Source organism: Desulfobacter sp. (assembly GCA_028768525.1).
In the GTDB taxonomy this organism is placed as follows: Bacteria; Desulfobacterota; Desulfobacteria; order Desulfobacterales; family Desulfobacteraceae; genus Desulfobacter.
In genome coordinates this window covers 3,854,386-3,912,056 of the sequence record CP054837.1, presented here as the reverse complement: position 1 = coordinate 3,912,056, position 57,671 = coordinate 3,854,386, and the positions used below count along the sequence as shown (strand labels likewise).

Here is a 57,671-nt window from a genome sequence, read left to right as displayed (position 1 = left end):
CAAAAAGGTGGGGGAGGAAGACCTGAAATCCGAAATCGAAAACTGGTTCCGACTGGCCCGGGAAACCAGCCAGGGCTTGAAAATCACCCTGGGCGAACTCAACGTAAACCGGCTCTCCATGTTCAGGCCCGGGAGGATCGACGGGCGGGTATAAGAACCAAACCGGCCTTTTCCGTCCTCTCCCCCGGTGTACATGAAAAATTCTACCTATCTCATTCCCAGTGTCTCAGCCGGCCTTTTCACCTGCTGCCAGGGCCGTCAAGCCGATGCGCAAACAGACAGAAGCCTAAAATCCTGAACAATTAAAAAATGACCGGGGATATTAAGCCTTCCGGCGGGGAGGGATTCCCGCTTGCCCGACAGTGGGTTGCGACAGGGGAGGCATTGCCCCCCATCGGTATCCGGAAGAAGAAACAAAAATATCCCGACACCTTATTGTGAAGCGGTATTATTTTACCTCTTTTTTTTGTCTCCCCAACCTGTTAGTGTTGGGCCAGGTTGCAGAAAAGACACCATTTTCACCTTAATTTAGGGAGGCTGCCATGGCATACGAAACCGTTGTTTTGGAAAAAACCGAAGACTATGTGGGTATTGTGACCTTAAACCGTCCGGAGCAGATGAACACCTTCTCCAGCCGGATGGCTGCGGAATTGAAACGGGCCCTTGAAGAATTGGACCATGACCCCGGTGTCCGGGTGATCCTTTTGAAAGGGACGGGCCGAGCCTTCTGCGCCGGCATTGATGTCAACGAACTGGAAGGAAAAACCGCCAACGAATACAGGGAATGGATCGAAAAGATGGAGGCCCCCCTGGTGGGCATCTCCCGGCTGCGCACCCCGGTGATTGCCCAGGTCCATGGCGCGGCCGCAGCCAACGGCATGGGCCTGGCCGCTGCATCGGACCTGGTCATTGCCGCGGATAATGTCAAAATGGGACTCACTGCCATCAATGTGGGGCTGAACTGCGTGGGGCCGGTGATTCCCGTGGCCCGGTGTGTGGGACGGAAAAAAGCCCTGGAACTGCTGCTTTACGGCAACCTCATTAACGCCCAGGAGGCCCTGGACCTGGGCCTGGCAAACCGCGTTGTCCCAATGGAAGAGCTTGAGGCCGCCGCCTATGAGTGGGCCAAGGAACTGGCCATGAAAAGCCCCATTGCCGTACGCATTGCCAAAACCGCCTTTTACGGCTCCGAAGACATGGCCTACGATAAGCAGTTCGCCTATATGAACGAAGCCTTTGCAAGGCTGTGCACCACCGAGGATGCCAAGGAGGGGGTTACCGCATTCTTCGAAAAGCGGACACCCCAGTGGAAGGAGAAATAAGTCCCAGGGATATGCTCGTGTTTCATATGATTAAAACCCTGCTGCGTGCCGGGTTCAAATACCGGGGCATGGTGCTGGTCAGTGCCTATATGGCCCTGCTCTTATTGTCCAGTGTCCTTATCGCCCTGGTGGAACCCGAAGGCACCGCTTTGACCCACCTGGACCAGGCCCTGTGGTGGAGTATCGTCACCTCCACCACCGTGGGCTATGGCGACATTTATCCGGCCACCCAGGCCGGCAAACTCATTGCCGTCATCCTTCCCATGTTCATGGGCATCGGACTGGGGGCGGCATTCATCACCCATGTGGCATCCTGCCTGATTGAAAGGAGAGACAGAAAAATGCACGGGGAAAAACCCTATACCGGCTCCGGCCACCTCCTTCTGGTCGGCCACACCGAAGAAACCGAATACCTGGCCCAGCAGATCCGGGAGGATGAAAGCTATTCCAGCCAGGACATTGTCCTGCTGGCGGATCTGCCCCGCCACCCCATGTCCGAAGAACCCAACTTCTTTTTCGTCAAGGGCCGGCCAGATACCATTGCCGCCCTGAACCGGGCCAATGTCTCCCAGGCGGACCAGATCGTTATCCACACCGGCAACGACGAATCCAGCCTTTTCGCCTTGATCAACGCCCTGAAACTCAAATCCGACGCCTGCGGAATTACGGTGCGCTGTCTCTCCAGCCAGAGCCTGGAAACCTTTTCATCTGTGCCGGGCAAATTCGAGGTCATCATGCAGATGACCGCTGAAATGATGGTCCAGGCCATGCAGGACAAGGTTCACCTTCCCCTGCAGATTCTGCTGAAAAACGATGAGGGCGAGGAAATCTACTATGTAAGCGTTTCCGGTATCGGGCCCGGCCAGACCTGGTGGGGCCTGCATAATTATCTCAAAGAAAGATACGGCTACCTGAGCTTTGCCCTCTGCCTTGGCGACGGCAGCATCATGGTCAATCCGCCGGCGGCTGAACCGGTGGAAGCCGGGTGCGGTATCTGGCTCATGGCTGAAAAACGGCCTGTCAACCTGGAATGGCCCGGTTAGTTCAGGGCCGCCTTCCCACATCCCCGCTCATTGTAAATTTCTTAATTTTAAGTAAATTTATTCTAGAACTTTACTTTTAGATCAATTCTGTTTAATACATAGTTTACGAGGGAATAGACACCTGCTGGCTGAAACGGAATTTGCTGACCAGATCTTTCTATGGAGTGCGGTGCGAAAATGACGAAGTCACAAAAGGACAGGGCCCCCCGGGTAGAAAAAAACATCAATGCCATGCCGGATTCCTGTACCGGCATCATCAAAAAGATATCCACCACCGGCGGGTTTCCAAGGTTTGGCCACACCATCCCCGCTGCCCCCTTCCCGCCTGACCCCACGCCTTCCGGATTCAACTCCGTAAAAACGGTTTGTGCCCCCCGGCGGCAAAACCAGGCAGAGGCGGGATTCAGTGGGGTCCGCAGCCGGGGGGAGTCGGTTCGGATACCGGAGTCCTTTCCGGTTCCTCTGAATTTTCACCAGGAACTCAAGGTCTAACCCATGCCCTATCTCAGTGCACTTCTGCCGCTTTTTGCAGCGGCGCTTTCCATGGGCCTGGCCCTGACCGCCTATTACTTATCCCGGGATAAGCTACGGAACAGTATTTTCAAACTCTGCGCCCTCACCGTCTACTGGCAGATTTCCTGGGCATTTCTCTTTTTATGCTCGGATATTGAACAGGCCGACCTGGTCTGCAGAATAGGTTATTCGGGCATCATCTTCCTCCCCCTTATCTGCTATGAAGCCCTGAACCGGTACCTCCACGAATCCCCCTGGGACAAACCGGTCCTCTACATTATCAACACCGGATTTCTGGCGGCCCTCTGGACCACGGACCTCTTTATCCGGGGCCCCTATATTTACTGGTTCGGATTTTATCCCGAGGCCGGCATCCTTCATCCGGTCTATCTCGTCACTGCGGTCTGGCTGCTGGTCCGGGTCTCCCTGTCCCTGGCCCGGGTATATAAACGGGAAATAGAACCCATAAACCGGATACGGGTGAAATACTTTTTAATGGCCACCCTGGTCTTTTCCCTCTCCGGTACCGATTACCTGCTGAATTACCCGGCCCTTGTGGAATGGATGGGGGTGGACCTTTATCCCATCGGGGTCTTTTTCATCTCTTTTTCCATTTTTATCTTTATCTTCTGCCATTTCATCATCCTCAATCTAACCCTGGAAAAACGGGTTGCCCGCCAAACCCGGCAGCTCAGGCAGTCGGTGCAGGACCTGGAACAGGCCGCCAGCGTCAAAAAGAATTTCATTGCCAATATCACCCATGAGCTGCGCACCCCCCTGACCCTGATCCGCGGATGGACCGACTATATGAAGGGGGGCCAGGCCGGCCCTGTCCCTGAGAACCAGAAAGAAATCATCGGCAAGATTAAGGTACAGACCCTTTCGCTGACCCAGAAAATCAACGCCCTTTTGAAAATATCGAAATTCGATGCCGGCAAGGAGCCCCTTTACCTGACCCCGGTCAACGTGGACAAATGCATATTCAACATCGTATCCAGCTTCAGGGGGCTGATTGAGGCCAAAAACCTTGAGCTAAACTACTATCCCCCGGCAGAAGAGATGGGAAAGGTATTTCTGGACAGGGAAAAGCTCAAGGATATTCTGAACAATCTCATCCGAAATGCATATAAATTCACGGAACACGGAGAGATTTCCGTGACCCTCTCCCATACAAAAAAACATATTACCATCAGCGTAAAAGATACGGGAGCGGGCATCTCACCGGAGGTCATGGCAACCATCTTCAACCGTTTCCAGCAGGGGGATTCCTCCATCACACGGACGTACGAGGGTACCGGACTTGGCTTGGCCATTGTCAAAGAATCCGTTGAACGGATGTACGGCACCATTGAGGTGGATTCCCTGGAAAATCAATGGACCTGTTTCAGCCTGTCCCTGCCCCGGGACCTGGAGAAAAAAGAACCCGAGGCCGTGACGGAACGGCGCCGGAAAGACCGCCGGGTAAAGGATGTTCCCATTGACCATCCCGACCGGCGCAAGCGGCGGCGGCGGGCGGCGGACCTGGTCCGGGTGGATGCCGGGGACCTGGTCCAGATCAGCCTCATAGAGGCCGGCAAAAACATCAAGGACCGGATCACCAAGATTGAGGTCCAGGACCCCGCCGGCACCATTGTGATTGCTGAGGACAACCCCGGCATTCTTGAATTTCTGGCCGGTGCCCTCAAGGGCTACACCCTTTATCTGGCCGGGGACGGAGAACTGGCCTGGCGCACCATCAACCAAGTCCTGCCGGACCTGGTCATATCCGACGTGATGATGCCCAAAATGGACGGACTCACCCTTCTTAAAAATATCCGGTCCAGGAAACGGACCACGTCCACCCCGGTCATCATCATCACGGCCCTGTCCGAACCCGAAGACCGGATTAAAAGCCTCCAGTTGGGGGCGGACGATTTTCTGACCAAACCCTTTCACCACCTGGAGCTGCAGGCCCGGGTAAAGAATGTGATTTCCCTCCATTCACTGGAGCGGGAAAAAACCAAACGGGAACAATTGGAGGTATTTCTCATGGTATTGGCATCCACCATAGAATCAAAGGACACCTATACCGGCGGCCATGTGGAGCGGGTAGCCAACTATGCCAGGGATCTGGCCCTGCGGCTGGGCCTGTCCAGGGCCAGGGTCCACGATATATATATGGGCGCCATTGTCCACGACGTGGGGAAAATCGGCATCCGGGACGAGGTCCTGAACAAACCCGGGCGGCTCACGGAAAAGGAATTGGACCATATCAAAACCCATCCTGTCATCGGGAAAAATATTCTGTCCCGGCTGCAGATCGCCCCGGTTGCCGTGAACATCGCCTATTGCCACCACGAACGCTGGGACGGCAGAGGGTACCCCAACGGCACCAGGGGAAAAACAATTCCCCTGGAAGCCAGGATCGCCGCCATTGCCGACTGCTGGGACGCCATCACCTCCCACCGCCCCTACCGCCGGGCCATGCCCCTGGAAAAGGCCGTGGCCATCATGGCGGAAGAACGGGGAAAATCCCTGGATCCCGATCTTCTGGACCTGTTCATGGATGCCGATGACCCCATTTATCTCAATTACATCCCCGATGAAATCAAAAAAGGCGCCTAACCCCCATATCCCCACCAACGGCCCGCAGCACCCTGCATCAGTGTGAGCAAAACGCAAGAAACAACATTTGATTTGACACGGCTCAGCGCTTAATCTTAAAATGCGCTAATTAAAAAGAAGCATATCATGTTTATAATCACCAAAGATGATTTTGGGCGGCAGCGCATTGAAATTGACAAATACAAAAAATTCATAGGATAAAATTTTTATTATGGCCAATATTTTCAAAGCATATGATGTTCGGGGAATTTATCCTGAGGACCTGAATGAAGACCTGATTTATAAAATCGGCAAGGCATTCTCAGATATGCTGATTGAGGAAACCGGGAAAGAGGAAGTGACCATCGTTGTCGGACAGGACATGAGGATATCCTCCCCCTCACTGGCACAGCACCTGATCAAGGGGGTGACCGAACAGGGGGTGAACGTCATTGATATCGGTTTGGCCAGTTCCCCCACCTTTTTTTACGGGGTTTCCATTTTAAATGTCGACGGCGGCCTTCAGGTGTCTGCATCCCATAATCCAAAGGAATACAACGGGGTTAAATTCGTCAGGCATAAAGCCCGGCCGGTGGGATTCGACAATGGGATAGGCCTTGTTAAGGAAAAAATTGATACCAACACCTTCCGTAAGGCCCAAACGACCGGACGGGTTCTCAGTGAAAACACTGTGCTGGGAAAAGAGGTGGATTTCGCCTTGGAAAAGTGTAACCCCAAGGCCATCAGGCCAATGAAAGTGGTTGCGGATGCGGCAAACGCCATGGGCGCCCCTTACCTTTCCGAACTCTTCAAGCAGCTGCCCTGCGAACTGATCCCAATGAATTTTGACCTGGACGGAACCTTTCCCGCCCATGAGGCAGATCCCTTTAAGGAAGAAAATTTAAAAGACCTGAAATCAAAAGTCGTCCAGGAAAAGGCGGATCTGGGGATTGCCACCGATGGCGACGGGGACAGGATTTTCTTTATTGATGATAAGGGGGACTTGGTTGAGCCGGCCATTTTAAGGGGGATCATGTCAAAAATAATGCTCCGGGAGCATCCCGGCGCAACCATCTGCTATGACATCAGGCCGGGACGGATCACAAGGGACATGATCGAAGAAGCCGGCGGGGTGCCCTCCGTGACAAGGGTGGGACACACATTGATCAAAAAAAGGGCCATTGAGGAAAATGCCGTCTTTGCCGGGGAATCTTCCGGGCATTTCTTTTTCAGCAATGAAGCCGGTGTCTTTGAGATGCCCATGATCGTGGTGTTGAAACTTCTGGAATTTATTTCTGCTTCCAACACGACGCTTTCCGAAATTGTCCGGCCCCTGAGGAAATACCACCATTCAGGAGAAATAAACTCCATCGTAGAAGACAAAGCGGCTAAAATCAAACAGATCTCCGAGTTATACAAAGAGGGGGACATATTCTGGCTGGACGGTATTACCGTGGAATTCAAAGACTTCTGGTTCAATGTCAGGGCGTCCAATACCGAACCCCTGTTGCGGCTGAACCTGGAGGCCTCAACCAAGGATCTTATGTTGGAAAAAACCGATGAAATTCTAAACATCATAAGAGCCTAGTTTTTCCATGGATATCCAGAAAGGCCTTGTATGAATAAAAAAGGAGCGGCCCCTGCCATATTGGTCGTGGGAAGCGGCAACGGGGAATTTGTCATCAACCTGGATTGTGAATTTGAATCCAACAAAAAATATTTGGCAAAATACCATAACCTTATCGGCGGCAGCGGGGTGAACTACTCTTTGAGGCTGGCGGCCGCCGGGTTTGAAGTGCTGCCTGTGCTGCCCGTTGGAAAAGACCTGCTTGGGGAAAGGATAAAGGAAGGGATTTTAAGTCAGCTGGAAAAGCATGACTGCAGACTCGCCCCCTCCCTGGTCAACTCCGATTCATTTTTCATGAAAAATGTCAAAACAAAGATATCTACCATTGTCATAGATAAAAACAAAACCCGTACGGTTTTTTCGGAAAAAAACGAAACCGAAACCGGCTTCCAGGACCACCTGCTTAAAAATCTATCCCTGATAAACAAGGCACGCTGTCCGGTGGGGGCTGTGCTCATAGGGCATATCCATTCAGACGATCCGGACAGGACGCCCTCGGACCCGGGAAAAACCACCAGATATCTGATTGAAAAATTTGCCGGTAAAAGCCTGATCTTCGCCAACCTCGGCCACAGCCAGCTCAGCCTGGGTGTTTCATACTGGGAACCCTTTTTACGTAAAACCGATATTTTTCAGCTGAACCTGTCCGAACTCACCTATTTTTTCTCCGCCGGCGGCCTGGAGTTATCATTGTCCGGAATGGTGGAATGGCTGATGGACAACAATATAGATACGATCATCACCATGGAGGAGATGGGGGCGCTGGGTATTTTCAGCAGGGAAAAGAAAATTATCCGGGCAAAGGGCCATCCGGTGGACGGACTTGTGGACTCCACCGGGGCCGGGGATGCATTTTTGTCGGGGGTGGCTTCACGGCTCTGCAGGCATACCGGTTTTCAGCTTGAGGATTTTGCCCAGGCTATTCTGGAGGGGCAGGCCTGGGCAAACTATGCCTGCTCGGATTTTGGGGCGGCATCAAACTGCCCCACCCCGGCCCGGCTAAACGCCTTTAAAAAAGAGCTCTCTTTTGCAGATAAAAAGGGGGTGGACATCTTTACGCTCCAGGATGCCAAGGCCGGTTTTCTGGACAGCCTCTAGCGAACGTCCCGTCAGTCAGCCAATTCTCCCGGACGGGGAACGGTACAATACCGGAAACACAAGGGTTCCCAGGATCATAATGGCAGACCCGCAGGGGAAGGCATAGGCAAGGCTGAAAAAATCCATGGACAGACCGGCCAGGATGGAGCCGGTGAACATGCCCAGGGAATGGGCTACGGTCATCACGGACATCACCGATCCCATGGCCTTTTTTTCATCCCCCTTGACCACGGCCATGGCCGAAATCGCCGGCATGGCGATGCCGCCCCCCAGGCCGAAGACAAACACAGAGGCCAGCAGATGGTTGAATGAGGCGGCCCAGAAGGGACAGAGTATCCCAACGGCGGAAAGCCCCCCGCCCAAAACCACCATGCTCTTTTTATCAAACCGGTCTGCCACATATCCCATGGGCAGCTGCAGCACCCCGGAAACAAAGACCCCCACCATGACCAGCAGGCCGATCCGGGATCCTGAAAATCCAAATGCCGTGCCCGCATACAGGGGCATAAAACACCAGATTATACCGATACATGCCGTGTAGGCATACCTGAACGCCACCAGCCCGCCCAGTTCCCGGTCCCGGACCAGCATGGCAAAGGGGACCGGTTCCCGGTGGCGGCCCATGCGGATCTTTTCCTGGGATAGGGGGGGCAGGAACACCAGGCAGAGCACCAGCCCGGCAAGGGAAAGCCCTGTCATGCAGTAAAAGGCCCCGTCCATGGACCAGAGGTCCAGGACCGTCCCGCCGATAAAGGGCCCCAGGGAGAGGCTCAAAAACATGGAAAGGTTGAACAGCCCCATGGACCACCCCTCGGTGCCTTCCGGGGTGATCTCCCCCACATAGGCCTGGACCACGGGCATGATCATGGCGGAGCCGGCCCCCTGGATGAACCGGATGAAAATCAGCCCCTCCACGGTGGTCGACCTGACAAAGGCCAGGGAGACCAGGGCATAGGTCACCAGCCCGGCCATGATAAAGGGCTTGCGCCCCTTCCGGTCGGATATCCTGCCGAACACCGGCAGCAGAAAGGTTCTGGAAATGGAAAAGGCGCCGAAAATCATGGCCACATAGATGCCGGCTGCCCCCAGGTCGTGGGCGTAGAGGGGCAGCAGGGGCACCACGATGCCCACCCCGGTGACCGTGGCAAATATGATAAAGAACAGGGTGACGAATATGCCCTTATGGGCAGAAGGGATAATTCTGTGGCCCCGGCCCAGGATTTTGGCTGCCGCCTGGGAAATGGGTTCTTTTATGGCATAAAAAAGATCCATGTCACCCTTGGCCCGGTCAGGCCAGGCATTCCCTGATCTGGTCGATGAACCGGCTCCGGGTGGCAAACTCCCCCTTCCGGTAGTTGGCGTGGGTGAGGTAAAGAAACCGCTCGGCCCTTGTCATGGCCACGTACATCAGCCGCCGCTCCTCGAACAGGGCCTTGTCCCCCTCGTCAATGGACCGCCAGTGGGGAAAGAGCCGTTCCTCACACCCCACGATGAATACGGTGTCGAACTCCAGCCCCTTGGCCGAATGGATGGTCAGCAGGGCGACTTTGCTTTCATCGGTGTCATCCTCCTCCTTGTCCTCCCGGATCAGGGCGGCCTCCTCCAGGTATTCCAGCATGGTATCCTTGGACCTGGCCGTATAGACGAGCTGTTCGATATTCTCCTTTTTGGAAATGAACTCCTCGTAGGTTTTAGTTTTCTTTTCCAGATAATCGTAATACCCGGTCCGGTCCAGGACCGTCTCCATGGCCATGGCCGGGGCCATATCATGGATGGTGTCCAGAAGATCCAGCACCCCGGATAGGTTTTCATGGACCTTTTTGGTGAGCACCCGCTCTTTCACCATGGTGCGGGCCGCGTCCTGGAGACTCTGACCGTTGGTGCGCATGGCCGCGATTTTCTTTATCATGGTGGGGCCGATGCCCCGCTTGGGGGTGTTGACGATGCGTTCAAAGGAGAGATCGTCCCCCGGGAAATAGGCGGCGGAGAGATAGGAGTTGATATCCAGAATCTCCATGCGCTCGAAAAAGCCCTGGGAGCCCATGAGCCGGTAGGGCACCCTGAAGGCCCGGAATATCTTTTCAAAGGGCAGGGAGCAGAATTTGGTCCGGTAGACCACGGCCATCTTGTCATAGGGGATACCCTGGCCGTTTTTGTGCAGGGCACGTATCCGCTTGGCCGCCCATTCCGCCTCGTGGGCATCGGACATGAAATCATAGATCTCCACCACCCCGCCCTTTTTCTTTGAAAAGCACCGTTTGTCCATCTTGTCGGGGTTGTAGTCGATCATATCGTTGGCCGCCTGGACAATTTCATCGGCGGAACGGTAATTCTCCTCCAGCCTGAAAATCTGGGCATCCTTGTACTTGTCCGGAAATCCCAGAAAATGGTTGACGTTGGAGCCGCGGAACCCGTAGACGGCCTGCCAGTCGTCCCCCACGCAGAAGAGGTTGCGGTGGCCACCCAGCAGCAGCCCGGTGAGATCCTCCTGGAGGTTATTGGTATCCTGGTATTCATCCACCAGGATATAGGAGAAATAATTTCGGTACCAATTGCGCACCGCCTCATTGTCCCGGAGCAGGTCCCGGGTCTTAAGCAGGATATTGTCAAAATCCACGCAGTTCATCTCAGCCAGCCGGGCTTCGTACTGGCTGTATATATCCCCCAGTTTGATATTGTAAAAGCCGGGGTGGCGGTCAAAATACCGGGCCGGGTCCCCGAAGTTCTTGGCCCGGGAAATGGTGGACAGGATGCGGTTGGCAAATTTCTTTTCAATATTATTCTGGACGCAGAGTTCCTTGACCAGTTTATCCTGCTGGTAGACGGAAAAGACCTGGAGGGGGGCGGTATAGCCCATGGTTTCGCAATGCTTTTTCAAAATCATCAGACAGGCGGAATGGTAGGTTCTCACCCACTCGAACCGCATGGCCGGCATGCCGGTCATCTCCATGAGCCGGGACTTCATCTCCTGGGCGGCCTTGTTGGTAAAGGTGATGGCCAGGATCCGTTCGGGAAGGTGGCCCGTGGCCGTGAGGTGGGAAAACTTGGCGGTGAGGGTTCTGGTCTTACCGGAACCGGCTCCCGCAACCACAAGGGCCGGGGAGCCGGTATGATTAACGGCATCCTGTTGGGGTTTGGATAACTGCATAAATAAGTATCGTACTCTTTCTTGGATCTATATGTTAAAAACTCGATATCAATGCCAAAATGCCCGCCAGCCAGCAATAGGGTGCAAAGAGATGAAATTTACCGGTGTGAACCAGCTTCAGCAGCAGTTTCAATGCAGCAAGGCCGACAATAAACGAAACGATTGTACCACAAATGACGGCCGGGTCAATGAGCCCCCCGGTTTCTAGGGCATCCTTGATACTGATGATCTGTGCCCCGCAGATGGCCGGCACAGACAGGAGAAAGGAAAACCGGGCCGCCGTTGTCCGGTCAAGCCCTGCGAACATGCCTGCGGCAATGGTGGAGCCGGAACGGGAGATACCCGGGACCACCGCCATCCCCTGGACCACCCCGATGAACAGGGCCCGTTTCAGGGTCAGGGGTGCACCGCCGGAGTCGGATTCACGGTAATACTTTTTTGATCCCCAAAGCACGCCTCCCGTCACCAGCAGCATCAGCCCCACAAGCAGTGAGGAGGTGAACAGAATATGCTCAAGGGTTTTTAAACCGAATCCGATCAGGGCCGTGGGCACGGACCCGGCCAGGATGCACCAGACAAAATTCAGGTTTTTGTCCTGGGCGTTCAGCTCTTTTTTATTGGGGGCCGTTATAAACCGGAGCAGGGAAGCCGTCATTTCCCGGATATCGGAAAAATAAACCACCACCACCGCAGCCACGGTGCCCATGTGCACGGCCACATCAAAGGCCAGGCCCCCTTCAGTAATATTAAAATAAATCTGCCCCAGCACCAGATGGCCGGAGCTGCTCACCGGCAAAAATTCCGTCAGCCCCTGGAGGATGCCGAGTATGATTCCCTGGTAAATTTCCATATATTGCCTATTATTCAGCGTTGAATGAATTATAAATCCGGCCGGTCCCCCGGCCTCGCAACCGTATATAATTGTTGGCCTTAAATTGCAAGATTTTAAAAAAAGACTTGAATTTATGGGGGGTTCACAATAAAAATTTCCTATGTCATTTACCGATGTTATGAAACATAGGGACATCCCCCCTGCGACCGGCAGGGATAAAGGGGAGACCCTGCTGGCCCGGACCGCCGACCTCCTCGGCCGGCTGGGCCCTGATACGGTAAAAAACACAGATATCATTCTGAACGGCGCCTGCGCCCTCACCCAGGGACATTTTTCCCTGTATGTGGAAACCTGCCCCCCTGTGCCCCTTGTGCGGGCAGGATCGAATCTTCCCCAGGGTCTGGCCCGGGACATTGAACATACGCCCACCCTGCTCTGCCGCCCCCCGGAAACCGGAACGGTGGTTGCCATGGATGATGGCCCGGCCCCGCCGGATCCCCTGATTGAAAAATACGGAATCTCAGCCCTTCTGGGAGCAGCCGTAACCACGGAGATGAGGGCTTCGGGCATTTTATGGGTCGGGGCCGCCGCCCCCCTTGAATTTAACACGGACCATCACCACGCCCTCAGATGCCTGGCAGGCGCACTGGGGCATCAGCTTCAACTGGCCCGGGCAGACACCCACCGCCGTGTGGCCCAAATGGCCGCCCAGACCGCCCATGACCTGAACAATATTCTTTCAGGCCTGGTCTCTTACCCCGAACTGATGCTCATGCAACTTGAAAAGAACAGCCCCTTGAAAGAACCGGTCTCCTTTATCCACGAGTCCGGAGTGCTGGCATCGGATCTGGTCCAGAATTTTCTTTTCCTGGCCCGCCCCCAGTCCTACACCCCCTCTCCCATTGATCCGGTGCCCGTGGCCGAGGCCTATTTTTCAGGCAGTGCCCATGCCGCCCTGAAGGCCAAGCACCCCCATGTCCGGTTTTCTTTCAGGGCCCAGGAATGCCCGGGCGTTATCACGATCAGCGAACTCCTCCTTACCCGGCTCATCGCAATCCTTGTCACCCATGCCGCGTACGGCGCACGGCCGGGCAGCCGGGTGGAACTGGGGCTGGACCGCCGGGATGCCGATACGGTACGGCTGAGCATAAAAGACGACGGCCCTCCCTTGTCAGAAAAAAATATCGCCCATATTTTCGACCCCTTTTATACCCGGAAAAAAATGGGCCGTCCCGGATCCGGGCTGGGCCTTGCCGTGGTCCGAAAAATAGTAAAAGATCACGGCGGAAAAATAACAATTGAAAGCTGCGCCGAAAAAGGAAATCTCACTGAGATACATTTCCCTGTTCCCAGCACGCCGGCGGGCCAGGGCGCCCCTTGACACCCAACGCAGCCACCGGTCCTCCAGACGAAAACCATCGGAAAAAGAAGGCAAAGAACGGTTGATTTCATTTCCTTTCTCCTGTACTATGTCGGGTAATTACCTGAAGTCAAACAAAGCAGTCTAAACCTAAATCGAATCAATGAACTAATTAATTACACCTACAAAAGGAGAAAAAATGAACAAGAAATTTTTCACCAGAAGTTTGTTGTCCATGATCGCCTTCCTTTTCCTGTTCGGATGCGCGACCAAGACCCCGGTGGATCTGCCGGCCTTTTCTGCCAAGCAGTTTGACACCGCCATGTACAAATCCAAGGTCGATAACTTTATTATCGTCCTGGATGCCTCAAGCTCCATGCGCCATAAATACATGGGGATTCCCAAAGTCACAACGGCCAAGGCCATTGCTGAACGGATGAATCTGACCATCCCTGAACTGGGACAGACCGCGGGCCTGAGATCATTCGGCCATGCCGATGCCGTATCCAAAAACAAAACCGACCTGCTTTACGGGATGGAAACATACAATACCGCAGCTCTGGGCAGCAAAATCGGCGTTATCACCGAAGCCGGCGGCTACAGCCCCCTGGGCACCGCCCTGGACGCCGTGCAGACCGATCTTGAAGGCCTCAGCGGTATCCATAACGCCGTGATCATCATCTCCGACGGCCTGGATATGGAACCAAAAATCGAACAGGTTCAGGCGCTGAAAGACCTTTACGGCTCTTCCATATGCTTCTATCCCATTCAGGTGGGCAATGCACCTGAAGGTACCGCCTTCCTCAAAGAAGTCGCCCGCATCGGCGACTGCGGTTTCCTCTCCAACGCCGACGACCTCATGGACGGCGATGCCATGGCAGCATTTGTTGAAAAAGTATTTCTGAAAAAAGCAGGTGCCCCCACCGCCGTCATTACCCCCAATGACAGCGACGGCGACGGCGTATTCGACGACCAGGATAAATGCCCGGGCACTCCGGTTGGCGCCAGAGTCAATGCAGTGGGCTGCTGGACCCTGAATCACGTGCTCTTTGATTATGACAAATCCGTGATCAAACCCGTTGCCTATCCCCTGCTGGACGAAGTGGCTGGCATCCTGAAAAAGAATCCTGCCATGAGCATTGAGCTTCAGGGCCACACCGATAATATCGGCAGCGAAGAATACAATATGGGGCTGTCCATGAGACGCGCCAACGCCGTTGCCAAATATCTGGTGGACAAAGGCATACTGCGCAACCGGATGGCCACCACCGGCTTCGGTTTTACCAAACCCGTTGCCCTGAACGGCACTGACTTCGGCCGTTCCCTGAACCGCCGGGTTGAGATTCATCCCTATTAAGACGAATCCTTAAGAATTCCTGAAACAACCATCGGGCAGTGCATTGGATAATGCACTGCCCGATGGCATTTTTACCGTCCGGAATTCGCCCCGGACTGAAGACCGGGTAAAGACCGTTTAGGAAAAAATAGGCCGGGTTCCATATGGATGGTTCCGGCTTGCCTCAAATTCCTCCAGGGCCTGGATGGACATGGTCGCAAAGGGAATGGCCTCCAGGCGTTTCAGTCCGATTTCGTCACCCGTGAGTTCGCAATACCCGAAATTGCCTTTATCCATCCGTTCAAGGGCGTTGTTCACCTGGATCATCATATTGGAATACCGTTCAAAATTCTTCACTTCCCGCTCCAGATCAATATAGGTATTGCTCCGGTCCAAAATATCGGCCTGTAAAGATTCAAGGCTTTTGACCTTTTGGATGGACGTTGAGAGCTTCTGGCCCAGTTCCTCTTTACGACGGATCAGTTTTTCTCTGAAATAAGCCAGCTGTGCGTCACTCATATAGGGTTCGCCTGCTGCGGGAATATACCTCTGTGATGATGCCTGCGCATATACCTGTGTCATTCCTTGGCCTCCATAAATGATGTTTTGGAATTTACGGCAAGGATTTACAGGAGCGAAATTAAGCCAGAATTAAACAGGGATTAGAAGGCGATTAGAGATGATCCGCCGGCCGGCGGAGGGCCGGCGGAAAAAATAACAAAAGACCAAAGATCAGGCGGACCGGTACCTCAATTCGCCGGTGGTCTCCACCCCGTATCCTCCCAGCGCCATCACCCGCTGCTTGAATTCGGTGCTGCGGATGGTGGAAAGAAGGGTCTGGATCTTCCGGGTATTGTAATACACCTCCGGAATGACCAGGTCGTAGGATTCCGTGACCACGGGCAGGAAATCCAGGCCCAGGGCAATGGCGGCGGCCTTGATGCCCAGGCCCGCTCTGGCCCGGCCGGAGAGCACAGCCACAGCCACCGACATATGGGTGTATTCGTCATTCTCATATCCCGGGATATCCCCCGGGGAAATCCCACTTTTCTTCAGGCTGTAATCCAGAAGAATCCGAGTGCCGGACCCGGGCTGACGGTTGATGAAATCCAGCTTTCTGTCTGCGATATCTTCCAGCCCTGAAATCTTGTCTGGATTCCCCCTGGGCAGGATCAGCCCCTGCTCCCGCATGACCAGATTGACCAGGCGGACCGGGATGCCGGAAAGATATTTTTCAATATAGAAAATATTATAGCTGCCGTCCTCCGGATCAAGGAGATGGGCACCGGCCATGTGGCAGGCCCCCTTTTTAATGGCCATCAGCCCCCCCATGGACCCCACATGGCTGGAAGAAATTCCGGTACCCGGATGGGTCTTCCGAATCTGGTCCGCCAGCAGGTCCAGGGTGTTGTCATGGGAACCGGTGATAACCACGGTGTCCTCAATGGCGGACAGGGGCCTCAACAGCTGGGCCGTAACCGTTTCATCGTCGGTAATTCCCTCCACGTGGCGGGGGATGCGGATAATGCCGTCGGCCTCGGTAAGGGTGGTGATGCTGCCCGAGCCCCGGGGCAGCTGGGAGGACATGAGCTTGCCGTCCACGGACCCGATCTTCACCCGTAAAAACTCCTCCTGGCCCAGCTTGGAGGCCACCTTCCGGGCCGGGGTCACCGGGACGGTCTGCCGTTTTATTTCGGGCAGGTGCTGCATGTTCAACAGCAGGGGGCCGGCAAACTCCTCAAAGGCAACAATGGCGGATACCGGATAGCCGGGAATCCCGAAAACCGGTGTCCCTGCCACCTGCCCGAACATCACGGGTTTGCCCGGCATCATGGTGACCCCGTGGACAAAGACCTCACCCAGACTGGAAATCACGGGTTTGGCAAAATCCATGGATCCGGCCGAAGAGCCCCCGATAATCATGACCATGTCGTATTCCCCTGCAGCGGCATCGGCCACGGCACGCTGAATGGTCTCAAGGTCGTCTCTGAGCATGGAATGGATCTCGAATTCTGCCCCGTAATCCTGGCACAGGGCCCCCAGCACCGTGGCGTTGGATTCCACCACATCCCCGGGTTTCATGGTGTCGGCGCTCACATCCTGCCACTGCTTCAATTCGTTGCCCGTTGGAATAATCATCACCCTGGGTTTCTTCCTCACTTCCACATCAAACACCCCGCCGGAGAGCAGGGCGCCCATGGCATAGGCATTGATCTGATGGTCCCTGGGGAAGAGCAGCTGGGTGGCCACGATATCCTCCCCCATTTTCCTGACGTACTGCCAGGGAAAGGCAGGGGCCTCAATTTCAACGGTTTCCTCGTCCAGGGTGTTGAGGTTTTCAATCATGATGACGGCATTGGTATTTTCAGGCAGGGCATGGCCGGTATTGATCCAAAACGCAGTATCGCCGATTTTCAGGATCCTGGGTGCATCCTCACTGGCCCCGAAGGTGGTCTGGGCATCAACGGCGATGCCGTCCATGGCCGCGGCATGGAAATTAGGGGAAGAGATGGCGGCCACGGCCTGGGCCGCCAGGACCCGGTCCTTGGCATCCACCACCCTCAAAGTTTCGGTATTGGAGGCCAGATCGCCGAATTTGTCCAGGAGGCAGGCTTTGGCCTCCTGGATGCTGACCATACTCAGATAGATATTTCGCTTGGTATTCATGTATACATTCCGTTGATTGAGTGCCTGACGATTTAAAAAAGAAGTATCTCTTGGATGCTGCCCTTTTCCAGCCCTTCCACATGCTCACCGATTTCAAGGAGCCCGTCGGCGTGGACCATGGTCCGGATCAGCCCGGATTTCCCCAGCACCGGCCGGGCTTCCAGCCCGGCGTCTCCCCGGTGGAGCGCCACCCGGACAAAATCCCGGCGGCCCTGGGCCGAGGCCAGGTTACGGGTAAGCCGTGCCGGCAGCCTCACCGGTTCCCCTGGGGCAGAAAGGCCCTGTATTTTATTCAGGAAAGGAATCACCACGATTTTCAGTACCACCATGGCCGAGGTCACCTGGCCGGGCAGCCCCCAAACCGGGGTCTTTCCGGAACGGGCCAGGATGGTGGGCTTTCCCGGACTCACGGACATGCCGTGGACCAGGATCTGGGTATCTGCCAAACCCGCGAGCACCTCAACGGTATAGTCCCGGGCACCCACTGAGGATCCCCCGGAAATCAATACCATGTCCGTCTGGGCCAGGGCGTTTTCGCAGATGGTTTTCAAGGCCCCGGGATCATCCTTGACAATGCCGTATCGGATGGCCTCCCCCCCGGCCTCCCGGATCAGGGCGGCCAGGGAGTAGGAATTGATGTCCCGGATCTTACCCGGCCCCGGCATTCCTTCAATGGGAATGATCTCATCCCCGGTGGAGATAATCCCCACCTTAGGGGTCTTGAACACCCGGCACCGGGAATGGCCCAATCCCGCCAGCAGTCCCTGTTCCTGGGGCCGGACAAGACTGCCCTTTTCCAATACCACATTACCTCCGGCAAAATCCTCTGAACTGTCAATGACATGCTGGAGGGGGGCCACACTCTTGTATATCTCCACGGACTGCTCGTCCACGGCTTCGCTGTGCTCCACCATGACCACGGCATCGGCCCCAGCCGGCAGCATGCCGCCTGTGGAGATGCGGGCGGCACTGCCCCGGGGCAGTTCAAACTCCGGGGTTTCCCCCATGGCAATGGTCCCGGCAATTTCCAGCCAGGCCGGTGTGGATTCCGAGGCCCCGAAGGTGTCAGAAGCCCGGACCGCATAACCGTCCATGCAGGCCCGCCTGAACCCGGGCATATCTTCTTTGGCCGTGATATCTTCAGCCAGGACCCTGGACCAGGCGTCTCCCGTTTCAACGGTTTCCTCGCCCACCGGCCCAAAGGTCTCTGCCAGGGCCAATACCTCTTCCAGGGTCTTTACATTGAAAAAATGGTTCATTTTAAGGCGTCTTTCACCCGTTCCATGGCCTTGGTCACATTTTCAAGGCTGTTAAATGCTGAAATACGGATGTATTGGCTGCCGCACCGGCCGAATCCCCCGCCCGGGGTGCAGACCACGGCGGCCTTATTCAACAGCAGGTCGAAAAAATCCCAGGAATCCCGGCCCTGGCCGTCGATCCATATATAGGGTGAATTTTCGCCGCCCACATAGTCAAAGCCCAGTTCGGTCATTGTCTGGCGGACCACCTTGGCATTGGCCAGGTAGTAATCGATATACTCCTTGACCTGGGCCTTGCCGGCTTCCGAGTAAACGGCCTCGGCCGCTTTCTGCACCGGGTAGGAAACCCCGTTGAACTTGGTGGTGTGCCGGCGGTTCCACATGGCGTGGAGGGAAATTTCAGTCCCGTCCGCCCCGTATACCTTGCAGGCCTTAGGCACCACGGTGAATCCGCATCGGGTGCCGGTGAATCCGGCGGTCTTGGAAAAGCTCCTGAATTCCACGGCCACCTCTTTGGCCCCCTCGATTTCATAGATGCTTCTGGGCAGGCTCTCATCCCGGATAAAGGATTCATAGGCCGCATCAAAGAGAATCAGTGCCTTGTTCTCCTTTGCATAGTCCACCCAGGTTTTCAGTTCGTCCCTGGTGGCGGTGGCGCCGGTGGGGTTGTTGGGGAAGCAAAGGTAAATCAGGTCCACCGGTTCCTCGGGCAGTTCAGGCATGAACCCGTTTTCCTTGAGGCAGTCCATGTAGACGATGCCCTGGTACCGTCCATCCACGTAAGCACCGGTTCGGCCGGCCATGACATTGGTATCCAGGTAAACCGGGTAGACCGGATCGGGAATGGCGATTTTAATGTCCTCGGCAAAGAGTTCCTGGAAATTGCCGGTATCGCATTTGGCACCGTCGCTGACAAAAATTTCATCGGGCTCAATATCCGCGCCCCGGGCCTGGAAATCGTTGGCCGCAATGGCCTCCCTTAAAAATGCATACCCCTGTTCCGGGCCGTATCCCCTGAAAGTGGCATCCTGGGCCATTTCTTCAACCCCTTTGCGGAATCCATCCACAACGGCAGGGGCCAGGGCCCGGGTTACATCCCCGATCCCGAGGCGGATGACATCTGCATCGGGGTTGTCCGTCTGGAATTTTTCCACCCGTTTGGCAATATCCGAAAACAGATAGGACGCCTGGAGTTTACCATAATTTTCGTTGGCTCTGATCATGTCGCTTTCCTTAAAATTTCATATATTAGTGGTTTCAGCCTGGCAGAAAAAGGTCTCCGCCGGGTTGAATAAAATCCATCTTCCATCCCCAATAGGTTTTAGACAAAACCCGGGGCGTTGTCAAACGAATATTATTCGCCACATTTTAATAAACACCTTAAAAGAAACATAAAAAATAATCATACATAGAATATTTTATACTTATTAACAGAGAATCCCGTCCATATGACTTTGAATAATAAAGTCATGTCGTACCGCTGCAATGGATAAGATTCAGAACCGGCAACCGGCGCTTCCAGACCGTCTCTTCCGGCGGACCGGTATATCCTCAACGCCCTCATCATCGGGGCTGAACCACTTGCTTAACCGACTTGGCAAGTTCAACAAATTCATCAATGGTAAGCGTTTCCGCCCTGCGGGCCGGATCAATGCCTGCCCCTTCAAGGGCCTCTCCGGCCTGGGGTTTCTTAAGTCCCAGTTCCCCGCCGCTCATGGAATTTCTCAATGTCTTCCGGCGTTTGGAAAAGGCCGCCTTGATGACCTCAAAAAGCAGGTCCTCATCTGATTCACTCATCTCCCCCGGTTCGAAGAAGTCAAACCTCAGCACCGTGGAATCAACCTCGGGCCTGGGGAAAAAACTGTTGGGACGGATATCTGCCACATGGGAAATCTTTGCGGCATACTGAACCACGGCGGTGAGCCTGGAGTAATCCCGCCCCCCGGGAGAGGCCAGCAGTCGTACGGCCAGCTCCTTCTGGAACATGAGGAAAGCGCGGTCTATCACTCTCCTTGTTTTTACCAGTTTAAACAGAATCTGGGAGGAAATATTATAGGGCAGGTTTCCCATGACCACCAGCTTATCCTCTCCTGCGATCCCACGGATATCTGTTTTCAAAATATCCTTATTAATAATGGTGACATTATCAATCCCGTCCGCCTCAAGCTCCCCTTGGAGCAGGGGAATCATCCGCCGGTCCTTTTCCACCGCCGTCACATGTTTTGCCGCCCGGGCCAGGGGCCGGGTAATTGCCCCCAGGCCCGGCCCGACTTCCAAAACGCGGGTCTCCCCGGAGACACCGGTATGATCGACGATCATCTGGGCCGTGGCCGGGTTGGACAAAAAGTTCTGGCCCAGTTCCTTTCCGGCGTATAAATTGTTTCTCTTAAGTAATTCTCCGGGATGTGTCATGCGTTAGGGTTTCCTTCGTATATATTCAGTCATTTCCACGGGTTATTCTCCGGGCGTCGGCGCCATCATACCACATGGCGCCCTAAAGGTACAAATCATAAGCATGGAAACATTTTTTACAAGCACTGCAATCGGCGCCAACCCGGCTATTTTACTATTTTTTTACAAGTTTACTACTTGACTTTCTCCCTTGCAGGAAGTAATTTTTTAGATACTTTCGTATGCGATGCGATCCATTACCTGCAACCGGGCCGAATTGGCCTGCCGGACCCCTTTAGATCACTATTCCTACCCAGGGGCATACCGGCCAAATCAAATAAAGGAGAAATAATCATATGGAACCCAATGATCTTGGCGCAAACTGGGAAAGCTTCATTCGACTACTGCTCCACCGCCTGGACATTCCCAGTAAGGAAGACATCGCCCATCTCCATGCCAGGCTTGACAAACTGGAGCAATTAATTTATCAGAAGCAGCCTTCGGGAAGGGGCGCAGGCAGGCCCCGGACGCCAAAGAAAAAAAGTGCCTCGGCCATTGTGCTGGAAATCATAGGCAACCATCCTGAGGGCACCAATTTTAAAACCATCAAGGCGGCCACGGGATTTGATGACAAAAAACTAAGAAACATCATCTTCAGGCTGGACAAAATTAAGAAAATCGAGCGGGTGACCCGGGGCATATACAAAGCCATCTAGTGCCAGCGCGCAAACCAGGCGCTGTAATTGAGCAATAGCCCGCAGGATAGGTTGACGCCCATAACATTAGGAAGGACTATGGAAAAGATCGCATTCACGCCAGGAGAAACCATCAACGGGTATCAGATCAAACAGGTGTCCCATCTGCCCAGTATTGACGCCCATCTCATTGAACTGATCCATACGGCCACAAAGGCCGTTCACATCCACATCGCCAACAAGGATAAGGAAAACACCTTTGGCGTTTTTTTCAGAACCGTCCCCACGGATTCCACGGGGGTGGCCCATATTCTTGAGCACACCGTGCTCTGCGGCTCGGAAAAATACGGGGTCAGGGACCCGTTTTTCTCCATGATCAAAAGGAGCCTGTCCACCTTCATGAATGCATTTACGGCGTCGGACTGGACCATGTACCCCTTTTCCTCCCAGAACAAAAAAGACTACTACAACCTCATGGATGTCTACCTGGATGCGGCCTTCTTCCCCAACATAGACGAACTGAGCTTCAAGCAGGAAGGCCACCGCCTGGAATTGGAACCCAAAGAAGAGGGAGAAGCCGAACTGGTATACAAAGGGGTGGTTTACAACGAGATGAAAGGGGCCATGTCCTCGCCCAACCAGGTGCTGTCCAGAGCCCTGCTCAAAGGGCTGTACCCGGACACCACCTACTGCAATAATTCAGGAGGAGAGCCGGCGGATATCCCCGGACTCACCCACCAGGGGCTCAAAGACTTCCACGCCAAATACTACCACCCCTCCAATTCCTTTTTCTACACATACGGCGACCTTCCCCTGGAGGAAACCCTAGGGTTTATCCAGGACAAGGTGCTGTCACGGTTTGAATTTCTGGAAATGGACACCCGGGTGCCCTCCCAGCCCAGATGGGAGGCCCCCAGAACCCAGACCCAGCCCTATGCCTATGCGGACACCGGCGACCTGTCCAAGAAATTCCAGGCCTGCGTGGCCTGGCTCACGGCGGATATCTGTTCGGGATTTGATGTGCTGGTATTGACCATACTGGAGCAGATCCTTCTGGGTAATTCCGCCTCTCCCCTGCGCAAGGCCCTCATTGATGCGGAACTGGGCTCGGCCCTTTCCGACGGGACCGGATTCGACGGGGACAACCGGGACACCATGTTCGTCTGCGGCCTCAAGGATATTGAAGAAGCGGCCGTGCCCCAGGTGGAAAAAATCATCTTCGAAACCCTGGCCCGCCTGGCGGACAAGGGCATTGAAAGGCGCCTGGTGGATTCGGCCATCCACCAGATCGAATTCTACCGCAAGGAGATCACCAACACCCCCTACCCCTTCGGCATCAAGATGCTGCTCTCCTTTGCCGGCACGGTGATCCACGGCGGCGACCCCGTGTCCTGCATCAACATCGACAGGGACCTGAACCGGCTCAAGGAAGAACTGGCCAAGGGCCCCTTCCTGGAGAATAAAATCCGGGAATATTTTCTGGACAATCCCCACCGGCTCCTGTTCACCCTCAAGCCCGACAACGGCCTGGAAGACCGGCAGGTGGAAGAGACCCGGGCGGAACTCAAATCCATCCTCTCCACCCTGACCCCGGCGGATATCGAACAAATCAAGGCCGATGCCAAAGCCCTGGAGGAGCTCCAGGAAACCGAGGAGGACCTCTCCGTCCTTCCCACCCTGGAACTTGAGGACGTGCCCCCGGAGATTGAGATTATCCACCCGGATCAGATTGAGGGTGCTGCCATTTCCACCTGTTATGACAAGGCCACCTCGGGCATCCTCTATTTTACCTGCCCGGTGGGAGCCGGCAATATCCCGCCGGAACACTTTGAGATGGTGCCTTTTTTCTGCCGGGCCTTTACCAATGCGGGTACGGCCAAAAGCTCCTACGTGGACATGGCCGAACGCATGGATCTCTATACCGGCGGCATCTCCGTATCCCCCTTTTCCGGCACCTATTTCAGCGGCGAAGGGGGGGCCCACTCGTTTCTGGCCTTCCAGGGCAAGGCACTGGACCGGAACATCGACAATCTATTCGACCTCATGGACGAATTTATCACCCATTACGGCTTCACCGACCATGAACGGCTCAAAAGCCTGCTCCTCCAATACCAGGCCGGCCTGGAGTCCTCCATTGTCGCCACCGGCCACAGATACGCCATATCCCTCTCCGCCGGCCACCTGTCCAGGGCCGCCCACATCAGCGAACTCTGGCACGGCATTGCCCAGTACCAGGCAATCAAAGCCCTCACCGCCGGGATCACCCATGGAGATACGGGCAGGGACGCCCTGGAAGAGCTTTCCCTGAAACTGGCAGCCATTGCCGGTTCCCTCCTGAAGCAGGACAATTTCAAGCCGGCGGTGATCGGCGCAGAACCCTCTTTACTCCGGGCGGACCGGCGGATCAGCCAGATCCACGACAATCTCCCCAAGGGCAACCACCAGGCATTTTCAACCCCGGACATTGCCTGGGACGCCAGCCGCCCCTACCAGGGATGGTACACCAATACGGCGGTCTCCTTTGTGGGGCAGTCCTTTAAAACCGTGCGCATCACCCACCCGGACTCACCGGGGCTTGCCGTGATTTCCAAACTGCTGCGGGCCCTGTACCTGCACAAGGAAATCCGTGAAAAGGGCGGGGCCTACGGCGGGTTTGCCATGTATAATACCGAAGAGGGGATTTTCTCCTTCGGCTCCTACCGGGATCCCCACATCAAGCGGACCCTGGATGTATACGCCGATGCCTGCGATTTCATTACCCAAGGGAAATTCACACAAACCGATGTTAAAGAGGCCATCCTCCAGGTCTGCTCGGATATCGACAAACCCGACACCCCGGGGCCGGCAGCCATGAAGGCCTTTTACCGGCAGATCACCAAATTGTCAGACGAAATTCGAAAAGGATTCAAGGACGCCCTGCTGGGGCTGGATAAACAGCGGATCCAGGAAATCGCCCGGACCTATTTCACCCGGGACGAATCAGGCAAGGGCATTGCCGTCATCTCCTCGAAACCCATGCTGGAGCAGGCCAACCAGGCCCTTGAGGCGGAAGGACGGCCGCCCCTTGAGTTAAAGAAAATCTAAGCGTAATCATCAAAGAGGCGGGAGAGTTTTTCTTCCGCCTCTTTACTTATTCCGCCCCCCTGCCGGGTGATCTCAAGGGTATGGCTGCCCAGGATCCGGTAGAGGGAAGAAAACTGCGGCATTTGGGCGTCAATGTCCCTAAGGTGGCGGGAGACAATTCCGTCGTCCCCCCGGGCCACCGGACCGGTGAGGGCCGCAGCGCATCCCCTGGCCTTGATATTGGCCAGGGTCCCCTGGATCAGGGGTTCCAGAATCCCGTAGGCATCGGCCTGGTTCAGCCCTGTCTCCATGAGCAGTTTCAGGGCAAAGTCCTCCAGGGTCACCAGGTAGTTGGAGGCCACCACGGCCGAAGCATGGTAAAGGGTCTTGGCGGCCGTCGGGATGGCAAAGGCCCGGGCTCCCAGGGCTCCGACAATATCCTCCCCCAGGGCAACGGCCCCCTCCCCGCCTTCCACGGACATGTTGATGCCCGCAAAGGGATTGGCCTGCCCCCGCTCATAGGGGGTAAAGGCCTGGAGGGGATGGATGGATCCGGTTTCGGCCCCGGCATCCCGGGCCGTCCCCAGAATATCCGAGGACAGGGCCCCTGAAAGGTGGTAGACCGTGGGACATTTATCAAAGCCCCCCTCCCGGGCCAGTTCCCCGCATACCGGTTCAATCAGGGTATCCGGGGTGGTGATAAAGACAATATCTCCTGCGGCTGCGCAGTCCCCGGCATTGCTGAACACTTTTCCACGGCCCGTCATCTCACTGGCAAACCGGGCCGAGGCCTCGCTTTTACTGAAAAAACCTGCCGGTTCAAAACCGTTTTCAGCCAGAAAAACAGCCAGGGAGACCCCCACCCGGCCGCAGCCGATTACGGAGAACCGTTTCTTATTTGTACTCATAATCTTCCGATGGGAAACTGCCTTCCCTGACCTCTTTAATGTACCCGGCCAGTCCACGGTTGGTCTCGGCCGCAATGTCTGCATATTTTTTAACGAATTTGGGCAGGTAGCGGTCGGTGATGCCCAGCATATCATGGATGACCAGGATCTGCCCGTCGCAGTGGGGGCCCGCCCCGATGCCGATGGTGGGGATATCCAGTGCCTGGGTGATTTTAGCGGCAATGGGGGAGGGAATCCCTTCCAGGACCACGGAAAATGCGCCGGCGGCCTGGACATCCTTTGCATCCTGGAGCAGCCGGTCCTCATCCCGCTGGACCTTGAACCCGCCCATCTGGTGGACGGACTGGGGGGTCAGGCCGATATGGGCCTGGACCGGGATACCGGCCCTGGCAATGGCGGATATCACGGGGCAGACATCGGCCCCGCCCTCCAGCTTCACTGCAGCGGCATTGGCCTCTTTTAAAAACCGGCCGGCATTTTCCACGGCCGTATTCACATCGCCCTGGTAGGACATGAAAGGCATGTCCCCCACCACCATGGAATAGCTGCAGGCCCGGGCCACCATGGCGGTGTGGTAGAGCATCTCATCCATGGTCACCGGCAGGGTGGTCTCCTTTCCCTGGACCACCATGCCCAGGGAATCCCCCACCAGGATAACATCGACCCCGGCCCTGTCCACCAGGCCGGCAAAAGGGTAGTCATAGGCGGTGAGGGCCGTGATTTTCTTTCCCTCCCGCTTCATTTTCATTAATGTGGTTGTGGTTACCTTTGCACCCATATCGCTACCTCCTGATGGTTTTCAGTTACACGCGCTTCCCGAGCCAGTCCTGATACCGGACCATACCGGCCAGTGCCTTCACCGCCCGTTCCGGGGACGGAAAAAATACCCCCTTATAATCCGTATTATCATACCTGTAAAGTGTGCGGCTCTCCTCGTCGGTGAGCAGGCTGACGCCCAGCACGGGCTTTTCGTATTTCTGGGTCAGGCCCACCACGTATTCGGTATATTCCTCTTCCGCCTGGATCAGTGACTCCTTGAACGGGGCGGCCGCGGCGTCATCAATGTCCGGATCGGTTTTAACGATGGAATTGATCATGGCATCGGCCAAAATCCGTTTGCCGTGGATGCCCAGGTGGATCACGGCGTCGCACCCCTCCCATTTAAGCAGCTCTTCCATACAGGTTTTGGGGATATTCATATCCCCCTCGCCCACAATATCCACGGGATTGCCGTGGCTCCAGTAATCGGGCAGAATCTTGTTCAAACGGTCGATGATCCCCGGAGAAAGCTGGGGCACCTCAAGGCCGTATTCGGCACAGAGGTCGGTGGTTACCACCCCCCACCCCCCGCCCAGGGTCATGATGGCCACCCGGTTGCCTTTGGGCATGGGCAGGGAGGAGAAAACCGCCGAAAGATCCAGAAGCTCCATGGGCTGCTCCACCTGGATGATGCCGGCCTGGGCGCAGGCCGCATTGAAAACCTTGGCATCGGAAGCCATGGCACCGGTATGGGAGGAAGCGGCCTGTTCCCCCATGGATGTCCTTCCGCCCTTGAGCACCACCACCGGCTTTTTCCGGGAAACCCGGGAAGCGGATTCGAAAAACCGCCGGCCGTCCTTGACGCTTTCAAGGTAGAGGACCACTGTCCGGGTCAGCTCATCACGCTCAAAGGCTTCCATATAATCCTCAATGGTGACCATGGCTTCATTGCCCGACCCTGAAAAAGCCCTTATGCCGATATCCTGCTGCTCGGCAAAGGCCAGCAGCTGGGTGCCCATGTTGCCGGACTGGCAGACCAGGGCGGTGGAGCCGGGAAGGGGGTAGGCATTGGCGGCCGTGGTATAAAACTGGGCATGGGGATTACAAACCCCCATGGTGTTGGGCCCCAGGACCAGGATACCGGCGGCGGCCGCCTTTTCCATGATTTCGTCTTCCAGCCGTCGCCCCTCTGCCCCGACTTCCCTGAATCCCGAGGTGATGAGCAGCATCCCCTTTACTTTTTTGGCTTCCATTTCCGGAATCAGGTCCATGACCCGGTGGGCCGGCACCGTCACTACCGCCAGGTCCACATCGCAGGGGATATCGGCCAGGCTTTTGTAAACCTTGCGCCCCATGATGGTCCCCCCCTTGGGGTTGACCAGGAAGACCCGCCCCTTGAAATCCCGGGCAAAGGTATTGGTTGGCAGCATATGGCCCCATTTCCCCGGGGTGGCCGAGGCACCGACAAAGGCGATGGTCTCCGGATAATAGCAGGTGTTAAGCTTCATCAGGTCAATGTTGAACTTCGACACCCTGGGTTCAGCCGCCTCCCCCAGGACCATGAGGCCGTCCACGGCCACGGGTGTGCCGTCGGGCCCGACGATCAGGGGATTGATATCCACCTCTTTCACCTGGGGGCAGGCCATGGCCAGATCCGAGAGTCCCTGCAGCACCCGCTTCAACGCGTCCCTGTCAACGGCGGCCTCCCCCCGGAAGGGCCCCAGCAGTTTTTTGGCCTTGAGCCCTTCCACCATCTCCTCCAGGTCGGCCTCGTCCAATGGGGCGATCTTAAAGACAATATCCTCCAGGGCCTCTGTGAGCACCCCGCCCAGGCCGAACATGACCACGGGCCCGAACTGTTCATCCCTGAACAGCCCGGCCACAAGCTCCCGCTTGCCCTGGACCATGGGCTGGACCAGGAAGGATTCCAGATCCTTTCCCGCCCGCTCTTCAATGGTTGATACGGCCTCTTCAAGGCGCTGGGGTGAAGGGATTCCCACCATGACCAGTCCGGCCTCGGTCTTATGCAGTATATCTTTTCCTATTCCCTTGAGCACCAGGGGATACCCCAGTTCGTCCCCGGCCGCCAGGACCTGATCAAGGCCTTTGGCTTTTCGCTCTTCCACCACCGGCATTCCCAGGTGCCTGAAAATCTCTTTTGCCTCGTCTTCATTAAGGCTGGAAATGCCGGATGCCATGTACTTGTCGATACTTTCCCCTACCCGTTCTAATCCCGTCATGATCTCACTCCGTTAAATACAATATCTGAAATTCCGCTGGCGGTTGTCTCAATCTCCAGTTCCCTGCCAAAGATAATTTCCCCCAGACAGGCATGTTCAATGGCCCCGAGAATCACCTTTCGCACCAGCTGGGGATCGGTGCCGGCCTGGATTTCTCCGCCGGCAATTCCCTGCTCAATGACCTCGAGGATGGTGGCGGCATAGCGCCGCACCAGGCCATAGGCCCCGGAATCAAAAAATGCCGGGGAATTTCTGACCTCCAGCATGAGCATCCGGGCCAGGATCCGGTTTTCGCCGTAGCACTCCAGGCTGGTGGAAATGATTTTGTGCAATTTTTCAATGCTGCCCGATTCCCGGGAAATCCGGTCTTCTATTTTATTCTGAACCACTGCGAAATGGTCCCCCAGGACCTGGTAGAGCAGCGCCTTTTTATCCTTGAAATACTTATAGATAAGACCTTCGGTGACCGAAGCATTCCTTGCGATTTCCGCCGTGGTAATGGATTGGAAATCCTTTTGGGCCATCAGTTCGGCAAAGGAATCCATTATTCGTATCCTGCCCGGCGGATTTGTTTTTCCCTGGTGCTTCATTCCCTCATCTTCCTGTAATCATGTTTAATGCATTGGGTGAGTAACACTTACTCACAAAAAATCATCCTGTCAAGAATTAAAACCCCTGCCTTGCTTTTTTCCCGGCCCGGCCATAGGATGAAGGCATGCTAACGAATAACTAATCCCCCAATGGTATATTGGAACAAAGAATGACAATAAATTATTTCGGAGGCACCTTTTGACAATAGACCCCACCATGGACTGCCACATGCACTCCCGCTATTCCGACGGCCGCACATCCATTGACCGCCTGGCCGCATCCGCCCTTGAAAAAGGGCTGGCCGCCATCGCCGTCACCGACCACATGCCCCTGCCCTACCCCACCCGCTATGCCATGGACCGGGAGGAAATTGAGGCCTACCGGAATGAGATCCGCCTGGCCCGGGACAAATACAGCCCGGACCTCACCATCCTGGCCGGCCTTGAAATGGAATATCTCCCGGAGCAGAAGGACTGGATAAAAGAGATTGCAGACATGGGATGGGAGATGCCCATGGTCTCCATCCACGGCATTGAAAAGGATGGAAAACACTTTATGGTCAACGGCCGGGAAGATGAATTCCTTGAAACCCTGGAACACCTCTTTGACAAGGACATACAAGCTTTCTGCACCCGGTATTACACCCTGATTCAGGAGGCGGCCGCCACCGGATGGTTTGACATCGTCGGCCACCTGGATGTCATTAAAAAACACAATAAAGCCAACAAATACTTTGACGAAACCGCCCCCTGGTACAGGCCCCTTGTCCTCAATACCCTGGACGCACTGGCCGCCGCCGGCATGAAAATGGAAATCAACACCAACGGCCTCAACCATCCGACCGCATCCTTTTACCCCTCACCCTGGATCGTCACCGAGGCCCAAAAAAGGGACATCCCCATCCGCCTCGGCTCCGACGCCCATTCCCCTGAATACCTTGGACAATATTTCAATAGGATATAATCAAGCAGGATCCGCACACTAAAATAGCAACCAAGTAAACAGTTGAAATGTTTTTTAAGAGGCATAACCCGGCGGCGGCAAATTCCCAGCACAATTAATTTATCTCCGGCCAGACGGATCCCCCCTCGGTGTCCAGGCCTTGGGCGGGGAGGTCTCGCCGGCGGCGTGCAGACTGCCGGATGCCAGGACGGCACCATCCGGCAGGCCGCTCGCTCCGGAGCGGATCAGGACGACCTGCGGAGATTTAGCCGGGAGCCCTCCCCGTTCAAGGCCGGGTCTTGCCTTTCTCTTTCAAACCTTGCCGTAGGAGAACAGCTTCGAAGAAAAAGGCTTGCCAAAATTCCCAGACTACGTTTATTCTCCAATTACCTTTACTGCCGGATAACACTCAAGTATTCATGTTGCTTATATCCATATGATTATTTGTTAAGTGCTAACCCAATAATTGATGATTTTATATTGTAAGGTTTAACAACTATGAAGTATAGCCATTTAGGTATTCCGATAACTGAAAGATTTGAAGATGAAATAGAGTTGCCTCATTTAAAAATGACTGTTTCAGATCACGAGAATAACCCATACGGTATTCAATGGATGCGCTTTTGGGAAGGTGCTCCATATCCCGAGTTGGTTAAAAATATTCCTCACGTTGCTTTTGAAGTTGAAAACTTAGCAAAAGAACTTGAAGGTAAAAAGGTTATCATAGAACCGAATTCACCAAGCGAAGGCCTAACCGTAGCATTTATAGAAGTTAATGGTGCTCCTATTGAATTAATGGAATATAAAACGATAAAATAAAGCGTGCCCAATAAAACTTCCACAGCCGCCCGGTGAAGGGACGCTTTAATGTTTCATTTAATATATTAACAAATTTATTCAGTTCACTTACAGGGTATCAGATACAACAAACAAAGGGGATTTCATGCATTGGATACTGTTATCACTGGCGATATTGGCTGAGCTGGCCGGATCAACCTGTATGAAATTGTCAAATGGTTTTTCCAACTGGTATGCTTCCCTGCTGACCTTTGTATTTTACGGCATTTCTTTCAGCATCTTTATTTTTGTTCTGAAACATTTTGACCTGAGTTTTGTTTATGCCCTCTGGGCCGGAGTCGGCATACTTCTGGTTTCAATTATCGGTATGGCTTTTTTTAAGGAGCCGGTCAGTCTGATGAAGGTGGTTTCCATTCTGATCATCGTGGTCGGTGTGGTGATGCTCAACCTCTGCGAAAATACGTAAAAAGAGCGCCACAGACCCGGCCTTGAACGGGAAGGGGGCGCCTCTAAATCTCCGCGGGTCGTCCTGACCCGCAGAGAAGTGATTCGGGCTGCCGCCTATGCCGTCCTGGCGCCGGCAGCCCTCCACGCCGCGGAGCCCCCTTCCCCGCCCAAGGCCTGGGCACCGAGGTTTGCGTCGTTTATGTCAATTGCCGGGGGCTGCATACATACACAAAAAAATAGGGAACAAATTAACAATACTGGACATTTACCCGGGTTGACCCTGAAATCTATATTCGTTTGCCCTGCCGCCCTCAACTTTAAGCTTGACAACTACGGAAGCCTTGAAGTAATTACTTCTTCAAACAGGTTCAATTGAAATTGAACCGCTATGTAACAGCAGTTTTAAAAGTATATAGATAAGCCAAGAAGGCCTGATTGCACCCAGGAATTCTTGGCTTTTTTTTTGGGGGAGATATTACGGAGGATAAAAAAGAACTAAAAACCAAATAACAGCACAGGTTTAAGATAGAAAGAGGGGGGAAGGCCGCACCAGGTTCCGGTCAAAGAGCAGTGCAGCCTTCCCCGGTCAGGCCCCGTGCCGCGCCTTTACGGGGGCAGGGAGCGTTCTTTTCTTTACCACCCTGAGTCCATGGTGTCAATCATGGGGCGCCTGTCTTTTGTTCTATGCCTGTCTTTGCCCAATCCCGTGCCGAATCAACCCCTTACCTGCCCTGGGCCCTCGCCCCGGCAGGCAAGGAGACCGGCATCCGGGGAAAGGAGAGCATTGCCATGGAAATCCCGCAGGGTTTTTTTATTATTTACCAGCCTAAATACCGGGTCCCCTCTGTATTTGACCTTCACCACCGGGGGCTTTTCAAAAACCGGCCCTTTGTCACCCAGGACTTCGGCTTCAGGGTAATTGCCGATGCATCGGCCCGGGCCAGGCTCCAATGCGCCTGGATTGTGAAGGAACGGACAGACAATGAATCGGGGACGGCCTGGGACTATACCGTTAAAACGGTATTCCTGGATCTGGACAAGGACCTTAGCCTGCCTCCCGCAAAACTGGCTGATGCACTAGAAGACGACACCATGGCCCAAAAAATCGGTGAGGATCTGGCAGCCTGGCGCACGGGCTACCTTCCGGACAACAACAGTACCCGGGATCTAGAAAAGAAAATCCTGACCGCCATAGAGGACCACAAAGGCCAGCTGCGCAAAGCCCTTGTTCATAAAAACCACGACTGGATCATGGCCGGACTGGCCAGGCGGCTCCAGAATTTCAGGTTCTACCTCTACCCCAGGGTCAGGGAGACCCTCATGACCACCTACCGGGACATGGGGGGAGAATCGGACGAGGCAAGGCTGATCCGGCACATCGTATTGTTCAGCCATATCTTTGACCATGACAGGACCCCATTGTTCAAAAGGCTTGGCAGCGGCGAATTTGCGCCGGATGACCAGGCCTGGGAGTGCTGGATCGGATTTACAGGATCAGAAGATGAGTCCAGGCGGTTATGCCGCACAATGGAAGCGGTGTTCAACCCCCTGGCCCAAGACAGGGCTGCCTGAGGCGCAGTCCATAAACCCTGAAACTTAAAAATTAAGGAGAAAGAGTCTATGCAGGAAATGGAAAACGTCATGTACGTAAACAACGCTCCGCCAAGGGGTACGGACCCGGACACCATATTCTTTGTCCAGGTGGATGCCACCAAGTGCGAGGCCTGCGGTGAATGTGACAGTCACTGCGTCACCGGTGCCATCCAGCCCATCAACGAAGAGGGCATTCGCCAGGTGGTCAATCCGGCGGCCTGCATCAACTGCGGCCAGTGCCTGCTTAACTGCCCGGCCGGCGCCATCTACGAAGGGGTCAGTTATGTGGAAGAGATCTTTGAAAAGCTCAATGATCCGGATACGGTGGTTGTTTCCATGCCCGCCCCTGCCGTGCGCTACGGCCTGGCAGAGTGTTTCGGCCAGCCCGCGGGCACCTATGGGGGCGGCAAGATGCACGCCGCACTCAAGGCCCTTGGCTTTGACTATGTCTGGGACAACGAGTTTACGGCAGACCTCACCATCATGGAGGAGGGCACGGAACTGATCCACCGCATCGCCAAACCGGAAAAGGGCAAGCCCCTTCCCCAGTTCACCTCCTGCTGTCCCGGGTGGATCAAGTTCGTGGAATCCTTTTACCCGGACCTTCTGCCCCATGTCTCCACCTGCAAGTCCCCCATCGCCATGCTCGGCCCCCTGGCCAAGACCTATGGCGCCCATGAAACCCATACCCGGCCCGAAAAAATCTACACCGTCTCCATCATGCCCTGTATCGCCAAAAAATACGAAGGGCTGCGTGAGGAGATGGCCGATTCCGGTTTCAGGGATATCGACGCCACCATCAATACCCGGGAACTGGCCCACATGATCAAACGGGCGGGTATCAACTTTGCGGGCCTGCCGGACCGGGATCCAGACCCTGTACTGGGCCAGTCCACGGGCGCGGCCACCATCTTCGGCAACAGCGGCGGCGTCATGGAGGCGGCCCTGCGCCTGGCCTATGAGGAATTGTCCGGCAAGGCCCTGAAAGACCCGGCCATCAAGCTGGTGCGGACCCGGGAAGGGATCAATACGGCAGCCATCAAGGTGCCCAGTTTCGGAACGGTGAAGGTGGCGGTGGCCAGCGGTCTCGACAACGCGGCCAAGCTCTGCGACCAGGTCAGGGCCGGAAAGGCGGACTATCATTTCATTGAAATCATGACCTGTCCGGGGGGCTGCGTCAACGGCGGGGGCCAGCCCCTGGATCCGGAGGTGCGCACAGCCTCCCTGGCCCGGACCATCAGACTTGCCATGAATAAGCGGCTGGGGATTTCACCGGGCCGCCAGGTTTCCAAAGGAGGTATCATATGAAAAAAATGAGCATTTCAAGGCGGGGATTCATCAAAGCCGCCGGCCTGACCGCAGGATATGCGGCCGTAGGCGGCCCGCTGGCCACCACGGCCCTGGCCGGGGAAACGGATTTGGTAGAGGCCCGGCAGAAGTCTGTTTACCGGGCCGACGCCAAAATGTACAAAATCCGCAAATCCCAGGATAACCCCATGATTCAGAAGCTCTACGATCCAAAGAAAGGGTTTCTGCATGACGGCCCCTGCGGCCACATGTCCCACCACCTGCTCCACACCCATTATATCGACCGGAGCAGACGGATAAAGGCCCTCAAGGAAAAGGGATTTGAACTGAACCTCTAACCATAGCAACACGGGGCCGGCCCTGTCAGGGGCCGGCCCTCTATCTGGAATATCAAACATGATGCCTGTAATCCCGTTTCGCCGCTCCCCCCGCCTGGGACTGCTCTTTGTCCTGGCGGCTGCTCTTTTTCTTCTCTCATCCTCCCTCTCATCCTCCCGGGTGCTTGCCCGGGAAACGGCATCCACCGACACCCAGGGGGGTGTCACCGATCTTGATCCGCTGGTGGTAACGGCCCGGGGACTCCCCCAAACCGCCTCCAGCACCCCGGGAGGTGTGGGGGTGATCCTCTCCCCCGAAATTGACCGGTCCCGGCCGGTCAGCCTCACGGACATCACCCGGCTCATCCCCGGCGTGGAAAAGACCTCGGACTCCCCCTGGGGATCGGATATCAACATCCGGGGATTGAGCCGGAACAGCGTGCTCTTCCTCATCGACGGCTGCAGGGTCAATACGGCCACGGACATCAACGCCCGGTTCGGCCTGATCAACCCCAGCGACATCGAACGGATCGAAGTACTCAAAGGGCCGATTTCCGCCCTTTACGGATGGGGGGCCATGGGCGGGGTGGTCAACGTGATCACCAGAAGGGGGGGGTACGCCCTGGTCCCCCATACCCGGACTGAAATACGGACCGAGGCCGCCACCAATCCCGGGGGCTACGGCGCCTACGGCCTGGGCCTCTACGAAGGCAAAAACACCTGGATCCTCGGCTCCGGCGGATACCGGGATTATGAAGAACGGGAAAGTGCCGGCAGCACCCTTGTCCACAACAGCCAGTTCCGGGATCTCTACGGCCGGCTGGCCGGCGGGCATAGATGGAGTGAAAAAAACGAAACCGAGGTAAACCTTCAGGTCATGGAGGGGCAGAACGTCGGCATCCCCGGCAAGGGCCTGGCCCTGCCCCAGGGACCCGACGCCACCTTTCCCACCACCCGCAGGGTTCTGGGCTCCGCCACCCATACCCTGACCCCGGAAGAAAGCATCCTGACCCAATCAAAAATAAGGCTCTTCTTCCAGGAGGTGGACCGGCGGGTCATTCTGGATGAATTCCCCGCCGCCTCCCCCCTGGTGTCGGTGGCCCCCGGGGCCGACCACGCCACCCTGGGAATCAACTGGACCAGCCATTTCAACATCGGTGACCATACACCGGTGCTGGGCCTGGAGGCCTGGCAGTGGCGGATCGACAACACCCATCGGATCAAAGACTTCAAAAACGGGCTGATTGGAATTGATTCCAGCCTGGGCAACCTCTCCCAGACCGTCGGCGGATTCTTTGCCGAAGATACCTGGTCCCTGTCCGACAGCCTCAGCCTGAACCTGGGGGGCAGGGTGGACGCCACCCGGGTCAAAAGCGACGACCTTTACAATTGGATCTCGCCGCCCTCCCCGGCCATGGCCCTCACCCGGGTCAGGGAGGGAAAAACCGAAGCGGATGCCAGCTTCCAGGGCCAGGCCGGCCTGACCTGGCAGATCGCCCCCCGCTGGTCTGCCACGGCCCTTGCCGCCTTAAGCTTCCGGCCGCCGGACCTCATGGACCGGTTCAAGTATGTGAACCTGGGCGGCGGTATCAGCCTCCACGGCAACCCGGACCTGGAGCCGGAACAGTCCCGTTTTTTTGAAACAGGCCTCCACTTTGTCTCCGGGAAGCTCAGGGTTTCAGGAACCGCCTATTGCAACCGCATCAGGGAAATGATCACGGAACAGCAGGTCAGCGCCTCCCGCATTGAGATGGAAAACGTAGATAACGCCAGAATTTACGGCGCTGAGCTCTCAGGGGAGGTAAGGCTTCTGCCCCAGCTCAAACTCTCAGCCAGCCTGGCATGGGCCCGGGGGGACAACAAAACCACCGGCGAGGCCCTGCCCTATATCGCCCCCCTAAACGCCCGTTCCGACCTGGAGTGGAACCAGGATTTCAGCGGGCTCACCGGCGGATGGTGGGCCAAGCTCTCCCATGAATGGGCCGACGCCCAGGACCGGGTGGGCGGCGGCCAGACCCCGTCTCAAAGCTGGCAGACCCTGGATCTCAAAGCGGGATACAGGTTCCATGCCCTGGGCGCGGACCACGAACTGAGTTTCGGCGTCACCAACCTTTTTGACGAGGATTACAGCAATTTTCTGGCCACATCCCGGGGCATGGCACTCAAGGAGGCAGGCAGAAACTTTTCCTGTTACTACAAGATTGTGTTTTAGCCCCGCAACACAGCGAAGGGGAAAATATGAAAAAAATCATGATCATGGGATTGGGCGATGTGCTCCAGGGGGATCTGGGCGCCGGATGCGCCGTCCTGGAAAAAATGGCTGAAACCGCTTCAGGAGAGGATATTGAGTATGCCTATCTGGCCCTTGATTCCAAATATGCCACCGGCTACATCCTGGGGGCGGACCTGGCCATCATCACCGGTGCCCTGGACCTGTCCGGGGTGCCGGGAACCCTTCACGTCTGGAATCAGAAAATATTTGACCAGCATGTCCAGTGGATGGCCAAATCCTTTCCCATCATCGGCGGCCTGGCATGGGCCCTGTCCCGTGCCAGGATGTGGGAGCAGTTTCCCGGCCGGATGGTCTATCTCTGGATTGATCCCCATGCCACCGAAGGCTACGGGCTTTCCGACCTCATGAACAAAGCCGTAATCCGGGCTGTCTGGCAGATCCACCGGGAAATCTGGAAGGTGCGTCTGGACGGGGCCGGGAAGCCGGCACCCAGATCTCTGACGGCCTGAACCAGGCCGGTCATTTCCTGGGGCCTCAGGACCGGCAGGCGCCCTGCCCTTTCTTTTCAGCCCGCCGGGTTCCCCTGGAGATCCAGTCCAGCAGCCGGGCAAAGGGATTTTTTTTCTTTTTCACAGTTTCAGCCATGGGGCCATTTCCTCAGTTATTTACATCGTAGATCATGAGCAGGTGTCCCTTGTCCAGCTCACGGTATTCCCTGAGTTCAAGATCCATGTCCAGCTCCCGGTTGAACAGGGAAAGGCCGGTGCCGAACAGCTTGGGCACCAGGGTGAGGTGGACCTCGGTGATGAGGTTCTCCCGGGCAAACAGGGAATTGACCAGGGCACCGCCGATGAGGGTCACCCGTTCATACCCCTTTTGTTCAAGGTCCCTTAGAATCTCACCAGGGGCCTGGTCCGTGTAGACCAGGTTGTCGTCATCACTCACCCGGCTTTTGTTCCGGGTCATGACGATATTCAACCGCCCCGGCAGGGGAAAACCGATGGTGTCATAGGTTTTGGAGCCCATGATCATGGCACCGGCCTCACGGGTGACCTGAACGAAATATTTCTTATCGGCCTTTCCGGTCCAGTCCACCAGCTGATTAGAATCCCTGGCGATCATCCCGTCCAGGGTGGTGGCCATGAGCAGAATCACATCCATGTATTTTCCCTTTTCAATCTTGTTTCGGCCATTCCTGTTCTTTCTGCTCGGAAAGATAGCAGAACCGGCTCCAGGTAAATTCCTTTTTCGATATGGGGCAGCGCAGGGTGACCTTATTCTCGGTCACCCCGATAACTTCCCAGTCCCCCGCCCTGGGGGAGGCCTCAATGCGTATTTTCTGCCCCACCTTAAAGGGGTAGGCTTTGAATACGGCGACATCTGCCATGGTATACTCCTTTTTTATTCAGGTTTCAATGGAACCGCCCTCAAGGCGCCGTCCTAAAGGTGCCTTTATCAAGGATCCGCCGCCAGGGGGCCGGTCATTTGAGCCGGCACCACCAGCCGCCGGAATTCCTCCGGTGCCAGGATCCCCAGGTCATCGGCGGCCTGCTCCAGGGTGATCTTCTTTTCATGGGCGTATTTGGCAATCCGGGCGGCCTTGTCATACCCGATATGGGGATTCAAGGCCGTCACCAGCATCAGGGAGTTGTCAAGGTGGCGGCCGATGGTCTCCAAATCCGGTTCAAGCCCCTCAACGCAATGCCGGGCAAAGGAGAGGGCCGCCTCCCCCAGCAGCCGGGCCGACTGCAGAAAATTATAGGCGATCACCGGTTTGAACACATTCAGCTCAAAATGCCCCGAGGCCCCGGCCACGGAGAGGACGGTATCATTTCCCATGACCTGGGCGCAGACCATGGTCAGTGCCTCGGCCTGGGTGGGGTTGACCTTCCCCGGCATGATTGAAGAGCCGGGCTCATTGGCCGGCAAGCGCAGTTCCCCGATCCCGCACCGGGGACCGGACCCCAGCATGCGGATATCGTTGGCGATTTTCATTAGGCTGACGGCCATGGCCCTCAAGGTCCCGTGGGCCGCCACCAGGCCGTCATGGGCGGCCAGGGATTCAAACTTGTTGGGCGATGCAATAAAGGGATGTCCGGTGAGCCGGGCCAGTTCCGCCGCCACGGCCCTGTCAAACCCCTCCGGTGCGTTCAGCCCGGTGCCCACGGCCGTTCCCCCCAGGGCCAGTTCATAAAGCCGGGCAAGGCCGGCCTCAATCTGTGAGATTCCCCGGGAGACCATGGCGGCATACCCGGAGAACTCCTGGCCCAGGGTGATGGGCACCGCATCCATGAAATGGGTCCGCCCGGTTTTGACAATATCCTGCCAGGCCCGGGATTTTTGATCCAGGGCATTGCCCAAAGTGGCAAGCCCGGGAAGGGTTCCCGACTTTAAGGCCATCACCGCAGCCACATGCATGGCACCGGGAAAGGTATCATTGGATGACTGGGAACGGTTCACATGGTCATTGGGATGAATGGCCGGCCGCCCCTGGCCCAGGGTATTTCCCGCCAGCACATGGGCCCGGTTGGAGATCACCTCGTTCACGTTCATATTGGTCTGGGTACCGGATCCCGTCTGCCAGACCTTCAACGGGAAATTATCGTCCAGTTCCCCCCCGATGATTTCATCGCAGACCCTGGTGATCAGTGCGGCGGTCTCCCCGGACAGAAGCCCCATATCCCTGTTGATGGCGGCTGAGGCTTTTTTCACATACCCGAAAGCCCCTATGATTTCCCGGGGCATGGGTTCACCGCCGATGGCGAAATTTTCCAAAGACCGCTGGGTCTGGGCCCCCCAATAGACATGGGCCGGGACCCTCACCTCCCCCATGGTATCCTTTTCCATCCGAGTTTCCATGCCTTACCTCCGCCTGATTTTCATCGTTTGTATTTTAATAAGATAAAACCGCAATGACGGTTATGCAAGAACAGTGAGAGACTCTTTTTGAAAGGAACACGGCCCGGGCCACCGTTCTGCGGCGGTGACCCGGGCCGGATAAGGACCGCTATGGGGTTGCCGGCCGCCCAGGCCGGATCAGAGGATTATCCGGCCAGGACCTGGGCCGAAGCCCCTCTTCCGGCAGGGAGGCGTACTGTCTTTTCCCCGGCAAACAAGGTGTCGGATACAAATTCCGGACTCTTCAGGATATAGATATCTCCATCAATCCACTTATCGTTCTCCAGCCGGATGCCCGTGGAGAGATCGGTTTTCAGGGTAAACCCGTACCTGGCCGCCAGCCTCCGGATATACCGGCGGCTGTGGGCGTAGCGTCCGGAGGAACGGAGCCAGAAGGAATCGCCCTCCCATCGTTCCACTGAAAACGCAAAGAGTGCGCCCGGTTTGGACCGCTGGCGCACGGCCCGGAAGACGGCATCCAGGTCGCCCACGTAGATGAAAACATCCGCGGCCAGAAAAAGATCATAAAGGGTCTGCCGCTTTTCCAGGAATTCGACGATATCCAGGTTATGCAGGTCGTCGTAGACGCCCTTTCTCAAGGCCTGCCCCAGCATCTTGGAAGAAAGATCCACACCGGTGATCCGGGTTGCCCTATCCCAGAAGGCTTCTCCGCACATCCCCGTGCCGCAGCCCAGATCCAGCACATGTTCAAAATGGTTCACTTCCTTGCGGCAGCCGGCCACAGCCTCTTTAAGCTTGGCCGGAACGGTATATTTAAGATGCTTTACCAGTTCCACGTCAAACCCATCTGAATATTGGTCAAAAAGCGGTACCACATATTCCGGAACGGCATTTTTCACCTGTTTCCCGGTCAGGGCGGCAAGAATATGGCGTACCCCCTGGTTTTCCGGTTCAATCTTGAGGATTTCCTCGTAATGGGCCACCGCCTCCTGGGATCGTCCCAGAATATCCAATACGATTCCCAGATTATTGTGGGCCCCTACATTTTTCGGATTGGCCTTTAATGCCTGCCGGTAGGCAGACTCCGCCAGGTGGAGCTTCTGCTGTTTGTGAAAGGTAAGCCCCAGGTTGAAATGGACCTCTGAAATTGTCGGATCAACGGCCAGGATTTCCTGGAACTCGATGGCGGCTTCGGGGAACTTCCCCTGACTCAGATAGGTCAGACCGATATCCAGACGGCAGTCCAGACGGTCCGGCACCAGGGCCAGTTCAGCACCATAGGCGTCGATGGCCTCTTTGAAATACCCCAGTTCCCGGTAGATATCGCCCAGAAAACGGAAGGCCTGGTCCCGTTGAGGATCAATCTGCACCACCCGGACAAAACTGTCGACGGCATCCTTGAGTTTGCCGTCCTGCATCTGCACCTTGCCAAGATTCAGCCAGGCATCAACATAGGTGGACCGAATGGCCAGTGCATTTTGAAAGGAGATAACCGCTTCGGCCCGATTGTCCAGGGAGTGATGAATCAGCCCCAGGCTGTAATGCACTTCTGCAATGCCGGGGCTCAGCCGTTTAAGCGCATTCAGGGCGTAAACGGCCCCTCCGCACTCTCCATTGGAAAAGGCGTTGAGGGCATACTGAAACAACACGGCATTGTATTGATCGTCCCGGCTTGCATTGGCGGCAAGGGAATCGATCTCATTCTTCGTCTGTGCAGAAAGCATTCGTCGGCTCCTCATCATGGGATTTGTGGCAAGCATTTCTTGCCGGTCCCTTATATACAGAGCAACCGGCGTGCCAGACGGAAAGGCGGCGAAGGCGTTTCTCTGAAACCCGTTTATTATTAATACATTACAGGCACATCCCGTTTTTTGTGACAGGGCATAAGGCCCCTCAGGCGGGAAAATTTTTCCCGCCTGAGGGGCTGATAAAAAATGGGCAACGGCAGCGAAAAAAACTTAAACGGCCTTTGACAAAACCACTATCGGACACTCTCATATTTCGGACGAAACCCGTCCCTGGAAAAAACGATCTGCCATAACTGATTCCGCCGGGACCTGAATGACCCCGCACAGACCAGAAGATAATAGGACCACATGCGGAAAAACCGGTGGTCGTAATCGGATTTGATCAGATCCCAGTTTTTTACAAAATTTTTGTACCATGCCATCAGCGTCGGGTCGTAGTCGGGTCCAAAACTGTGCCAGTCCTCCAGAACCATCAATTTTTCCGAGGCCGCTGATATCTGCTGGCTGGACGGCAGCATGGAATTTGGAAAAATGTACCGCCTGATCCAGGGATCGCAGCTTCTCACCGACCGGTTGCCGGCGATGGTATGGAGTAAAAAAAGGCCCTGGGGGGCCAGGCACCGCCTGACGACCTTCATGAAGGTCCGGTAATGCCTTGCCCCGACATGTTCAAACATCCCCACCGAAACAATACGGTCAAACTGCTCTTTCATATCCCGGTAGTCAATCAGAGATATGGTTACCGGCAGGCCCTTGCAGCGCTGCCGGGCCATATTTACCTGTTCCCGGGAAACGGTGATGCCCACAACCTGGACCTGGTAATGTTCGGCCATGTATGCCGCCAGCCCGCCCCAGCCGCAGCCGATATCCAGGACCCGCATGCCGGGGGCCAGGGCGAGTTTCCGGCAGATCAGGTCCATCTTGGCTTCCTGGGCCTGTTCCAGTCCCTGTGCCTCCTTCCAATAGGCACAGGAATAGTTCATCCATTTATCCAGCATTAAAGCGAACAATTCATTGCCCAGATCATAGTGGCGGCGGCCGATATCAAAGGCCCGGAACCGGCCGGGGGAACTGGTCAGGCTGGCCTTGATGCCGTACCACAAGGCTTTAAGGGTTCTCTTGGCCTGCCGGTCTATCCGGACGGCCAGAATCCGCTCGAAAAACAGATCCAGGGCCTCACATTCCCACCACCCGTCCATATAGCTTTCCCCCAGGGCGAGGGAGCCTCCGGCGGCCAGTCTTTTATAGAACGACTCATCCTTTACCCGGATATCCCAGGGATGGTTGCCGTTCACTTCAATATCCGCTAAAGCAAACACATCCCTTACCATTGTTTCAAAAGGTTTCTTTTCCATGACAGCACCTGCCTTTTTTCAAAACCTAAAGATACCGCTTGGGACTGCGGCTGAATACTTGTGGCTGCAAGAGACTGACAGGCCGGCCGCTGGGGCATGAAAATAAAGGACAGCTCAAGTCACCGCCGACCATCTGAAAAGTGATCCATGAGTCTCAAGCCGGGTAATATATTAGCATAGATCCCAATTCAAAACCAAGAGGAAGATTGGATCCGGATGTCAATCAAAATACCGTCAACGGTGGCAAAAAATCACCCCGTGACCTTGCGGTAACCATATACCGGAATCTGGAGTTTGGCAGGGCAATGGACCACCGGGCAGGTCCTGATAAGATCGGTCTTTGGAAGCTTTGGGCGCTTTTTCATGATGGTTTGCTCACGGCACCATTGCTTTGCTGCTTTTTCACTCTCTGTTTCGCCTAATTCAACCGCCTTTTTTCCACAGCAATGAATGTACTCGCAGTACAGTTTAAATTGACCGTCCATGGGTTATCCTTATTATTTCGAGTATTGTTCTAATAATGAATATTATATTTATCCTCCCACCATGTCAACCAGAGGATAAGAGGGTTATGGCTGGATTGATCATATTCATCATCCTCAATCCATACTCCATATATTAATATATTCCTTTAAATTAAAATATTTTATTGACAATCCGGAATTATAAAATGTATATCATTTTTCGAACACCATTCGAAAATAGTATATGGTTCTTAAAATAAATAGTGGTGGAAACATGGGTGTAAAAGAACGACGCAAATTAGAAAAGCAGACACGACGAAATCAAATTTTGGATGCAGCACGGGACCTGTTGTTTTCCCAGGGTATTGAAAAAATCTCCATCAGCAAAATCGCCAAAGAGGCGGAGCTGGGTGTGGGGACCATCTATTTCTACTATAAAAACAAGGAAGATATTTTTACCGCTCTCCAGGAAGAAGGGATCGGGATTCTGTACGACGAAATAAAAAAGATTGCCGCCAACTCCGTGGGGCAGGATCAGAAACTGCGCCATATTGCCCTGGCGTACTTTGATTTTACTGAAACACAAAAAGAATATTTTAACGTTATCAACTACTTTTTGTCCGCATCAAAGGTGTTCTTCCAAAAGGATTTGAAACTGAGGATCGACCTGTCGGCCAGCAGGATTCTGGAAATCATTCAGGAAATCATTATTTCCGGCCAGCAGGACGGGCTTTTTGCGGATGAGGACGCCGAAAAATTTTCCATCATGTTCTGGGGCACCCTGCACGGGCTGCTGCAGTTTAAAAAACTGGAACATACGGCATTGAAGAATCAAAACTACAAGGAGATTTACGATTATAGTGTCACCAAACTAATCCAGGCCATTGTGTTGAAATGACCTTGCCATCAAAAGGAGGACGTGTGAGTTCGTTAAAGGGAAAAACCGCACTGGTCACCGGTGCAGGCAAAAAAACAGGGATCGGGTATGCCATTGCAAAGAAGTTTGCCGCCATGGGCGCCAACGTTGTTATCGCCGATTTCGGAGATGCCAAAGGGTGTGAGGCCGACGTCAAAACCGGCTCCGTATCTGAAATGGAAACCATTGTTGATGAACTGGCCCGCGAATATGCCATAGAAACCCTGGCAGTCAATGTGGATGTGACGGACATGGCGCTTGTCCAGGCCATGGCTGACAAAGTGAAAAACCAATTCGGCCGGGTGGATATTCTATGCAACAACGCCGGCGCGACCTTCGGGGTCCCCAACGGGGTGCATACCTATGATGAGACTGCCTGGCTCAAAACAGTGGACGTCAATCTGCACGGGGTGTTCAGGGTGTCTAAAGCCATTGTCCCGCTGATGCAGGAAAAGGGCGGCGCCATTATCAACACCGCATCCAGGGCCGGCAAGGTACCGCCTCTGTTCAACGGGGCATACGCCGTCTCCAAGGCAGGGGTGATCATGCTGACCAAGGTGATGGCCAGAGAACTCTCAGGCCTTAAGATCAGAGTAAATGCCATCTGCCCGGGGCAGATTATGACCGACCTTGAAAAATGGCGGTTCGGCCTTGAAGCCCAGTTTCTGAACACCACCGTGGAAGAACAGGAACGCAAAATGTGTGAGTCTATTCCCCTCGGCCGGATCGGAACGCCTGCGGAGGTGGCGGATATGGCGGCATTCCTGGCATCGGATCAATCGTCCTATGTGACCGGCCAGGCCCTGAACATCTGCGGCGGCCAGCTCATGGAGCTTTAAAAATGTAAGACAAACCGTTTTTTGGATTCTACAATATATGAAAAAGGAGTGAAGATGGAAACGATTACAGGCGCTGAACTTACGGCAAAGGCGTTAATTGACAGGAAGATCGATTATATTTTCTCTTTGAGCGGGGGGCATATCACCCCCATTTACCAGTATCTTGAAGGATCTGACATCAAAATCTATGACACCCGCCACGAACAGTCTGCCCTGTTTATGGCCGAAGCCTACGGCAAAATGACCCGCAGGGCCGGCGTGGCAATGGTTACGGCCGGCCCGGGGTTCACCAATGCCCTCACCGGGGTGGCCAGTGCCCATTTCTCCAACACCCCCCTGGTCCTGATCGCAGGCTGCGTCGGGCTGGACAACAAGGAAAGGCTTGATCTGCAGGATATGCCCCAGGCAGACGTTATCCGGCCCATGGTCAAAAAGGCCCTGGTCTGCATGAAGGCCGAACGGGTGAACGAATACGTGGACATGGCCTTCAGGATTGCCGAAAGCGGCCGCCCCGGACCGGTTTACCTTGAATTTCCCATTGATGTGCTCAACACCCCTGTGGACCCGGCCGCCGTGCGGAAAACAGCGACCACCGTTGTTTCCAACCCTGCCGATCCGGACAAGGCAAAGGCCCTTCTGGACATGCTCTCGGAGTCCAAAAATCCCCTGGTCATTGCTGGAACGGGCGCCTGGCAGGCCCATGCCGAAGAGGAACTCAAAACCTTTATTGAAGCCACCGGCATTCCGCTTTTTACCAACCTCTCCGGCCGGGGGATCCTGTCCGACGAGCATCCCCTATGTTTTGAAGGCGCCCTGGCGATCCGCCCCGGTGCCGGGTTTGCCGCCTATATCGAAACCGACCTGGTCGTTGTGCTGGGCACCCGGATCTCCCTTTACTACCTGTTCGGGGATATCTTTAACCCGGAAGCCAAAATCGCCCAGGTGGATATCCAGCCCGATGAGATCGGCCGGAACCGGACGGTGGACCTGCCTGTTGTATCCGATATCAAGGGATTCCTTTCGGCCTGCAACGACCATCTGGAAACCGGGTATAAACAATTCAAGGACCAATTCACCCCCTGGGTCGAAAAGCTGAACAAGGCCCATGAGGACGGCAAGGCCCTGTCCCAGAACGACTGGGCATCGGAGAATCTCCCCGTCCACCCCATGCGCCTGGCCCAGGAGGTCAACCAGTTTATGGACGGCGAAGACGATATTGTGATTGCAGACGGCGGGGACACCACCACCTGGCTGGGCATGACACGGACAATGAAAAAGGCGGGGGCCTACCTGGATTACGGGATTTTCGGATCCCTGGCCGTGGGGCTGCCCTATGCCAATACCGCCAAACTGCTGAACCCGGACAAGCGGGTCTGCCTGATGACCGGAGACGGGTCTGTGGGATTCAATTTCATGGAATTTGAAACCGCCATCCGGAAAAACAACCCCATCGTGGTCGTGATTTCCAACGATCTCGGCTGGGGTATGATACGCCATTCACAGGAAATCCGTATCGGCCACGCCATTGAAGACGGCACCTATATCGGCCGGGTGGACTACCATAAGATGGTGGAGGCCATCGGCGGCAAAGGCTACCTGGTGGAAGATCCCAAGGATATACGCCCGGCCCTGGAAGATGCCTTTGCCTCGGGAAAGGTCTGCTGCATCAACGTGATGACCGATCCCACAACGGTGAGCCCGGCCTCCATGGCATTGGCAAACGTAGGGGCCTATAAAGCTTAAAATGTAAATTTTCAAAATGCAGGCGCCCCGGATACGGGGCGAAAGGGGGGAATATGGATCCAGCGGCACTTGACCAGGTTCAATTGAATTTCAACCCGGCGGGCATTGCCATCATCAACGGGGCCATCGGCCTGATGATGCTTGGGGTGGCCATTGAATTACGTTTTGAAGATTTTAAACGAATTATTGCAAGCCCCAAAGCGCCGGCCATAGGGCTTGCGGCCCAGTTCATCCTGTTGCCGGCCTTTACCTTTCTGCTGGTGATGATTTTAAAGCCCTACCCCTCCATTGCGCTGGGCATGATGCTGGTGGCGGCATGCCCCGGGGGAAACCTGTCCAACATCATTACCTACCTGGCCAGGGGGAACAGCGCGGTGTCCATCTCCATGACAGCCGTATCCACCGTGGCCGCCATTTTCATGACACCCTTGAACCTCTCCCTTTGGGGCCGCCTGAACCCGGCCACGGAACCCATCCTGCGCCGGGTCAGCCTTGATCCTGTGGACGTTTTTATCGCCGTATTCCTGATTCTGGGAATTCCCCTGATCCTTGGGATGAGCATCGGCAAATATATGCCGGGCCTTGCCGAAAAGGTGAGAAAACCCTTTAAGATATTTTCCCTGGTCTTTTTCATCCTCATCGTCTGCGGGGCCCTGGCTGCCAACTGGCAGCACTTTTTAAGCTATGTGGGCATTGTGGTCTTCGCCGTGCTTCTTCATAATGCCCTGGCATTGAACATCGGTTACTGGGCCGGCAAATTAATGGGGCTGCCCGAACCCGACTGCAGGGCGGTGTGTGTGGAAGTGGGGATTCAGAATTCCGCCCTGGGCCTGATTCTTGTGTTTAACTTTTTTGACGGCCTGGGGGGAATGGCCATTCTGGTTGCCTGGTGGGGCATCTGGCATATTATTGCCGGGCTTGCCACCGCCTTTTTCTTTGCCAGAATCAAAAAACAGAATTTGGGGGTGACCCGTGCCTAGGCGCTCTTTTGGCGGGAAAACCGTTCTCATCACCGGAGGCGCGTCGGGCATCGGCCTTGCCACGGCCTGGGAATTTGCAGGTGCCGGCGCCAACATCGTTCTGGCAGATATGGACGGCGAAACCCTCGCCCTCAGGCAACAGGAATTTGAATCCAAAAACCATGATGTTCTTGCCCTTGAATGTGATGTCACGGATGAGCATGCCTGCAAACAGACAGTGGAAGAAACCATAAAGCGGTTCGGCTCCATTGATCTTCTGTTCAATAACGCGGGGATCACCCAAAGAAGCCTGTTTGAAGAAACAACGGTTTCGGTGGTGGAAAAGGTCATGGCCGTCAACTTTTTCGGTTCGGTGTATATGACAAAGGCGGCCCTTGCCCATCTGCTGGACAGCCGGGGCAGTATCGTCGTCAACGAATCCATTGCAGGAATTGCCCCCTTGCTCGCCCGTTGCGGATATGCCGCATCCAAACATGCGCTCCACGGTTTTTTCACCTCTCTGCGGTGTGAATTGCGGCATCGGGGGGTCCACGTCATGATCATCTGCCCCGGATTCATCGAGACCAATCTGCAGACCCGCGCCCTGGGCGGCGACGGCAATATAACCCGCCACAAACAGACCCGGATCGGAAAGCAGCAGACGCCCGGGTTCGTCGCCGCCCAGATCAGAAAAGGCGTGGAGAAGGAACGCCCCATGATGGTCTTCACCTTCTTCGGAAAACTGGGATACCTGATTTCACGGTTGAAGCCGACGCTTTATGAACGGCTCATGACACGGCAGTTCAGTTCAGAATTGAAATGAAACCGGAGCAATAAAGTATTAATGGAGGAAAGATAATGAAAATGACCACAGAAGAAGCATTTGTAAAAATATTGCAGATGCATGGTATAGACAACGCCTTCGGTATCATCGGCTCGGCCATGATGCCGGTTTCAGACCTTTTCCCTAAAGCCGGGATCACGTTCTGGGACTGCGGCCATGAAGGCAACGCCGGCATGATGGCAGACGGATTTACCCGCGCTTCCGGCAAAATGTCCATGATGATTGCCCAGAACGGCCCCGGGATCACCAATTTCGTCACGCCTGTAAAAACAGCGTACTGGAACCATACCCCCCTCCTGCTGGTGACCCCCCAGGCCGCCAATATGACCATGGGCCAGGGCGGATTCCAGGAAGTGCCCCAGATGGCCATCTTTGAAGACATGGTGGCCTACCAGGAGGAGGTGCTCCATCCCTCCCGCATGGCTGAGGTGCTGAACCGGGTGATCCTACAGGCCAAACGGGCATCTGCACCCGCCCAGATCAACGTCCCCCGGGACTTCTGGACCCAGGTGATTGATATTGAGCTGCCGGCCGTTGTGGAGTTTGAACGGCCGGCCGGCGGAGAAGCAGCCCTTGCCAGGGCGGCTGAACTGCTCTCCACGGCCAGATTCCCCGTCATCCTAAACGGCGGCGGCGTTGTCATCGGCAATGCCATTGAAGATGCCAAGGCCCTGGCCGAGCGGCTGGATGCCCCGGTCTGCTGCGGCTACCAGCACAACGATGCATTCCCAGGCTCCCATCCCCTGTTTGCAGGCCCCCTGGGATACAACGGGTCCAAGGCCGGCATGGAGCTGATCGCCAAAGCCGACGTTGTCCTGGCCCTGGGCACCCGCCTTAACCCCTTTTCCACCCTGCCCGGTTACGGCATTGATTACTGGCCCAAGGATGCGGCCATCATCCAGGTGGATATCAACCCCGACCGCATCGGCCTGACCAAGCCGGTTACCGTAGGGATTGTGGGCGACGCCAAAAAAGTTGCCAAGGGGATCCTGGCACAGCTTTCCGACACCGCAGGCGATGCCGGCCGTGCAGAGCGCAGGGCCCTGATCGAATCCACCAAGGGAGCCTGGGAATCCGAACTTTCGACCATGGACCATGAACATGACGATCCGGGCACCACCTGGAATGCCCGGGCCCAGGAAGCCGATCCCGAAAAGATCACCTCCCGCATGGCATGGCGGGCCATCAAAAAGGCCCTGCCCCAGGACGCCATTATATCCTCTGACATCGGCAATTCCTGCGCCATTGGCAATGCCTACCCCACCTTCGAAGCCGGCCGCAAATATCTGGCCCCCGGTATGTTCGGCCCCTGCGGATACGGTTTCCCCGCCATCCTGGGCGCCAAAATCGCCCATCCCGATATGCCGGTTGTCGGTTTTGCCGGGGACGGGGCCTTCGGTATATCCATGAACGAAATGACCGCCTGCGGCCGCGACGACTGGCCCGCCATCACCATGATCATCTTCCGCAACTACCACTGGGGCGCCGAAAAGCGGAACACCACCCTCTGGTTCGACGATAATTTCGTGGGCACCGAACTGGACCGCCAGGTCCACTACTCCGAAATCGCCAAAGCCTGCGGCCTTATCGGCGTGAAAGCATGGACCATGGACGAACTGACCCATCAGCTTGACGCCGCCATCAAAACCCAGATGGAAGACGGTAAAACAACATTCATCGAAGTCATGACCAACATGGAATTGGGCGAACCCTTCCGCCGTGACGCCATGAAAAAGCCCGTGTCCGTTGCCGGCATAAATATGGCGGATATGAGGCCCCAGAAAGGCGCCTGATCCCAATCCGAGGAGCCCGTTTATCCAATATCCGGGGGGATGCCATTCTCAGCATCCCCCCCTTCCTTTCCCCCCGAATGTTAAAATGCCCGCCCGGATGACCCGGCTTGACAATAGGTGCATAACAAATTAATCTCATCCAGATGGAAACGATACTATCCAGACGATTTTTTGGGCACCGCTTAAATCACCGGAAAGCGTACCCGATACCCCCAAAAAAATGATCCATAACTGAAGGAGAAATACCGTGGGCACCAACAACCTGATTTTTCTTGAAGTACTTGAATGGCTGGACGATACCGGGGATGCCCTGGTTTACCGCCTGCCGGAAACCGGTTCCGCCGAAATCAAATACGGCGCCCAGCTTACGGTAAGGGAAAGCCAGGCCGCTGTATTCTTCTACAACGGCAAGGCCGTAGGCGCATTCGGGCCCGGCCGCCACACCCTCAAGACCGCCAATATCCCGGTGCTGACCAAGATTGCCAGCCTGCCCTGGGGCATGACCAGCCCCCTGCGGGCCGAAGTCTACTTCACCAACCTCAAGACCTTCACCAACCTTAAATGGGGCACCCGGGACCCGGTGGCTTTCAAGGACAAGGAACTGGGCCTGGTGCGGCTGAGGGCCTTCGGCATATTCAACATGCGCATTGTCCAGCCGGCCCTGTTCATCAACCGCATCGCCGGCACCCAGGGCCTGTTCACCACCGAGGACATCAGCCAGTACCTGAGCCGGGTGGTGGTTTCCCGGTTCAACGACTATATCGGCGAACAGATCACCTCTATCTTTGATCTGCCCGCCCAGTATGATGAACTGGCCCAGGGACTGGCCGAGCGGGTAAAAGAGGACTTTTCACAATTCGGCCTGGCCCTGAGCAACCTTTACATCAATGCCATCACCCCGCCCCCTGAAGTCCAGAAGGCCATTGACGACAAAAGCCGGGTGGAGGTGTTTGACGACATGAACCGGCTCATGCAAATGAAAACAGCCATGGCCATGGAAAAAATTGCCGAAGGAAACGGCGGGCTGGCCTCCGACGGCGCCGGTGCCGGCATGGGCATGGGGGTGGGCATGATGCTGCCCGGGGTATTTGCCCAGGCCATGGGCGGCACCGCCGGGGAAACCACCGCCAAAACCACCTGCCCGGAATGCAAAAGCAAAATCCAGGCGGACGCCAACTTCTGCCCCTCCTGCGGCCACCAGCAGGTGATACTGGACAAGTGCAGCCAATGCGGGAAAAACATCACCCCGGAGACCCGATTCTGCCCCAGGTGCGGCACGGCCTGCGAAAAAGCAACGGACACCAAATTCTGTAAAAAATGCGGGGCGGAAAACCTGAACAACGCGGTGTTCTGCGACCAATGCGGTGAACGCCATTAACTTTTCGGTCGAACATCACTGCCCCTCCTGCGGGGCGCCGGTGTTTCTGGATGAGGCGGACCGGTTCTTTGTCTGCCCCTATTGCCGGGTCAGATCCTGCATTGCCCAGAAAGGATTCGGGCGTTTTTTTCTGGCGCCCCATAAGGATATTCCCCAAGACACAGAGCTTTTGTTCATGCCCTATTGGCGGTTCAAGGGGGTGCAGTACGCCTGCACCCCGTCCGGTGTGGACCACTGGTTCACCGATGTCTCCTGCCTGGCCGCTGCCAATCCCCCGCAAAAGGTGCCCTTTTCCCTGGGCTTCCGCTCCCAGGCCCTTAAACTCAGACGGGTATCGGTGAGGACAAAGGGAAAATTCCTGCGGCCCCGCCCCCTCAGCGACAGCCTGGCCGCCCTTTCCGGCCGGACCAAATCCGTCAGGAATGCATTGATCACCGAAGACATCGGCGAGGCCGTCAGCCTGATATATTCCCCGGTCTACCGGGCAGGGGAACAGCTCTTTGACGGGGTGCTCAACACCCCCCTGGGCAGCGCCGATTCCCTCGGGGAGTATACGGACAAGGACCTTTGCCGGCCGGAAAAGGAAACCCGCATCCTATCCGGGGTATGCCCGGGATGCGGCTGGGACCTTGAAGGGCAGTCCGACTCCCTGGTGCTGCTCTGCAAAAACTGCGACAGCCTCTGGCAGGCCAGGCAGGATGCGCTTGCCCGGATCCGGTTCGGCGAGGCAGGAACCGATACGCCCGAGGATGTGCTCATTCCCTTCTGGAAAATTTCAGCAGAGGTCAGCGGGATGGCGCTGAACACCCGGAAAGACCTCATGGCACTGGCCAATCTTCCCGGCGCCGGTGCCCTGGACCCGGCACCGGATGAACTCCATTTCTGGGCGCCGGCCTTTAAAATCAGGCCCAAGGTGTTTTTGCGCATCTCCCGCCAGGTCACCCTTGCCCAGCCGGTCCCCGGACTAGACCAGAAAATAAGGAAAAACACCCATATGCCCATTACCCTGCCGGCAACCGAGGCCATCCAGAGCATCCGGCTGACCCTGGCCTCCCTGGCCAGGCCCCTGAAGGACCATCTTCCGGTTATTGCCGATGCCCGGATCAAGGCCAGGGCCGTTTCATTGATATTCCTTCCCTTTGCGCCCCATCACCACGAATTCATCCACAGGGAAATGAACCTGGCCATCAATAACAATGTATTAAAACTATCTGGAAATCTTTGAGTCTACCAAGGCCCAGAATGGCCTTGAAAGGGGATTTTATTCTTTGGACGGGGAAACGGCCTCCCAGTGCTCCGAAAAAAAGGGCTGCTTCCATTTGCGGTAGATCTGCGCCAGCCGCCCGGATTGAAAAAGCTGTGACATTTCCCGGTCAAACACCGCTATGAGCCGCCGACTCCGGTCTGTATTGGAAAAAGCCACATAGGCATCGGTCCGCCAGAGCACCTCTTTCTGGTAAAGGCGCATATCGATATTTTTTTCACGGATATACGCATCCAGGTCTATGAGGGCCTCAATATAGAAATCAAACCGGTCCAAATTCAACTGCCGCCATGCCTCTTCATAGGAATCCACCTCATGCTGCAGTGAGAGTTGAACGCTTTTCATTTGACTATCGGTGTGGTAGTTGTATCCCCTCAGCCACACCGCCCGCCTGTAATCCAGGGAATGGATGCCCTGCCAGGATATCTTGGACGCCTTTTTAAAGATGACAGCGGTCTGCTCCACATAAAGGGGGTATGCCGGTGTCAGCAGACGCCGCTTCCGGGCATGGGGCTTCCACGTACAGAGCATGGCGTCGGCATCGGAGCGCGGCGTGGCCAGCATGGCCTGGCACCGCTTCCAGGGAACCAGTTTAAAATCCATATGAATGCCGGCGGGCTCATATACCGCCCTGACAATTTCAAAAAAGAGCCCTGAACCGTCACGGTTGGTCTGCCCGGCCCATTCCGGGGTGACCACATGAATGGTGTCAAGGGCGCGTTCCTCTTCTGCCAAAGCCTCCCCGGCCATGGGCAGCAGCCCCAGGCAGATTGCCCAAATAAACAGGACAGCCCTAATTTTCAACGATTTTTTGATCTGTGCCGCGGCTTTGTTGTTCCCCATCATGCTTCCCTGCATTCAAGCCCGGATACCCCTTGGATGAAAAAGGGGTTTGTTCCCCTAAAAATACGGCATGAACATCATCTCTCTCAATGATGATACTCTTTCCGTCGACCAGGATGGACACCGTATCTTCGGTCAGCGCCAGGACATTGCCCGAAAAAATGTTCCCGTTTTCCAGAACGATTTCGTCGGCCCGAACCATCCCTGCACCGACGATGAGTACAAAAATGATTCCAGCGATATATTGTCTCATTGATTCTCCCCAAATACGCCAGCCATCCTACCACATTCCAGCCTTTTTTTCCATTGCCAAATCATTTTCAAATCTCTGTCCCAGGACCCTCCAAATAAAAAAAACCCGGGCAGTACCCGGGTTTTTTTATAATGCGATGTGACTAGCGGTTAAAGCAGGCCGGCATAAAAATCATTGCCCTTGTCGTCCACGATGATAAAGGCGGGGAAATTTTCCACCGTGATCATGTACACGGCTTCCATGCCCAGTTCCTCGTATTCCACAAGTTCCACCTTTTTAATAAAATCCTTGCCCAGGCGGGCGGCAGGACCGCCGGGGGACCCCAGGTAGAACCCGCCGTATTCCTTGCAGGCATCGGTGACCTGCTGGGTCCTGTTGCCCTTGGCCAGCATGATCATGGAGGCCCCTTCCTTCTGGAATACGGGCACATAGGGATCCATGCGGCCGGCCGTGGTGGGTCCGAAGGCGCCCGAGGCCTGGCCGTCAGGTGTTTTGGCCGGGCCGGCGTAGTAAATGATATGGTTTTTAATATAGTCGGGCAGGCCCTCGCCGGCCTCATACCGCTCCATGAACTTGGCATGGGCGATATCCCGGGCCACAATGATCTTTCCGGAAAGGGAAAGGCGGGTGGACACCGGATATTTGGATAATTCGGCCCGGATATCGTCCATGGGCCGGTTCAGGTCGATCTCTACGGCCGGCGCCATTTCAGGCTCGGATGCGGGCAGGTATTTGCCCGGATCTTCTTCCAGCTGCTCCAGGAAGATGCCCTCCCGGGTGATCTTGCCTTTGATCTGCCGGTCGGCGGAACAGGATACCCCGATGCCGATGGGGCAGGAGGCACCGTGGCGGGGCATGCGGATGACCCGGATATCCAGGGCGAAATGCTTGCCCCCGAACTGGGCGCCCAGTCCCAGGTCATAGGACCTGGCCAGCACCTTTTCCTCCAGGTCGGTGTCACGGAAGGCGTGGCCGGTGTCGCTGCCCTGGGTGGGCAGGGAATCCAGATACCGGGCAGAGGCCAGTTTCACGGCCTTGAGGTTGAGTTCCGCCGTGGTGCCGCCGATGACAAAGGCAATATGATAGGGCGGACAGGCCGCAGTGCCGAGCGCCTTCATCTTGTCCAGCATGAAGTTGATGAGAATCTCTTCGGAGTTGAGCACGGCCTTGGTCATCTGGAACAGGGCCGTCTTGTTGGCAGACCCGCCCCCCTTGGCCATGAACAGGAACTTGTATTCGTCACCCTGAACCGAAGCGATGTCCACCTGGGCGGGCATGTTGTTCTTGGTATTGGCCTCCTTGTACATGGTCAGGGGCGCGTTCTGGGAATACCGCAGATAATTTTTGGTATAGGCCTCAAAAGCGCCCCTGGAAAGCTCTTCCTCGTCATCGGACCAGGTCCAGACCTGCTGGCCTTTTTTGCCCATGACAATGGCCGTGCCCGTATCCTGGCACATGGGATAAACTTTTTCCGCTGAAATGGCGGCGTTTTTAAGCAGTTCCAGGGCCACGTAGCGGTCATTATCCGAACTGTCCGGATCATTAATGATGTCCCGCAGCTTTTCCAGGTGTTCCACCCGGTACAGGTGGGCCACATCCTTGAACGCAGTCTCGGAAAGCAGGTTTAAGCCCTGGGGTTCTACCAGCAGGACCTCTTTGCCTTCGAATTCCTTCACCCTGACATGGTCCTTGGTCAGCAGGCGGTACTCGGTGGTGTCTTCCCCCAAGGGGAACATGGTATCAAACTTAAATTCAGTCATTTTTGTCCTCATAAAACCGACAAGGCAGTGAAACCCTATTCGCCCCACTGCCCTGCCGTGCTGTTTTTTCCTACTATCTAATGATCACCCCTATTTAATCAGGGCCATTTTACGTCTCAAAAATGCAATCTGGGTCTGGTGGGGCAGATCCTTGGGGCAGTAATCTTCGCAGCCCAGAAGGGTCATGCAGCCGAATACCCCGTCGTCATCCCCGATGATTTCATAGAATTCCTCGTCGGTCCGTTTATCCCTGGGATCCAGATAGAACCTTGCCAGGCGCATAAACCCAACGGCGGAGAGGAAATCCGGACGCATCCGCTTGGTGGCGCAGGCGGAAATACAGCAACCGCATTCCACGCAGCGCTCCAATTCGTAGATTTCATCCATGACATCGGGATCCATCCGTTCTTCCAGCTGGTTGTAATTCACATCATCGGCATTGACGTCGTGGATCCAGGATTCCACCCGCTCGCTCATGGCCCGCATGAATTTGCCCGTATTCACGGAAAGGTCTCCGATGAGTTCAAACCCGGGCAGGGGCAGCAGGGTGATTTCCCCGTCCTCAAACTTGCTGGTCAATGTCCGGCAGGCCAGATCCGGTCCGCCGTTGATCACCATGCCGCAGGACCCGCAGATGCCGGCCCGGCAGATGAAGTCAAACTGAAGCGAAGGATCCTGGTGTTCCCGGATATCGTTCAATGCAATAAAAATGGTCATCCCAGGGGCTTCGGTGACCTCGTAGGTTACCATACGGGGTTTGTCGCCCTTTTTCTGGGGGTTATACCGGAATATATGAAATTTTAAAATTCTGTTTTCTTCACTCATTAGTTGTACCCCCTGCCGATACGTTCATTTTTACCTTTGAATTTCTCCGGAATCTCAATTGGATTGAGCAATTCCTGCATCTCATGGCGATCCGCCGTGGGATTGGCCTTTTTGATCCCTTCGATCTCGGCCACCCGTTTTTCCGTATCCGGATGGTGTACGGTGTTGTCCACACCGTAACCACGGGAGCCCGGCGGCATTTCCATCTTCATGACATCCAGGTCTTCATAGAAGATTTCCGGCAGATCGGCCTCATCGTCCTTCCAGGTGACCAGGGTCCGTTTCAGCCAGTCGCGGTCATTTCTTTCAGGATAGTCTTCACGGGCGTGGGCACCGCGGCTTTCGGTACGGAGCATGGCGCCATAGGCCACGCACTGGGCCAGCTTGATCATCTTGGGCACCCGGATGGCCTCCACCAGTTCCGGGTTGGCAGATGAGATGCGGTTGCGCAGCGCAATCTTCTTGGCCCGTTTGTTCAGCAGCTTGAGTTCTTCCACTGCCTTTTCCAAATCTTCGCCGTTACGGAAAATCCCCACCTTGTCCATCATGATCTTCTGCATTTCAGCCTTGAGCTGGAAGGGATTCTCGCCGTAGTCCCGGGTAAGCAGGTCGGCAATCTTGCCCTCTTCCCGTTTCAGGAAGTGTTCGACGGTGGAGGTGGAGACGTTGAGGCTGTGGGAAGCGCAGTGGTCGGCCACGTATTCGCCCACGATCATGCCGGCAACCACGGTCTCGGCTACGGAATTGCCGCCCAG

At 55.5% G+C, this 57,671-nt stretch carries 50 protein-coding genes (2 of these 50 only partly in view); 27 read left to right on the top strand and 23 right to left on the bottom strand.

The features are described from left to right. The 7 genes from HUN04_17380 to HUN04_17350 all read left to right on the top strand — a co-directional run. Window positions 1-154 carry the end of a hypothetical protein gene (locus HUN04_17380; protein ID WDP91375.1) on the top strand. Its footprint begins 875 nt before the window's first position, so 154 of the gene's 1,029 nt are visible here — the last part of the coding sequence; its start codon lies beyond the left edge, outside the window; it ends in the stop codon at window positions 152-154. 388 nt (window positions 155-542) lie between these two features. Next, window positions 543-1,322 (top strand): enoyl-CoA hydratase/isomerase family protein, encoded by a 780-nt coding sequence (locus tag HUN04_17375; protein WDP91374.1) that lies wholly within the window; start codon window positions 543-545, stop codon window positions 1,320-1,322. A 17-nt stretch (window positions 1,323-1,339) separates the two neighbouring features. After that, window positions 1,340-2,365 carry an NAD-binding protein gene (locus HUN04_17370; protein ID WDP91373.1) on the top strand — a complete coding sequence of 342 codons (1,026 nt, stop codon included), beginning with the start codon at window positions 1,340-1,342 and terminating at the stop codon, window positions 2,363-2,365. A 177-nt stretch (window positions 2,366-2,542) separates the two neighbouring features. Then, window positions 2,543-2,857, top strand: coding sequence for a hypothetical protein (locus HUN04_17365; GenBank protein ID WDP91372.1), 315 nt, complete (start codon window positions 2,543-2,545; stop codon window positions 2,855-2,857). A gap of 3 nt (window positions 2,858-2,860) precedes the next feature. Then, window positions 2,861-5,482, top strand: coding sequence for a response regulator (locus HUN04_17360; GenBank protein ID WDP91371.1), 2,622 nt, complete (start codon window positions 2,861-2,863; stop codon window positions 5,480-5,482). Between the two features lie 211 nt (window positions 5,483-5,693). Next, window positions 5,694-7,049, top strand: coding sequence for a phosphomannomutase/phosphoglucomutase (locus HUN04_17355; protein ID WDP91370.1), 1,356 nt, complete (start codon window positions 5,694-5,696; stop codon window positions 7,047-7,049). 30 nt (window positions 7,050-7,079) lie between these two features. After that, window positions 7,080-8,186: a carbohydrate kinase family protein gene (locus HUN04_17350; protein WDP91369.1), complete on the top strand. Its 1,107-nt coding sequence runs from the start codon at window positions 7,080-7,082 to the stop codon at window positions 8,184-8,186. Window positions 8,187-8,201: 15 nt separating this feature from the next. On the opposite strand, the gene HUN04_17345 is transcribed toward HUN04_17350, so the two are convergent. From HUN04_17345 to HUN04_17335, 3 genes are read right to left on the bottom strand one after another with little or no spacing between them, the layout of a single operon-like run. Beyond that, the gene (locus HUN04_17345) at window positions 8,202-9,458 is read right to left on the bottom strand and encodes an MFS transporter (GenBank protein ID WDP91368.1); all 1,257 of its coding nucleotides are present in this window, start codon (window positions 9,456-9,458) and stop codon (window positions 8,202-8,204) included. Between the two features lie 16 nt (window positions 9,459-9,474). Next, window positions 9,475-11,334, bottom strand: coding sequence for an ATP-dependent helicase (locus tag HUN04_17340; GenBank protein WDP91367.1), 1,860 nt, complete (start codon window positions 11,332-11,334; stop codon window positions 9,475-9,477). Between the two features lie 34 nt (window positions 11,335-11,368). Beyond that, complete coding sequence (locus HUN04_17335; protein WDP91366.1) at window positions 11,369-12,184, bottom strand: undecaprenyl-diphosphate phosphatase; 816 nt, start codon at window positions 12,182-12,184, stop codon at window positions 11,369-11,371. 160 nt (window positions 12,185-12,344) lie between these two features. Here HUN04_17335 and HUN04_17330 point away from each other — a divergent pair, with 160 nt between their 5' ends. Together HUN04_17330 and HUN04_17325 are read left to right on the top strand one after the other, a co-directional pair. After that, window positions 12,345-13,547: a HAMP domain-containing histidine kinase gene (locus tag HUN04_17330; protein WDP91365.1), complete on the top strand. Its 1,203-nt coding sequence runs from the start codon at window positions 12,345-12,347 to the stop codon at window positions 13,545-13,547. Between the two features lie 178 nt (window positions 13,548-13,725). Continuing rightward, window positions 13,726-14,883, top strand: a complete 1,158-nt coding sequence (locus HUN04_17325; GenBank protein ID WDP91364.1) for an OmpA family protein — start codon at window positions 13,726-13,728, stop codon at window positions 14,881-14,883. Window positions 14,884-15,000: 117 nt separating this feature from the next. Here the strand turns inward: HUN04_17325 and HUN04_17320 are convergent, their stop codons facing one another. The 5 genes from HUN04_17320 to rsmA all read right to left on the bottom strand — a co-directional run bounded on the left by HUN04_17320 (window position 15,001) and on the right by rsmA (window position 21,200). Further along, complete coding sequence (locus HUN04_17320) at window positions 15,001-15,444, bottom strand: TraR/DksA C4-type zinc finger protein (protein ID WDP91363.1); 444 nt, start codon at window positions 15,442-15,444, stop codon at window positions 15,001-15,003. Between the two features lie 150 nt (window positions 15,445-15,594). Continuing rightward, window positions 15,595-17,529 carry a molybdopterin biosynthesis protein gene (locus HUN04_17315; GenBank protein WDP91362.1) on the bottom strand — a complete coding sequence of 645 codons (1,935 nt, stop codon included), beginning with the start codon at window positions 17,527-17,529 and terminating at the stop codon, window positions 15,595-15,597. Window positions 17,530-17,561: 32 nt separating this feature from the next. Next, entirely contained in the window at window positions 17,562-18,788 is a 1,227-nt protein-coding gene (locus tag HUN04_17310; protein WDP91361.1) for a molybdopterin molybdotransferase MoeA, read from the bottom strand. After that, the gene (locus HUN04_17305) at window positions 18,785-20,011 is read right to left on the bottom strand and encodes an LL-diaminopimelate aminotransferase (protein ID WDP91360.1); all 1,227 of its coding nucleotides are present in this window, start codon (window positions 20,009-20,011) and stop codon (window positions 18,785-18,787) included. The genes HUN04_17310 and HUN04_17305 overlap by 4 nt, the downstream gene beginning before the upstream one ends. A gap of 340 nt (window positions 20,012-20,351) precedes the next feature. Further along, window positions 20,352-21,200 (bottom strand): ribosomal RNA small subunit methyltransferase A, encoded by an 849-nt coding sequence (gene rsmA, locus HUN04_17300; protein ID WDP91359.1) that lies wholly within the window; start codon window positions 21,198-21,200, stop codon window positions 20,352-20,354. A 335-nt stretch (window positions 21,201-21,535) separates the two neighbouring features. On the opposite strand from rsmA, the gene HUN04_17295 reads away from it, so the two are divergent. Both HUN04_17295 and HUN04_17290 read left to right on the top strand, forming a co-directional pair. Further along, window positions 21,536-21,895 carry a hypothetical protein gene (locus HUN04_17295; protein WDP91358.1) on the top strand — a complete coding sequence of 120 codons (360 nt, stop codon included), beginning with the start codon at window positions 21,536-21,538 and terminating at the stop codon, window positions 21,893-21,895. Window positions 21,896-21,973: 78 nt separating this feature from the next. Next, window positions 21,974-24,958: an insulinase family protein gene (locus HUN04_17290; protein ID WDP91357.1), complete on the top strand. Its 2,985-nt coding sequence runs from the start codon at window positions 21,974-21,976 to the stop codon at window positions 24,956-24,958. On the opposite strand, the gene HUN04_17285 is transcribed toward HUN04_17290, so the two are convergent. From HUN04_17285 to HUN04_17270, 4 genes are read right to left on the bottom strand one after another with little or no spacing between them, the layout of a single operon-like run. Next, window positions 24,955-25,845, bottom strand: a complete 891-nt coding sequence (locus HUN04_17285) for a DUF2520 domain-containing protein (protein WDP91356.1) — start codon at window positions 25,843-25,845, stop codon at window positions 24,955-24,957. The genes HUN04_17290 and HUN04_17285 overlap by 4 nt on opposite strands. Then, window positions 25,832-26,623, bottom strand: a complete 792-nt coding sequence (gene panB / locus HUN04_17280) for a 3-methyl-2-oxobutanoate hydroxymethyltransferase (GenBank protein ID WDP91355.1) — start codon at window positions 26,621-26,623, stop codon at window positions 25,832-25,834. The genes HUN04_17285 and panB overlap by 14 nt, the downstream gene beginning before the upstream one ends. A 25-nt stretch (window positions 26,624-26,648) precedes the next feature. Continuing rightward, a complete protein-coding gene (locus HUN04_17275; protein ID WDP91354.1) occupies window positions 26,649-28,844 on the bottom strand; it encodes an acetate--CoA ligase family protein in 2,196 nt (731 codons plus the stop codon). Further along, on the bottom strand, window positions 28,841-29,434 hold the full coding sequence (locus HUN04_17270) for a TetR/AcrR family transcriptional regulator (GenBank protein WDP91353.1): 594 nt from the start codon (window positions 29,432-29,434) through the stop codon (window positions 28,841-28,843). Before HUN04_17270 ends, HUN04_17275 begins: the two co-directional genes overlap by 4 nt. Before the next feature lie 199 nt (window positions 29,435-29,633). Between HUN04_17270 and HUN04_17265 the strand changes: the two genes are divergently transcribed. From HUN04_17265 to HUN04_17230, 8 genes are all read left to right on the top strand, one after another. Continuing rightward, window positions 29,634-30,398, top strand: coding sequence for a histidinol-phosphatase (locus HUN04_17265; GenBank protein ID WDP91352.1), 765 nt, complete (start codon window positions 29,634-29,636; stop codon window positions 30,396-30,398). 477 nt (window positions 30,399-30,875) lie between these two features. Next, window positions 30,876-31,196 carry a hypothetical protein gene (locus tag HUN04_17260; GenBank protein ID WDP91351.1) on the top strand — a complete coding sequence of 107 codons (321 nt, stop codon included), beginning with the start codon at window positions 30,876-30,878 and terminating at the stop codon, window positions 31,194-31,196. Window positions 31,197-31,320: 124 nt separating this feature from the next. Beyond that, window positions 31,321-31,641, top strand: coding sequence for a multidrug efflux SMR transporter (locus HUN04_17255; protein WDP91350.1), 321 nt, complete (start codon window positions 31,321-31,323; stop codon window positions 31,639-31,641). A 770-nt stretch (window positions 31,642-32,411) separates the two neighbouring features. After that, window positions 32,412-33,194, top strand: coding sequence for a hypothetical protein (locus tag HUN04_17250; GenBank protein ID WDP91349.1), 783 nt, complete (start codon window positions 32,412-32,414; stop codon window positions 33,192-33,194). Between the two features lie 48 nt (window positions 33,195-33,242). Beyond that, a complete protein-coding gene (locus tag HUN04_17245) occupies window positions 33,243-34,523 on the top strand; it encodes a 4Fe-4S binding protein (GenBank protein WDP91348.1) in 1,281 nt (426 codons plus the stop codon). A gap of 5 nt (window positions 34,524-34,528) precedes the next feature. Further along, window positions 34,529-34,861, top strand: a complete 333-nt coding sequence (locus HUN04_17240; protein WDP93327.1) for an iron hydrogenase small subunit — start codon at window positions 34,529-34,531, stop codon at window positions 34,859-34,861. 58 nt (window positions 34,862-34,919) lie between these two features. Next, complete coding sequence (locus HUN04_17235) at window positions 34,920-37,052, top strand: TonB-dependent receptor (GenBank protein ID WDP91347.1); 2,133 nt, start codon at window positions 34,920-34,922, stop codon at window positions 37,050-37,052. A 26-nt stretch (window positions 37,053-37,078) separates the two neighbouring features. Then, a complete protein-coding gene (locus tag HUN04_17230; GenBank protein WDP91346.1) occupies window positions 37,079-37,582 on the top strand; it encodes a hypothetical protein in 504 nt (167 codons plus the stop codon). 148 nt (window positions 37,583-37,730) lie between these two features. On the opposite strand, the gene HUN04_17225 is transcribed toward HUN04_17230, so the two are convergent. From HUN04_17225 to HUN04_17200, 6 genes are all read right to left on the bottom strand, one after another. Beyond that, complete coding sequence (locus tag HUN04_17225) at window positions 37,731-38,234, bottom strand: dihydrofolate reductase (GenBank protein WDP91345.1); 504 nt, start codon at window positions 38,232-38,234, stop codon at window positions 37,731-37,733. A 13-nt stretch (window positions 38,235-38,247) separates the two neighbouring features. Beyond that, a complete protein-coding gene (locus tag HUN04_17220) occupies window positions 38,248-38,460 on the bottom strand; it encodes a hypothetical protein (GenBank protein WDP91344.1) in 213 nt (70 codons plus the stop codon). 68 nt (window positions 38,461-38,528) lie between these two features. Further along, window positions 38,529-39,932, bottom strand: a complete 1,404-nt coding sequence (gene fumC, locus HUN04_17215) for a class II fumarate hydratase (GenBank protein ID WDP91343.1) — start codon at window positions 39,930-39,932, stop codon at window positions 38,529-38,531. 185 nt (window positions 39,933-40,117) lie between these two features. Next, on the bottom strand, window positions 40,118-41,656 hold the full coding sequence (locus HUN04_17210) for a tetratricopeptide repeat protein (protein ID WDP91342.1): 1,539 nt from the start codon (window positions 41,654-41,656) through the stop codon (window positions 40,118-40,120). 257 nt (window positions 41,657-41,913) lie between these two features. Continuing rightward, window positions 41,914-43,035: a cyclopropane fatty acyl phospholipid synthase gene (cfa, locus tag HUN04_17205; GenBank protein ID WDP91341.1), complete on the bottom strand. Its 1,122-nt coding sequence runs from the start codon at window positions 43,033-43,035 to the stop codon at window positions 41,914-41,916. A 251-nt stretch (window positions 43,036-43,286) separates the two neighbouring features. After that, window positions 43,287-43,520, bottom strand: a complete 234-nt coding sequence (locus HUN04_17200; protein ID WDP91340.1) for a hypothetical protein — start codon at window positions 43,518-43,520, stop codon at window positions 43,287-43,289. 307 nt (window positions 43,521-43,827) lie between these two features. On the opposite strand from HUN04_17200, the gene HUN04_17195 reads away from it, so the two are divergent. The 8 genes from HUN04_17195 (at window position 43,828) to HUN04_17160 (ending at window position 53,196) form a co-directional block, all read left to right on the top strand. Further along, window positions 43,828-44,397 (top strand): TetR/AcrR family transcriptional regulator, encoded by a 570-nt coding sequence (locus HUN04_17195; GenBank protein WDP91339.1) that lies wholly within the window; start codon window positions 43,828-43,830, stop codon window positions 44,395-44,397. Then, a complete protein-coding gene (locus HUN04_17190; GenBank protein ID WDP91338.1) occupies window positions 44,394-45,254 on the top strand; it encodes an SDR family oxidoreductase in 861 nt (286 codons plus the stop codon). Before HUN04_17195 ends, HUN04_17190 begins: the two co-directional genes overlap by 4 nt. A gap of 54 nt (window positions 45,255-45,308) precedes the next feature. Further along, window positions 45,309-46,997: a thiamine pyrophosphate-binding protein gene (locus tag HUN04_17185; protein WDP91337.1), complete on the top strand. Its 1,689-nt coding sequence runs from the start codon at window positions 45,309-45,311 to the stop codon at window positions 46,995-46,997. A 53-nt stretch (window positions 46,998-47,050) separates the two neighbouring features. Beyond that, window positions 47,051-47,977: a bile acid:sodium symporter family protein gene (locus HUN04_17180; protein ID WDP91336.1), complete on the top strand. Its 927-nt coding sequence runs from the start codon at window positions 47,051-47,053 to the stop codon at window positions 47,975-47,977. After that, window positions 47,970-48,779 carry an SDR family oxidoreductase gene (locus HUN04_17175; GenBank protein ID WDP91335.1) on the top strand — a complete coding sequence of 270 codons (810 nt, stop codon included), beginning with the start codon at window positions 47,970-47,972 and terminating at the stop codon, window positions 48,777-48,779. Before HUN04_17180 ends, HUN04_17175 begins: the two co-directional genes overlap by 8 nt. A gap of 35 nt (window positions 48,780-48,814) precedes the next feature. After that, window positions 48,815-50,593, top strand: a complete 1,779-nt coding sequence (xsc, locus tag HUN04_17170) for a sulfoacetaldehyde acetyltransferase (protein WDP91334.1) — start codon at window positions 48,815-48,817, stop codon at window positions 50,591-50,593. Between the two features lie 247 nt (window positions 50,594-50,840). Beyond that, complete coding sequence (locus HUN04_17165) at window positions 50,841-51,971, top strand: SPFH domain-containing protein (GenBank protein WDP91333.1); 1,131 nt, start codon at window positions 50,841-50,843, stop codon at window positions 51,969-51,971. Further along, on the top strand, window positions 51,958-53,196 hold the full coding sequence (locus tag HUN04_17160) for a hypothetical protein (GenBank protein ID WDP91332.1): 1,239 nt from the start codon (window positions 51,958-51,960) through the stop codon (window positions 53,194-53,196). The genes HUN04_17165 and HUN04_17160 overlap by 14 nt, the downstream gene beginning before the upstream one ends. Window positions 53,197-53,232: 36 nt before the next feature. Here the strand turns inward: HUN04_17160 and HUN04_17155 are convergent, their stop codons facing one another. From HUN04_17155 to HUN04_17135, 5 genes are all read right to left on the bottom strand, one after another. Then, the gene (locus HUN04_17155; GenBank protein WDP91331.1) at window positions 53,233-54,081 is read right to left on the bottom strand and encodes a transporter substrate-binding domain-containing protein; all 849 of its coding nucleotides are present in this window, start codon (window positions 54,079-54,081) and stop codon (window positions 53,233-53,235) included. Then, entirely contained in the window at window positions 54,029-54,331 is a 303-nt protein-coding gene (locus HUN04_17150; protein WDP91330.1) for a hypothetical protein, read from the bottom strand. Before HUN04_17150 ends, HUN04_17155 begins: the two co-directional genes overlap by 53 nt. A 149-nt stretch (window positions 54,332-54,480) precedes the next feature. Further along, a complete protein-coding gene (locus tag HUN04_17145; GenBank protein ID WDP91329.1) occupies window positions 54,481-56,091 on the bottom strand; it encodes a fumarate hydratase in 1,611 nt (536 codons plus the stop codon). A gap of 90 nt (window positions 56,092-56,181) precedes the next feature. Next, window positions 56,182-56,916 (bottom strand): fumarate reductase iron-sulfur subunit, encoded by a 735-nt coding sequence (locus HUN04_17140; GenBank protein ID WDP91328.1) that lies wholly within the window; start codon window positions 56,914-56,916, stop codon window positions 56,182-56,184. Next, window positions 56,916-57,671 carry the 3' portion of a fumarate reductase flavoprotein subunit gene (locus HUN04_17135; GenBank protein ID WDP91327.1) on the bottom strand. The gene runs 1,215 nt beyond the window's last position, so 756 of the gene's 1,971 nt are visible here — the last part of the coding sequence; its start codon lies off the right edge, out of view; it ends in the stop codon at window positions 56,916-56,918. The genes HUN04_17140 and HUN04_17135 overlap by 1 nt, the downstream gene beginning before the upstream one ends.

Coding starts and splice junctions, on each gene's coding strand:
- HUN04_17375 (WDP91374.1), top strand. CDS start 543: ATGGCATACGAAACCGTTGTTTTGGAAAAAACCGAAGACTATGTGGGT.
- HUN04_17365 (WDP91372.1), top strand. CDS start 2,543: ATGACGAAGTCACAAAAGGACAGGGCCCCCCGGGTAGAAAAAAACATC.
- HUN04_17360 (WDP91371.1), top strand. CDS start 2,861: ATGCCCTATCTCAGTGCACTTCTGCCGCTTTTTGCAGCGGCGCTTTCC.
- HUN04_17355 (WDP91370.1), top strand. CDS start 5,694: ATGGCCAATATTTTCAAAGCATATGATGTTCGGGGAATTTATCCTGAG.
- HUN04_17350 (WDP91369.1), top strand. CDS start 7,080: ATGAATAAAAAAGGAGCGGCCCCTGCCATATTGGTCGTGGGAAGCGGC.
- HUN04_17345 (WDP91368.1), bottom strand. CDS start 9,458: ATGGATCTTTTTTATGCCATAAAAGAACCCATTTCCCAGGCGGCAGCC.
- HUN04_17340 (WDP91367.1), bottom strand. CDS start 11,334: ATGCAGTTATCCAAACCCCAACAGGATGCCGTTAATCATACCGGCTCC.
- HUN04_17335 (WDP91366.1), bottom strand. CDS start 12,184: ATGGAAATTTACCAGGGAATCATACTCGGCATCCTCCAGGGGCTGACG.
- HUN04_17330 (WDP91365.1), top strand. CDS start 12,345: ATGAAACATAGGGACATCCCCCCTGCGACCGGCAGGGATAAAGGGGAG.
- HUN04_17325 (WDP91364.1), top strand. CDS start 13,726: ATGAACAAGAAATTTTTCACCAGAAGTTTGTTGTCCATGATCGCCTTC.
- HUN04_17320 (WDP91363.1), bottom strand. CDS start 15,444: ATGACACAGGTATATGCGCAGGCATCATCACAGAGGTATATTCCCGCA.
- HUN04_17315 (WDP91362.1), bottom strand. CDS start 17,529: ATGAATACCAAGCGAAATATCTATCTGAGTATGGTCAGCATCCAGGAG.
- HUN04_17310 (WDP91361.1), bottom strand. CDS start 18,788: ATGAACCATTTTTTCAATGTAAAGACCCTGGAAGAGGTATTGGCCCTG.
- HUN04_17305 (WDP91360.1), bottom strand. CDS start 20,011: ATGATCAGAGCCAACGAAAATTATGGTAAACTCCAGGCGTCCTATCTG.
- rsmA (WDP91359.1), bottom strand. CDS start 21,200: ATGACACATCCCGGAGAATTACTTAAGAGAAACAATTTATACGCCGGA.
- HUN04_17295 (WDP91358.1), top strand. CDS start 21,536: ATGGAACCCAATGATCTTGGCGCAAACTGGGAAAGCTTCATTCGACTA.
- HUN04_17290 (WDP91357.1), top strand. CDS start 21,974: ATGGAAAAGATCGCATTCACGCCAGGAGAAACCATCAACGGGTATCAG.
- HUN04_17285 (WDP91356.1), bottom strand. CDS start 25,845: ATGAGTACAAATAAGAAACGGTTCTCCGTAATCGGCTGCGGCCGGGTG.
- panB (WDP91355.1), bottom strand. CDS start 26,623: ATGGGTGCAAAGGTAACCACAACCACATTAATGAAAATGAAGCGGGAG.
- HUN04_17275 (WDP91354.1), bottom strand. CDS start 28,844: ATGACGGGATTAGAACGGGTAGGGGAAAGTATCGACAAGTACATGGCA.
- HUN04_17270 (WDP91353.1), bottom strand. CDS start 29,434: ATGAAGCACCAGGGAAAAACAAATCCGCCGGGCAGGATACGAATAATG.
- HUN04_17260 (WDP91351.1), top strand. CDS start 30,876: ATGAAGTATAGCCATTTAGGTATTCCGATAACTGAAAGATTTGAAGAT.
- HUN04_17255 (WDP91350.1), top strand. CDS start 31,321: ATGCATTGGATACTGTTATCACTGGCGATATTGGCTGAGCTGGCCGGA.
- HUN04_17250 (WDP91349.1), top strand. CDS start 32,412: ATGGAAATCCCGCAGGGTTTTTTTATTATTTACCAGCCTAAATACCGG.
- HUN04_17245 (WDP91348.1), top strand. CDS start 33,243: ATGCAGGAAATGGAAAACGTCATGTACGTAAACAACGCTCCGCCAAGG.
- HUN04_17240 (WDP93327.1), top strand. CDS start 34,529: ATGAGCATTTCAAGGCGGGGATTCATCAAAGCCGCCGGCCTGACCGCA.
- HUN04_17235 (WDP91347.1), top strand. CDS start 34,920: ATGATGCCTGTAATCCCGTTTCGCCGCTCCCCCCGCCTGGGACTGCTC.
- HUN04_17230 (WDP91346.1), top strand. CDS start 37,079: ATGAAAAAAATCATGATCATGGGATTGGGCGATGTGCTCCAGGGGGAT.
- HUN04_17225 (WDP91345.1), bottom strand. CDS start 38,234: ATGGATGTGATTCTGCTCATGGCCACCACCCTGGACGGGATGATCGCC.
- HUN04_17220 (WDP91344.1), bottom strand. CDS start 38,460: ATGGCAGATGTCGCCGTATTCAAAGCCTACCCCTTTAAGGTGGGGCAG.
- fumC (WDP91343.1), bottom strand. CDS start 39,932: ATGGAAACTCGGATGGAAAAGGATACCATGGGGGAGGTGAGGGTCCCG.
- HUN04_17210 (WDP91342.1), bottom strand. CDS start 41,656: ATGCTTTCTGCACAGACGAAGAATGAGATCGATTCCCTTGCCGCCAAT.
- cfa (WDP91341.1), bottom strand. CDS start 43,035: ATGGAAAAGAAACCTTTTGAAACAATGGTAAGGGATGTGTTTGCTTTA.
- HUN04_17200 (WDP91340.1), bottom strand. CDS start 43,520: ATGGACGGTCAATTTAAACTGTACTGCGAGTACATTCATTGCTGTGGA.
- HUN04_17190 (WDP91338.1), top strand. CDS start 44,394: ATGACCTTGCCATCAAAAGGAGGACGTGTGAGTTCGTTAAAGGGAAAA.
- HUN04_17185 (WDP91337.1), top strand. CDS start 45,309: ATGGAAACGATTACAGGCGCTGAACTTACGGCAAAGGCGTTAATTGAC.
- HUN04_17180 (WDP91336.1), top strand. CDS start 47,051: ATGGATCCAGCGGCACTTGACCAGGTTCAATTGAATTTCAACCCGGCG.
- xsc (WDP91334.1), top strand. CDS start 48,815: ATGAAAATGACCACAGAAGAAGCATTTGTAAAAATATTGCAGATGCAT.
- HUN04_17155 (WDP91331.1), bottom strand. CDS start 54,081: ATGATGGGGAACAACAAAGCCGCGGCACAGATCAAAAAATCGTTGAAA.
- HUN04_17150 (WDP91330.1), bottom strand. CDS start 54,331: ATGAGACAATATATCGCTGGAATCATTTTTGTACTCATCGTCGGTGCA.
- HUN04_17145 (WDP91329.1), bottom strand. CDS start 56,091: ATGACTGAATTTAAGTTTGATACCATGTTCCCCTTGGGGGAAGACACC.
- HUN04_17140 (WDP91328.1), bottom strand. CDS start 56,916: ATGAGTGAAGAAAACAGAATTTTAAAATTTCATATATTCCGGTATAAC.